The organism is Sphaerisporangium sp. NPDC005288, from assembly GCF_040607475.1.
Classification (GTDB): Bacteria; Actinomycetota; Actinomycetes; order Streptosporangiales; family Streptosporangiaceae; genus Sphaerisporangium; species Sphaerisporangium rhizosphaerae.
Map to the genome: position 1 here is coordinate 115,344 of NZ_JBEXGT010000009.1, position 57,671 is coordinate 173,014.

Annotated in this window: 38 protein-coding genes and 1 tRNA gene; 17 read left to right on the forward strand and 22 right to left on the reverse strand. The window is 72.6% G+C overall.

All coding sequences use genetic code 11. From position 1 onward, the window contains the following. Positions 1 to 41 precede the first annotated feature (41 nt). Positions 42 to 1,070 carry a LacI family DNA-binding transcriptional regulator gene (locus tag ABZU32_RS11450; protein ID WP_354834234.1) on the reverse strand — a complete coding sequence of 343 codons (1,029 nt, stop codon included), beginning with the start codon at positions 1,068 to 1,070 and terminating at the stop codon, positions 42 to 44. A gap of 142 nt (positions 1,071 to 1,212) precedes the next feature. After that, positions 1,213 to 2,130, reverse strand: a complete 918-nt coding sequence (locus tag ABZU32_RS11455) for a pyridoxal-phosphate dependent enzyme (protein WP_354920428.1) — start codon at positions 2,128 to 2,130, stop codon at positions 1,213 to 1,215. Positions 2,131 to 2,213: 83 nt separating this feature from the next. On the opposite strand from ABZU32_RS11455, the gene galK reads away from it, so the two are divergent. Further along, complete coding sequence (galK, locus tag ABZU32_RS11460; protein WP_354920431.1) at positions 2,214 to 3,356, forward strand: galactokinase; 1,143 nt, start codon at positions 2,214 to 2,216, stop codon at positions 3,354 to 3,356. 222 nt (positions 3,357 to 3,578) lie between these two features. Here the strand turns inward: galK and ABZU32_RS11465 are convergent, their stop codons facing one another. From ABZU32_RS11465 to ABZU32_RS11485, 5 genes are all read right to left on the reverse strand, one after another. After that, complete coding sequence (locus ABZU32_RS11465; protein WP_354920434.1) at positions 3,579 to 3,974, reverse strand: STAS domain-containing protein; 396 nt, start codon at positions 3,972 to 3,974, stop codon at positions 3,579 to 3,581. A gap of 113 nt (positions 3,975 to 4,087) precedes the next feature. Beyond that, the gene (locus tag ABZU32_RS11470; protein WP_354834246.1) at positions 4,088 to 4,291 is read right to left on the reverse strand and encodes a cold-shock protein; all 204 of its coding nucleotides are present in this window, start codon (positions 4,289 to 4,291) and stop codon (positions 4,088 to 4,090) included. A 224-nt stretch (positions 4,292 to 4,515) separates the two neighbouring features. Next, on the reverse strand, positions 4,516 to 5,295 hold the full coding sequence (locus ABZU32_RS11475; RefSeq protein ID WP_354920437.1) for an enoyl-CoA hydratase: 780 nt from the start codon (positions 5,293 to 5,295) through the stop codon (positions 4,516 to 4,518). 66 nt (positions 5,296 to 5,361) lie between these two features. Beyond that, positions 5,362 to 6,495 carry a nitric oxide synthase oxygenase gene (locus ABZU32_RS11480; protein WP_354920439.1) on the reverse strand — a complete coding sequence of 378 codons (1,134 nt, stop codon included), beginning with the start codon at positions 6,493 to 6,495 and terminating at the stop codon, positions 5,362 to 5,364. Between the two features lie 503 nt (positions 6,496 to 6,998). Beyond that, positions 6,999 to 7,074: transfer RNA gene (locus ABZU32_RS11485), tRNA-Asn, on the reverse strand. A 243-nt stretch (positions 7,075 to 7,317) separates the two neighbouring features. Here ABZU32_RS11485 and ABZU32_RS11490 point away from each other — a divergent pair. Beyond that, positions 7,318 to 7,620, forward strand: coding sequence for a YtxH domain-containing protein (locus ABZU32_RS11490; RefSeq protein WP_354834255.1), 303 nt, complete (start codon positions 7,318 to 7,320; stop codon positions 7,618 to 7,620). 195 nt (positions 7,621 to 7,815) lie between these two features. Here the strand turns inward: ABZU32_RS11490 and ABZU32_RS11495 are convergent, their stop codons facing one another. The 4 genes from ABZU32_RS11495 to dnaG all read right to left on the reverse strand — a co-directional run bounded on the left by ABZU32_RS11495 (position 7,816) and on the right by dnaG (position 12,904). After that, the gene (locus ABZU32_RS11495; protein WP_354834258.1) at positions 7,816 to 8,295 is read right to left on the reverse strand and encodes a hypothetical protein; all 480 of its coding nucleotides are present in this window, start codon (positions 8,293 to 8,295) and stop codon (positions 7,816 to 7,818) included. A gap of 54 nt (positions 8,296 to 8,349) precedes the next feature. Next, the gene (locus ABZU32_RS11500) at positions 8,350 to 9,624 is read right to left on the reverse strand and encodes a hypothetical protein (protein ID WP_354920442.1); all 1,275 of its coding nucleotides are present in this window, start codon (positions 9,622 to 9,624) and stop codon (positions 8,350 to 8,352) included. A gap of 126 nt (positions 9,625 to 9,750) precedes the next feature. Continuing rightward, the gene (gene rpoD, locus ABZU32_RS11505) at positions 9,751 to 10,854 is read right to left on the reverse strand and encodes an RNA polymerase sigma factor RpoD (protein ID WP_354834264.1); all 1,104 of its coding nucleotides are present in this window, start codon (positions 10,852 to 10,854) and stop codon (positions 9,751 to 9,753) included. A 181-nt stretch (positions 10,855 to 11,035) separates the two neighbouring features. Beyond that, the gene (gene dnaG / locus ABZU32_RS11510) at positions 11,036 to 12,904 is read right to left on the reverse strand and encodes a DNA primase (RefSeq protein WP_354920445.1); all 1,869 of its coding nucleotides are present in this window, start codon (positions 12,902 to 12,904) and stop codon (positions 11,036 to 11,038) included. Between the two features lie 240 nt (positions 12,905 to 13,144). On the opposite strand from dnaG, the gene ABZU32_RS11515 reads away from it, so the two are divergent. Further along, entirely contained in the window at positions 13,145 to 14,062 is a 918-nt protein-coding gene (locus tag ABZU32_RS11515) for a peptidoglycan DD-metalloendopeptidase family protein (protein ID WP_354920613.1), read from the forward strand. Positions 14,063 to 14,153: 91 nt separating this feature from the next. Here the strand turns inward: ABZU32_RS11515 and ABZU32_RS11520 are convergent, their stop codons facing one another. The 4 genes from ABZU32_RS11520 to ABZU32_RS11535 all read right to left on the reverse strand — a co-directional run bounded on the left by ABZU32_RS11520 (position 14,154) and on the right by ABZU32_RS11535 (position 21,263). After that, positions 14,154 to 15,179, reverse strand: a complete 1,026-nt coding sequence (locus ABZU32_RS11520) for a GDSL-type esterase/lipase family protein (protein ID WP_354834269.1) — start codon at positions 15,177 to 15,179, stop codon at positions 14,154 to 14,156. 323 nt (positions 15,180 to 15,502) lie between these two features. Beyond that, positions 15,503 to 16,738, reverse strand: coding sequence for a deoxyguanosinetriphosphate triphosphohydrolase (locus ABZU32_RS11525; RefSeq protein ID WP_354920448.1), 1,236 nt, complete (start codon positions 16,736 to 16,738; stop codon positions 15,503 to 15,505). A gap of 260 nt (positions 16,739 to 16,998) precedes the next feature. After that, the gene (gene ppdK / locus ABZU32_RS11530; RefSeq protein WP_354920451.1) at positions 16,999 to 19,659 is read right to left on the reverse strand and encodes a pyruvate, phosphate dikinase; all 2,661 of its coding nucleotides are present in this window, start codon (positions 19,657 to 19,659) and stop codon (positions 16,999 to 17,001) included. 317 nt (positions 19,660 to 19,976) lie between these two features. Continuing rightward, complete coding sequence (locus ABZU32_RS11535) at positions 19,977 to 21,263, reverse strand: MFS transporter (protein ID WP_354834278.1); 1,287 nt, start codon at positions 21,261 to 21,263, stop codon at positions 19,977 to 19,979. Between the two features lie 209 nt (positions 21,264 to 21,472). On the opposite strand from ABZU32_RS11535, the gene ABZU32_RS11540 reads away from it, so the two are divergent. Then, on the forward strand, positions 21,473 to 22,261 hold the full coding sequence (locus tag ABZU32_RS11540) for an aminotransferase class IV (protein ID WP_354920453.1): 789 nt from the start codon (positions 21,473 to 21,475) through the stop codon (positions 22,259 to 22,261). A 21-nt stretch (positions 22,262 to 22,282) separates the two neighbouring features. On the opposite strand, the gene ABZU32_RS11545 is transcribed toward ABZU32_RS11540, so the two are convergent. Further along, positions 22,283 to 23,134: a PHP domain-containing protein gene (locus ABZU32_RS11545; protein ID WP_354920456.1), complete on the reverse strand. Its 852-nt coding sequence runs from the start codon at positions 23,132 to 23,134 to the stop codon at positions 22,283 to 22,285. Between the two features lie 166 nt (positions 23,135 to 23,300). On the opposite strand from ABZU32_RS11545, the gene ABZU32_RS11550 reads away from it, so the two are divergent. Beyond that, a complete protein-coding gene (locus ABZU32_RS11550) occupies positions 23,301 to 24,347 on the forward strand; it encodes a hypothetical protein (protein ID WP_354920459.1) in 1,047 nt (348 codons plus the stop codon). An 86-nt stretch (positions 24,348 to 24,433) separates the two neighbouring features. Here the strand turns inward: ABZU32_RS11550 and ABZU32_RS11555 are convergent, their stop codons facing one another. Continuing rightward, on the reverse strand, positions 24,434 to 25,315 hold the full coding sequence (locus ABZU32_RS11555; protein ID WP_354920462.1) for a hypothetical protein: 882 nt from the start codon (positions 25,313 to 25,315) through the stop codon (positions 24,434 to 24,436). A 364-nt stretch (positions 25,316 to 25,679) separates the two neighbouring features. On the opposite strand from ABZU32_RS11555, the gene ABZU32_RS11560 reads away from it, so the two are divergent. Next, positions 25,680 to 27,359, forward strand: coding sequence for a serine/threonine-protein kinase (locus tag ABZU32_RS11560; RefSeq protein WP_354920465.1), 1,680 nt, complete (start codon positions 25,680 to 25,682; stop codon positions 27,357 to 27,359). Between the two features lie 124 nt (positions 27,360 to 27,483). On the opposite strand, the gene ABZU32_RS11565 is transcribed toward ABZU32_RS11560, so the two are convergent. Both ABZU32_RS11565 and ABZU32_RS11570 read right to left on the reverse strand, forming a co-directional pair. Next, a complete protein-coding gene (locus tag ABZU32_RS11565) occupies positions 27,484 to 28,161 on the reverse strand; it encodes a response regulator transcription factor (protein ID WP_354920468.1) in 678 nt (225 codons plus the stop codon). After that, on the reverse strand, positions 28,158 to 29,426 hold the full coding sequence (locus ABZU32_RS11570; RefSeq protein WP_354920470.1) for a sensor histidine kinase: 1,269 nt from the start codon (positions 29,424 to 29,426) through the stop codon (positions 28,158 to 28,160). Before ABZU32_RS11570 ends, ABZU32_RS11565 begins: the two co-directional genes overlap by 4 nt. A gap of 232 nt (positions 29,427 to 29,658) precedes the next feature. Here ABZU32_RS11570 and ABZU32_RS11575 point away from each other — a divergent pair, with 232 nt between their 5' ends. The 7 genes from ABZU32_RS11575 to ABZU32_RS11605 all read left to right on the forward strand — a co-directional run bounded on the left by ABZU32_RS11575 (position 29,659) and on the right by ABZU32_RS11605 (position 46,753). Then, positions 29,659 to 33,261, forward strand: coding sequence for a LamG-like jellyroll fold domain-containing protein (locus ABZU32_RS11575; RefSeq protein ID WP_354920473.1), 3,603 nt, complete (start codon positions 29,659 to 29,661; stop codon positions 33,259 to 33,261). Positions 33,262 to 33,429: 168 nt separating this feature from the next. Continuing rightward, positions 33,430 to 39,921 carry an RHS repeat-associated core domain-containing protein gene (locus tag ABZU32_RS11580; protein ID WP_354920476.1) on the forward strand — a complete coding sequence of 2,164 codons (6,492 nt, stop codon included), beginning with the start codon at positions 33,430 to 33,432 and terminating at the stop codon, positions 39,919 to 39,921. Between the two features lie 408 nt (positions 39,922 to 40,329). Further along, positions 40,330 to 40,941, forward strand: coding sequence for a dihydrofolate reductase family protein (locus tag ABZU32_RS11585; RefSeq protein WP_354920479.1), 612 nt, complete (start codon positions 40,330 to 40,332; stop codon positions 40,939 to 40,941). Positions 40,942 to 41,153: 212 nt separating this feature from the next. Next, positions 41,154 to 41,642 (forward strand): DUF6220 domain-containing protein, encoded by a 489-nt coding sequence (locus tag ABZU32_RS11590; RefSeq protein WP_354920482.1) that lies wholly within the window; start codon positions 41,154 to 41,156, stop codon positions 41,640 to 41,642. After that, the gene (locus ABZU32_RS11595) at positions 41,639 to 44,098 is read left to right on the forward strand and encodes a multicopper oxidase family protein (protein WP_354920484.1); all 2,460 of its coding nucleotides are present in this window, start codon (positions 41,639 to 41,641) and stop codon (positions 44,096 to 44,098) included. The genes ABZU32_RS11590 and ABZU32_RS11595 overlap by 4 nt, the downstream gene beginning before the upstream one ends. Positions 44,099 to 44,202: 104 nt before the next feature. Further along, entirely contained in the window at positions 44,203 to 45,261 is a 1,059-nt protein-coding gene (locus tag ABZU32_RS11600) for a DUF3152 domain-containing protein (RefSeq protein WP_354920487.1), read from the forward strand. A gap of 130 nt (positions 45,262 to 45,391) precedes the next feature. Next, complete coding sequence (locus ABZU32_RS11605; RefSeq protein WP_354920491.1) at positions 45,392 to 46,753, forward strand: serine hydrolase domain-containing protein; 1,362 nt, start codon at positions 45,392 to 45,394, stop codon at positions 46,751 to 46,753. Positions 46,754 to 46,851: 98 nt separating this feature from the next. On the opposite strand, the gene ABZU32_RS11610 is transcribed toward ABZU32_RS11605, so the two are convergent. Next, positions 46,852 to 47,673 carry a hypothetical protein gene (locus tag ABZU32_RS11610; RefSeq protein WP_354920494.1) on the reverse strand — a complete coding sequence of 274 codons (822 nt, stop codon included), beginning with the start codon at positions 47,671 to 47,673 and terminating at the stop codon, positions 46,852 to 46,854. A 310-nt stretch (positions 47,674 to 47,983) separates the two neighbouring features. Here ABZU32_RS11610 and ABZU32_RS11615 point away from each other — a divergent pair, with 310 nt between their 5' ends. Further along, positions 47,984 to 48,832: an NAD(P)H-binding protein gene (locus tag ABZU32_RS11615; RefSeq protein ID WP_354920497.1), complete on the forward strand. Its 849-nt coding sequence runs from the start codon at positions 47,984 to 47,986 to the stop codon at positions 48,830 to 48,832. A gap of 23 nt (positions 48,833 to 48,855) precedes the next feature. Here the strand turns inward: ABZU32_RS11615 and ABZU32_RS11620 are convergent, their stop codons facing one another. Next, positions 48,856 to 49,647: an SAM-dependent methyltransferase gene (locus tag ABZU32_RS11620; RefSeq protein WP_354920500.1), complete on the reverse strand. Its 792-nt coding sequence runs from the start codon at positions 49,645 to 49,647 to the stop codon at positions 48,856 to 48,858. A 119-nt stretch (positions 49,648 to 49,766) separates the two neighbouring features. Further along, a complete protein-coding gene (locus tag ABZU32_RS11625; RefSeq protein ID WP_354920503.1) occupies positions 49,767 to 50,546 on the reverse strand; it encodes an ABC transporter permease subunit in 780 nt (259 codons plus the stop codon). A gap of 634 nt (positions 50,547 to 51,180) precedes the next feature. Between ABZU32_RS11625 and ABZU32_RS11630 the strand changes: the two genes are divergently transcribed. From ABZU32_RS11630 to ABZU32_RS11640, 3 genes are all read left to right on the forward strand, one after another. Then, entirely contained in the window at positions 51,181 to 55,329 is a 4,149-nt protein-coding gene (locus tag ABZU32_RS11630) for a Pls/PosA family non-ribosomal peptide synthetase (protein ID WP_354920506.1), read from the forward strand. 20 nt (positions 55,330 to 55,349) lie between these two features. Further along, positions 55,350 to 56,678: a M1 family metallopeptidase gene (locus ABZU32_RS11635; RefSeq protein WP_354920509.1), complete on the forward strand. Its 1,329-nt coding sequence runs from the start codon at positions 55,350 to 55,352 to the stop codon at positions 56,676 to 56,678. A 235-nt stretch (positions 56,679 to 56,913) separates the two neighbouring features. Next, complete coding sequence (locus tag ABZU32_RS11640; protein ID WP_354920511.1) at positions 56,914 to 57,495, forward strand: hypothetical protein; 582 nt, start codon at positions 56,914 to 56,916, stop codon at positions 57,493 to 57,495. Positions 57,496 to 57,671 lie beyond the last annotated feature (176 nt).

A 57,671-nucleotide genomic window follows, 5' to 3' on the forward strand; every position in this document is an offset into this window, starting at 1 on the left:
CCCCGTCCGCGGAACGGCACGAGGGGCCCGAATCCGGGACCTTACTCCACGAAGGCGCCGGAACGAACCTTGACCGGCCCCGTGGAGCCCCGCACGACCAGCTCCGGCTCGTACAGCAGCTCCTCGGCGGTGACCGTCGCGCCTTCGATCTGGCTGACCAGCAGGGTGACGGCGGTCCTGCCCATGGCCTCGATCGGCTGGCGGACCGTCGTCAGCGGCGGATTGGTGCAGTTCATGAACGCCGAGTCGTCGAAGCCGACGACCGAGACGTCCTCGGGCACGGACATGCCGACCCGCCGGACGGCCCGGATGGCGCCCAGGGCCAGCGGGTCGCTGGCGCAGATCAGGCCGGTGACCCCTCGCTTGAGCAGCCGGGTGACCACCGCCTGGCCGCCCTCGGGGGAGAACAGGGTGTGCTCCACCGTGTCGAGGCCGGCCTCGAACCCGGCCTTGCGCGCCGAGGCGGTGAACGCCTCCAGCTTGCGCCGGGAGGGAATGTGGTCCTCGGGACCGAGCACCAGGCCGATGCGCTCGTGCCCGAGCGAGGCCAGGTGGCCGTAGGCCTGCTCGACGGCGACGGCGTCGTCGGTGGAGACGCGCGGGAAGTCGAGGCTGTCGGTGGCCGCGTTGACCAGCACGACGGGCAGCCGCAGCTCCAGCAGCCGGTGGTAGTGCTCGTGGGGCGCGTCGGCCTCGGCGTAGTGGCCGCCCGCGAACACCACGCCGGAGACCTGCTGCTCCAGCAGCATCTCGACGTAGTCGGCCTCCGACAGCCCGCCCGCCGTCCGGGTGCACAACACGGGCGTGAAGCCCTGCTGGGCGAGCGCGCCGCCGACCACCTCGGCCAGCGCGGGAAAGATCGGGTTGCCCAGCTCGGGCAGCACCAGCCCCACCAAGCGGGCCCGCTCACCGCGCAACTGCGTCGGCCGTTCGTACCCGAGCACGTCGAGCGCGGTCAGCACCGCCGCGCGGGTCGCCTCGGCCACCCCCGGCTTGCCGTTGAGGACCCGGCTGACCGTGGCCTCGCTGACGCCGACCTTCTTCGCCACTTCCGCAAGTCGCCGTGTCACGGCGCAATCATAGGTCGAAATCCTGCAAGTCGCTTGCGTTCGCCTGGTCGCTCAACGACATGCGTCCCAATTGGAACGTCAGCAACTTGCACTCTCTTACAGCGGCTTGCAAGTTCGGTCGGAGCGCCCTGTCAGCGGAAGATCACGCAAGGCCTGCTCCGCCGGTGACCACGGCGACGACGCGGGCGCCCGGGGCGAAGGCTCCCCGGGCCGCCAGGGCGAAGATCCCGTACATCATCTTGGCGATGTAGACGCGGTCGAGCCGCAGGCCGTGCCGCTCGTGGAAGTCCCCGGCGAACGCGTCGAGCTCGGGGGTGCGCCTGGCGTACCCGCCGAAGTGGAAGCCGCATTCGAGGCTCCAGTTCGACGTGGGCGCGCCGAACGCCTCGCGCTGCAGCCGCTCCACCTCCCCGGCCAGGTACTCCCCGCCCTTCAGCACCGGGAAGCCGACGGCCCGGCGCCCCGGCGGGAGCCCACCGGCGATGCCGGCCAGCGTCCCGCCCGTGCCGCACGCGCAGCACACCGCGTCGAACCCCCCGGCGGCGGCGAGCTGGGCGTCGATCTCGGCGGGCAGCTCGGCGCAACCCCGGGCGGCGAGGGCGTTGCTGCCGCCCTCGGGGAGCAGGTAGAACTCGCCCCACTCGGCCCGCAGCCGGGCGATGGTCTCAGGGGTGTGCTTGGCGCGGTAGGCGGTGCGGTCGAGGTAGGTCAGCCGCATCCCGCGGGCGGCGGCGCCGGCCAGTGCCGGGTTGAGCGGCAGGTGCTCCTCGCCGCGGATCACCCCGATGGTCGCGAACCCGAACCGGCGGCCGGCCGCGGCGGTGGCCCGGATGTGGTTGGAGTAGGCCCCGCCGAAGGTCAGCAGCGTGCCGTGCCGCAGGCGGGCGGCCTCGGCCAGGTTGTACTTGAGCTTGCGCCATTTGTTGCCGGGAAGCTCGGGGTCGAGCAGGTCGTCCCGCTTGAGGAACAGGCGCACGCCGCCGAGCCGGTCGTCGCGGAGCTCCGCGATCGGGCTCGGCGTCCGCGGCGCCCCGTCACCCCGCCCGGCGTCGTCGTCCACAGGCCCAGCTTGGCACGCGACGAGCGGTGAGAGGGGGTCGGTAGGCTACCGACGGCCCTTCGAAACCTGAGGAGATGCGCGTCATGCGTGCTGTCGATGCCTTCCGCACGGCCTACGGCCGCGAGCCCGAGCGTGTCTGGCACGCCCCGGGGCGGGTCAACCTGATCGGCGAGCACACCGACTACAACGACGGGTTCGTGCTGCCGTTCGCGGTGCCCTGGGGCGTCACCGCCGCCGTCGCCCTCCGCGATGACGACACCATCCGGCTGCTGTCCCTTCAGGCTTCAGGCGGCGACGAGGCCCGGGTGCCCGAGCCGCTGGTGATCACCGACTTCGAGCAGGCCGAGGGGTGGGCGCGGTACGTCGTCGGCGTCTTCTGGGCGCTGCGGCAGGCCGGGCACGATGTGCGCGGCGCCGACGTGGTGATCGACGGCGACGTGCCGCGGGGGGCCGGGCTGTCCTCCAGCGCCGCGCTGGAGGTCTCGGTGGCCATGGCCTTGGACGACCTGCACGGGCTCGGCCTGTCCCGGCTCGACCTCGCGCTGCTGTCGCAGAAGGCCGAGAACGACTTCGTCGGCATGCCCTGCGGCATCATGGACCAGGCCGCCTCCGCCCTGAGCCAGGAAGGCCACGTCCTGTTCATGGACTGCCGCAGCCTGGCGACGCGGGCCGTCCCGCTCGATCTGGCCTCCGAGGGGCTGCAGATCCTCATCATCGACACCGGCGTGCACCACGAGCTGGCCGACGGCCAGTACGCCCGCCGCCGCCGCGACTGCGAGAGCGCCGCCGCCCGTCTCGGGGTCAAGGCACTGCGCGACGTGACCGACCTGGCCGCCGCCCTGTCGCGCCTTTCGGGCGACGAGCGCAAGCGCGTACAGCACGTCGTCACCGAGGACCATCGGGTGGAGGCGCTGGTCGGGTTGCTGCGGGCCGGCGCCGTGCGCGAGATCGGCGCCCTGCTCAACGCCTCGCACCTGTCGCTGCGCGACCAGTACGAGGTGTCCTGCCCCGAGCTGGACGTGGCGGTCGAGGCGGCCGTGCGCGGCGGCGCGCGCGGCGCGCGCATGACCGGCGGCGGGTTCGGCGGGTCGGCGATCGCCCTGGTCGCCGACGACCGTGCCGATCAGGTGCGCGAGGAGGTCACCAGGGCCTACGAGGAGCGGGGCTGGGCCGCTCCGCGGTTCTTCCCGGCCAGCCTCGCCCCGGGGGCGCACCGCCTCGCTTAGCGATCGCCCTCAGCGAGCGGAGGCCGGCGGACGCCCCCAGTGCAAGAGGGGACCAGGGACCCCAGTGCGAGAGGGGGCCAGGGGACGTCCCCAGCGGGAAGTGAGGCCGGCGGACGCCTCCGGTGCGAAACGAGGCCGGCGGGCGCCGTCAGCGGGTGGCGGGGCCAATCAGGTCGCGGGAGTCGTCAACGGGAGGCGGGGCCGGTCAGGTCGCGGGAGTCGTCAACGGGAGGCGGGGCCGGTCAGGTCGCGGGACGCCCTGGCGCTCCCGCGGCCGGCGGGAAGGGTCTGCGGCCCGCGCCCGCGGCGCGGCCGGGTCTCGACGAGGAAGCGCGCGGTGAGGCCGCTGGCCTCAAGGACGCGCCGCACGGGCGAGGAGGGCTCCGCGAGCCGTAGTTCGCCACCCAGCACCACCGAGCGCCGCCGGGCGGCCAGCAGGGCGCCGAGCCCGCTGGCGTCCATGAAAGTGACCTTGGAAAGGTCGACGATGAGCCGCGGGTGCGGCAACTGGAGCAGGCCGATCAGGCGCTCTTTGAGCTCGAGGGAACAGGCGATGTCGATGTCCCCGCTGACGCGGCACACCACCGCGTCGGCCAGGACGTTCACGGACAGGTCCATCACAGGACCTCCAATCGGACGCCGGGCGGTTCGCGGTCGAGCGGACCGCCCTTCTTGCGTCCTTCGAATGACGGCGGCGTCGCCGCCGTCACGTGAGCCTTGCGGCTGCGTGATCAGAGCGGGCGAACCTGCTCCGCCTGGGGGCCCTTCGGGCCGCGAGTCGTCTGGTAGTCCACACGCTGGTTCTCCTCGAGGCTGCGGTAGCCCGCGGCGTCGATCGCGGAGTAGTGCACGAAGACGTCGGCGCTGCCGTCATCGGGAGCGATGAACCCGAAGCCCTTTTCGGCGTTGAACCACTTGACGGTTCCCTGAGCCATGAAACTGATCTCCTCTGAGACGATCTACGAGGTCCACAACGTGACACCCCGAGTTGTTCAGCGACCGACCGCCCCTTGAAACACGTGCTTCGCACGGTGGAACGCCCGCTGTAAGAACTCCGCAGGCGCTGCTAAACGTTAACGAACCTCTACTACAACCGATCCCCATTCAACACCATGCGGCCCGAGAAGGCGAACGGTGACCCCGGGAATTTCCGGGCCTTCTACGCGCCGAGCGGAGGGAAGGCGGGGGTGCGGCGCTCCAGGAAACTCGCGACGCCCTCGGCGAAGTCGGGCCGGGTGAAGGACTCCAGCATCAGGCGCACGGCCTCGGACTCCGACTCCGCGAGGGACCGCCCCCAGTCGCCCCAGACCTGCCGTTTGATCACGGCCATCGAGGCCGGCGAGCTGTGGGCGGCCAGCTCCCGGGCGTAGGCCAGGGTCTCCTCCAGCAGCCGCTCCCCCGGCACGACCCGGTTGGCCAGGCCCAGTTCGCCGGCCTCGGCGCCGGTGAACGTGCGGCCGGACAGCAGCAGGTCCATCGCCCTGGGCTGGCCGATGAGCCGGGGCAGGATCCACGCCAGGCCGTACTCGGCGATCAGGCCGCGCCGGGCGAAGGCGGTGGTCCACTTGGCCTCGGCGGCGGTGAAGACCAGGTCGCATACCAGCGCGTGCACCATGCCGAGCCCGGCGCAGGCGCCGTTCACGGCCGCGATGACGGGCTTGCGGATGGTCGTCGGGTGGGTGGTGGGCCGCTTGTCCGGCTCGACGTCGTAGGAGCCGTCCTGGACGGCGGCGAGGGTCTGGAAGTCCGCCCCGGCGCAGAAGCCCTTCCCGGCGCCGGTGACCACGACGACCCGTACCCCGGGGTCGCACTCGGCCTGCTCCAGCAGGTCGAAGTAGCGCCTGCCCATGGCGTCGGTCCACGCGTTCAGCCGGTCGGGCCGGTTGAAGGTGAGCGTCAGCACGCCCTCGTCCAGGGACGACAGCACCAGATCGGACATGGAACCTCCAGCGGGGCCGGTACAGAACAACGTTCTACACCAGTCTGCCCGACCGGGGCGGCCCGGTCATCCCTCGTAGTCGCTCTTGCGAGGATGGTGGACGAACGCCGGGGAGAGCTGCACGTCGTCGTAGTACCGGTGGAAGACCGGCGTGAGCGAGCCGGACAGGGGCGGGACGATCCACGACCAGTCGGCCGGGCAGATGCGTCCCGAGCGCTCCTCACGCTCGAGGTGGGACATGAACCGGCGCGACTCGGTGTGGTGGTCGGTGATCGTCACCTGCGCCCGCTCGAAGGAGTGCAGCACGGCGACGTTCAGCTCGACCAGCGCCCGGTCCTTCCAGAGCGTGCGCTCGTTGGAGGTGTCCAGGCCGAGCCGGCGGCCCACGACCTCCAGCTTGTCGTACCGGTCGGTGTCGGCCAGGTTGCGCGCGCCGATCTCGGTGCCCATGTACCAGCCGTTGAACGGCGCGCACGGGTAGCAGACACCGCCGATCTCCAGGCACATGCCGGAGATCGCCGGGACGGCGTGCCAGCGGAGCCCGAGCTCGGCGAACCAGGGGAACACCGGGTGGACCAGCGGCACCTCCAAGATCGCGTCCGCGGGGACGGTGGCCAGCAGCGGCGGACGGCCGCCCGCCTCGATGACCAGCGGCAGCACGTCGAAGTCCGTCCCCGGCCCGCCGGACCACCCCAGGCGGCGGGCCATGGCGGTGAGGTCGGCGTTGCGCGCGTCGCCCGCCAGGATGCTCCCGTCCAGCGCGCGGTACCCCGCGTACCGGATGAGCTGCTCGTTCAGGATGCGCGGCCCGGGACGGCCCGGCCGGTCGGGGGCGAAGACGGTGATGGTGGGGCGGATGCGCCCTTCGTTGGTCGCCTCGCGCAGGTGGGCGACCGACTCCACCGCCACCCCCTCCGCGGTGTCGACGTGGCGGCGGTCGCGCACCCGCAGCGAGTGCCAGTACAGCCGGCCGATGCACCGGTTGCTGTTGCGCCAGGCGACGCGCGCCCCGTAGGCCAGTTCGTCGGCGGTGTGGGTATAGGTGCCCCAGGCGTCGATCTCGGCCAGCACCTGGTGCAGGCGGGGCCAGAACGGGCCGGCCGAGGGGTTCTCGGCGTGGAACAGCCGCAGGAACTTCTCCGCCTCCTGCGGGTCGGCCAGGCCGTCGCCGCCGCCGGGGCGATGGAGGGGCAGCGCCACAGGAGCGCGAGAGGCCGGCGGGCAGGCTCGGTCCCGCTCATGGATCGACACGGGAACTGCGCTCCGTCCGGGGGGAGACAGTGGGACATCCTCCTGCGAGGGTGAGGGCGCCTGGGCGCCCTCTGCCTCAGGGGACGGCGCGGGAGTCGAACGACCCCGACGCAGCGCCGCGACAGCTGACTTTACCGGAAGTCGGACCCTCAGAAACCCCAACACTGGACAACCGCCACATCGGTCACATGGGTATCAGAACGCTTCCGGGAGCTCTGACGCCCTGGAGGCGGCGGCCTTTCCCGCCGCCGTCGGCACGGATCCGCGGCAGCCGCACGTCGTGTTCCGGGCGAGCTCGGTGACTCTCAGCGTCGATGCGCCTGCAGAGTGACACGAAGCACGGCAAGACCACATCTTGGGCCATCGAGTGGGATTTGTCCTGCCAAATCGCAGACGGGTCGGTGTCCAAGAACGGCGACAGCCCCAGGGGGACTCCCCCTGGGGCTGCATGGTGGCTCCCGCGATAGGACTCGAACCTATAACCTGCCGGTTAACAGCCGGCTGCTCTGCCGATTGAGCTACACGGGATCGTTCGTTTCGCGCCTTGCGGGAAGGGCGTTGGCCCTTCCTTGCGGCGCGGAACTAGATTAGCGCATTCCGAGGGGTGCGTGTCGCACCCAGATCGTCCCCGGCCGCGGGGAGGCACCGCCCCGGGCCGGAGCCTGCGGTGTCGCTCCCCCGCAAGCTTCCGCGCGCCGGGAAGATAACCGCCCGCAGCCGGGGTAGGGGAAGCCCAGAGCGGGGGAGCCAGCGGCACGCGGGAGGTAGAAGATGCGATATCGATTCACGTTCGCCGTAGGCCTGGCCATCGGGTACGTCCTCGGCAGCAAGGCCGGACGAGAGCGGTACGAACAGATCAGGCGGCTGGCGCAGCGCGTCGCCGACAATCCCATGGTCCAGCAGGCCGCGGGCGTGGCGGGGGCCCAGGCGTCCAAGGCGGCCGAGGTGACCAAGCACAAGCTGGGCGACGTGCTCGGCGACCGGGTGCCGTTCCTGCACAGGAACGGCTGGAGCGTCGTCAAGGACGACACCGGCACCGGCTGGCCGGACAGCGAGATGGACCGCGTCACCTGACCGGCGCACCCGGAGACGGCCCGCGTGAAACCCCCGCGCACGGGCCGTCTCCGCATGTTGCGGGTCCCCGCGCACGGGTTGGTCTCCGCAAGTCCCGGGCACGGGTCGGTCTCCACATGCCGCAGGCCCCCGGGGGCGAGGCCGTCCGCGGTACGTGCGCGGACGGGCCGTCGCCGCGGCCGTGCGGGCGGCGGGTCAGACGCCGAGCGTGCGGCGCAACCGCTCCAGGGCCTGCTCCGCCGCGGCCCGCAGGCCGGGGTCGGACGGGTCCAGGCCGGGGTCGAACACGAACTCCCACTCGGCGGTGTCCTGACCGGGCACCCGGCGGGCGACCAGCCGCACTCCCCCGCGCTCGCCGAGGCGGACGTGCCGGTTGACCAGGATGGAGGAGGTCACCCGCTCGCGCACGGCCTCGGGCAGCCGGCCGGGGTCGGGCAGTTCCACCCGCCGGCGGGCGCCGTCGGTGCCGACGACCAGCAGGCCCTCCTCGTCCCACTGCGCCCGGTCGACCCGGTACCAGGGCAGCGTCTCGCCGGCCGGCAGGCGCAGCGCGCGGTCGGTGGCGACGACGTACCCGCCGTCCGGCGTCCGCGCGTGGACCAGCACCCGCTCGCCGGGCTCCAGCCGCACGCCGGCCTCCGGGGGGAGGCCTTTGGTGCCCCAGGGAAATCGCATGGGTGAAAGCTACCCGGCCCGCCGGTGCGGGGCCGCACGCGGGCGGCCCGGCGCTCATCCGGCGAGCAGGTCCAAGGTGAGGGCGGCCGACCAGGAGAAGTCGCGGCACCCCCGTCCCATGCCGTCGAAGGGGTCGAAGCACTCACGGAACCCCGCCTGGCGCACCAGGCGAAGGGTGGCGGTCGCGAGCAGCCTCTCCAGGGCCCCGAGGCCGTGCCCGGCCGCGGCCTGCCGCAGCAGCCAGTTGGTGTTCACCCACGACGGCCCGCGCCAGTATGTCTCCCGGTCGAACTGCAGCGCCCGCACCTCGCAGCTCGGCACCGGGTAGCCGCTCGGGCCGAGGAAGCACGACTCCAGCAGCTGGACCAGCGGCCCGACGATCGTCGCGGGCATGCCCGGGTCCAGCAGCGGGCCGAACCCGCCGATCGTGCGGATCGGGATGAGCGACCCGGCGCGCAGATCGCGCGCGTAGAACGCGCCCTCCCACAGGCGGGCCAGCAGCCCGCCGCGGATCCGCTCGGCGGCCTCCTCGAACGGCCGGCCGTCGGCCCCGATGACCCCGGCCAGGTCGGCCAGCGCCAGGCAGGAGGCCAGCCAGATGCCGTTGAACATCGGGTCCTCGACGGCGAAGGGGTGCTCGTCGCGCAGGTAGCCCGGGCCGTACCCGGCGTCGCGGTAGCGCAGGGCCAGCCAGACCCAGCGGTCGTGGTGGCTGTCGGAGCGCCAGTCCTCCAGCCCGCAGGCGTAGCCGACCATGGGCAGCGCGGCCAGCGGGGCGTCCCAGGCGGGGCTGTCGTCCAGGCCGGACTCCCAGGGATGGACGATCGCCGCCAGGCCCTCGCCGCCGAGGTCGCGGGCGGAGGCCAGGTACCGGTGCTGGGCCACCAGGCACGGCCAGGTCCTGCGGACGAACGCGAGCGCCGCGTCGCGGTCACGGGCGTAACGCCAGATCCACCACACCGCGCAGGCGTGGAGCGGCGGCTGGGTGAGGCCGGAGGTGGGCACCCCGCGCGGCGCGGCGGCGCACTCCCCCGAACGCCAGATCGACGGCCCCGGGTAGTAGGAGTCCCTGACGGCCGGGTCGAAGACGATGTGCGGCACCATGCCGGTGCTCCACTGCCCGGCGAACAGGCTCAGCAGCTCCTCGCAGGCGCGCGACCACCGGCGCCGCGCCAGGCCGATCGCCACGAACGCCGAATCCCAGCTCCACTGGTGGGGGTAGCGCCCCACCGAGGGGACGGTGGCCGTTCCCGTCCAGTTCGCGTCAAGCACGTCGAGTGCGGCCTGCTCGAGCGCGGTGTCCTCGTCGAGCGCGGACCGCGCGTCCATCGGCTCGGCGGCAGGAGGGGCGTCCCTGCCGTCCCTCCTCCCTGGTCCCCGCGGGCCCCCGTGCTGATGGGCCCGCGCCCGTCCGGGGCCTATGGCCTTGACGGCCCTGGACGGGCGCGGGAGGTCTCAGTCGAGGTAGTCGCGCAGCATCTGCGCCCGCGTCGGGTGACGTAACTTGGCCAGCGTCTTGGACTCGATCTGGCGGATGCGCTCGCGGGTGACCCCGAACTCCCTGCCGACCTCCTCCAGCGTCCTCGGGTGCCCGTCGGACAGCCCGAAGCGGAGCTGGATGATGCGCTGCTCGCGGTCGGAGAGAGTGGCGAGGATGTCGTCGAGCTGGTCCTGCAACATGATGAACGCCGCCGCCTCGATGGGCACCACGGCGTCGGCGTCCTCGATGAAGTCGCCGAGGTCGGAGTCCTCCTCGCCGATCGGCGACTGCAGGGACACCGGCTCCTGCGCGATGCGCTGGATCTCCACCACGCGGTCCACGGGGAGGTCCATCTCCATCGCGATCTCCTCGGGAGCGGGCTCCCGGCCGAGATCCTGGTGGAGCTGGCGCTGCACGCGGACCAGCTTGTTGATCGTCTCGACCATGTGCACGGGAATTCGAATCGTCCGCGCCTGGTCGGCGATCGCCCGGGTGATGGCCTGGCGAATCCACCACGTGGCGTAGGTGGAGAACTTATATCCCTTGGTGTAGTCGAATTTCTCGACCGCGCGGATCAGCCCGAGGTTGCCCTCCTGGATGAGATCGAGGAAGAGCATTCCGCGGCCCACATAGCGTTTGGCGATGGACACCACGAGCCGCAGGTTGGCCTCGATGAGCCGCTGCTTGGCCCGGACGCCCTCCCAGACGAGCTCCTCGAACTCGGGCTTGACCAGCCGTATGCCGATGTCGCACAGTTTGTCCTCGGCGAACAGGCCGGCTTCGATCGCCTTCGCCAGCTCCACCTCCTCCTCCGCCGTCAGGAGCGGCACGCGGCCGATCTCCCGCAGGTAGATGCGGACGAGGTCGCTGGTCGGCGCCCGCTTGCCGACATCCTCCTCATCGGGCCGGACGGTGTCGTCGTCGCCTTGCGGCTCGAGCACCTCCACACCCTTTTCGGCGAGCATCCGCACGACACGCTCCAGCGCGTCGGCCGGCAACTCGGAGCGGTCGAGCGCGGCGGCGACGTCGTCGACGGTGACGCTGCCGCGCTCCTTTCCTCTCGCGACGAGATCCGCCACCTGGTCTACTACCGACGGCGGTCCACTTGGCAGCACCGATGCACCCACGGTGCATAGTCTGCGGTATAGGGGCGGTAAAAGGGCAGGCCTATTTTTGTCACCCGAGGTAAGGCCGGAGCCATTACCGAATTGAGATCGGACAAAGAGTTTGGCTGCTCTGAGAAGCGGAAAGTAAGGTTAATTACGCTCCGACGGCGCGTTCTCTTAAGACCCGGCGTTGTTGTTCGAGCGCCACCAGTTCCCCGAAGAGGCGGTTGTAGTCCTGCTGCTGCTCAACAGGGTTGAGGCGCTCCATCTTGGCCTTGATCTGCACCAGCGCCCTGGTGACGGCGATCTCGGCGAGCCGGGCCAGCACGGCCTGGCCGTAGCGCTCTTCGCCGGCCAGGTCGGCCCGCACCGGATCGACCGCGAACCTGGTCGCCAGGGCGCGCAGGCCGTCGTCCTCGGTGGCGGCGAGCAGCATGTCGACCCACTCGCGCCCGCCGGGGCCGCCCGCGACCGTGCCGCCCGCCGCCGTGACCAGGCCGTACAGGGCGACGTGCTCGGGCACGGTGAACGCCCCGGCCCCGAGGGCGTCGAACTCGGGCCCCATGAGCGCGGGACGCTGCACCGCGAGCTTCAGCGCCTCCGCCTCGATGCGGACCACCGGGTCGGCGGAGTCGGCCGGCGGGGGCGCGCTCGCCCGCCGTGCGGGCCGTTCGGACGCCGCCCTGCCCCCCGCGCGGCCCGCGACCTCCTGGATGCGCCGCAGCACCAGCCGCTCGTCCATGAAGCCGAGCCAGCGGTCGAGGTCGACGGCGTACCTGCCGCGCAGCGCGGAATCCTTGATGCCGGCCACCAGCGGGGCGGCGGCGTCCAGGGCGGCCAGGCGGCCCTCGTTGGTGGTCAGCTCGTAGCGCGAGATGACGCTGCGGATGGCGAACGCGAACAACGGCTCACGGGCGGCGACCAGATCGCGGACGGCGGCGTCGCCATGCTTGACCCGCAGGTCGCACGGGTCGAGCCCGTCGGGCTGCACGGCCACGAAGGTCTGGGTGACGAACTTCTGCTCGTCGGCGAAGGCGCGCAGGGCGGCCTTCTGACCGGCGGAGTCGCCGTCGAAGGTGAACACCACCTCGCCGCGGAACTCGGCCTGGTCGAGCAGCAGGCGGCGCAGCACCTTGATGTGCTCCTCGCCGAAGGAGGTGCCGCAGGTGGCGACCGCCGTCGGCACGCCGGCCAGGTGGCAGGCCATGACGTCGGTGTAGCCCTCGACGACGACGGCCTGGGAGCGCTTGGAGATCTCGCGCTTGGCCAGGTCGATGCCGTACAGCACCATGCTCTTCTTGTAGATCGGGCTCTCGGGGGTGTTGAGGTACTTGGGCCCGTCGTCGCCGTCGAGCAGTTTGCGCGCGCCGAAGCCGATCACGTCGCCGGTGATGTCGCGGATGGGCCAGACGAGCCGGCCGCGGAACCGGTCGACCGGCCCGCGGCGCCCCTCGCGGGCCAGGCCGCCCTTGATCAGCTCGTTGGCGGTGAACCCCCGGCCCAGCAGGTGGCGGGCGAGGCGATCCCACTCGGATGGGGCGAAGCCGACCCCGAAGTGCTCGGCGTCGACGCGTTCGAAGCCCCGCTCGGACAGGAAGCGGCGGCCGGGCGCCGCCTCGGGGGTCTCCAGTTGGGCGGCGTAGAACTCGGCGGCGGCCCGGTGGGCCTCGATGAGCCGGCTGCGCTCGCCCTGCTCGCGCCCGGGGACGTACCCGCCCTGCTCGTAGCGGAGCTGGATGCCCGCGCGCTGCGCCAGCCGCTCGATCGCGTCGGCGAACGACAGCAGCTCCAGCTTGCGGACGAAGGTGATGACGTCGCCGCCCTCGCCGCAGCCGAAGCAGTACCAGTAGCCGCGGGAGGGGGTGACGTTGAACGAGGGGGACTTCTCCTCGTGGAAGGGGCACAGGCCTTTGAGATTGCCGCCGCCGGCGTTGCGAAGCTGGATGTGCTCCCCCACGACGTCGGCGATCGATGAGCGCTCTCGCACGAGCGCGATGTCCTCGTCACTGATCCGCCCTGCCACGCCGCGAGTCTACGACTCGGCGCCGACACTCCGCTCCGGCGGCCGTCCCGGCTTGGCGGGAGCCGCCGGGGCCGGACACCGCGCGCCCCGGAGCGTCAGGGGTCGTCGTGCCGGCGTGACCGGCCGGTTACCGTCGGTTCCATCCCAAGATGGGGGATTTTCGGCGAATAAGCGGTGATGGTGGCGAAGGTCGGTTACAAAGGGAACGCTCATATCGGTAACGTCTGGCGGGTGGAGATCATGCGATCGGGGCGACTGGCCGCCATCGGAGCGGCCGTGCTGGTCAGCGCCGCCTGTGCGGCCCCCGGCGGGGTGGCCGGCATCAGCACGCTGCCGCCCGCGCCACCCATGCAGGACGTGGCGGCGACCGGGGCCGCGACCGGCACGCCGGACGCGCTTCCCAGCCCCGACGTCTCGCCCACCGGCGAGGGCGGCACGGAGATCGACGCCGCCACCCTGAAGCCGACCCCGTCGGCCTCTCCCGGCTCTCCCGGCGACGTCAGGCCGCCGCGCGGCGACGACCCTGTCCGCGTGCCCCCGCCGAGGCTGTCGCGGTTCACCTACGTCTTCCCGGTCCGCGGGTGCCGGGTCAGCTACGCCCGCAAGCAACTCGTGCTGCCCAAGACCACCATCTGGGCGGGCAAGGGCTGCTCGTACGTCTCCCCGGTCGGCGGCGTCGTGCACGAGGTGAGCACGACCGACCGCTGGAGGCCGGCCACCGACCACGGGACCGACCGCGAGGGCCGGTTCGTGTCCGTCCTCGGCGACGACGGGGTGCGCTACTTCGGCGGGCACCTCGACACCGTCGAGGCGGGCGTCCGGCCGGGGACGCGCGTCGCCGCGGGCCAGGTGCTCGGGCGCGTCGGCGACTCGGGCGACGCGCGGGGCCAGGGGGCCAACCTGTACTTCTCGGTGTCCTGGGCGACCGCCTCGCGCTACTGGTGGGTGCGCCGCGGGATGGTCGATCCGTGGACCTACCTGGACGCGTGGCTGCACGGCAATCCGACCCTGTCCCCCGCCGAGCAGGTGGCGGCGGCGCGCGCCCGGCTCGGCGCCACGCCCGCCTGCCGCACGCTGTGCGCCTCCAAGCCGGTCAAGAAGAAGCCCACGCCGGTCCCCACCCAGACCGCCGACCCCGACTCCGTCACCACCGGCTGAGGCCACACGTGGTGGACCGGCCGGCGGAGGCCACCGCCCCTGCCGGCCGCTCCGGGTCGCCATGCGTCCGCGCGTGCGGCGCCGGCCCTCGTCAGGGAGCGCCGATCCTCGCCGCGATGATCGGGGCCAGGCGGTCGGCGATCTTGACGTGCCCCGCGTCGTTCGGGTGCACGGAGTCGCTGAGGTCGGCGCTGGTCAGCCAGCCCTCGGTGTTGACGTAGAAGACGTTGGGGTCGCCGCCGTCGTTGAGCGCCTTGACCGCGGCCTGGGTCTGGGCGACGAACTTCGCGCGGAAGGTCTCCATCGCGAAGATCGTCGCGTACGGGTACTTCGCCCGCACCTCGCGCAGCAGGTTGGTGTAGGAGGCCTGGAACTCCGGGGTGTGCACGCCGTGGCCGGAGTCGTTGGTGCCGAGGTTGATGACCACCACGTTGGCCTGGTAGCGGGAGAAGTCCCAGTCCGGGGTCGCCGCGTTGGGGTTCAGCTTGAGGAACTGCCGCTCCAGCCCCACGCATCCGTCGGCTGTGGCGACCAGGCAGGCGCCGCCCTGGGCGATCTGCGTGTGCCGCACGTGGAGCCGCTCGCCGACCAGCCACCCGTACGCCGTCAGCGCGTTCTTGGAGGTGGTGGTCCCCACGGTGATCGAGTCGCCGACGAACTCCAGCAGCGTCGAAGGCACGTTCGCGCGGAAGGTGCTCGCGCCCGCGTCCAGGACCAGTCCCTGGAACACCGCGTCGCCGTGGTAGGACCCGGCGACGACGCGGTAGGAGACGCGCAGCGTGTGGTCGCCCGCCCGCAGCGGCGTCGAGGTGAGGTTCACCGTGCCGCTGACGTTGGTGCGGTAGACGAACGGGGCGCCGTCGATGCTGTAGTACAGGTCGATGGCGCCGCGCTGCTTGAGCTTGACCGTCGTCCCGGTGAAGCCGGTGGTGAAGTAGGCGCCCGCCCAGTACGGCGTGTAGGCCGCCGGGTTGCGGGTGTCCCAGCGGCCGGTGAAGGAGATGTTGGCGTCCGTCGGCGAACCGTCGCCGGTCGCCGCCGTCGCCGGGAGCGGCGCGACGCCGCCGATGACCAGGGCCGTCACCGCCCCCATGATGAGAGCTCTGAACCTCGGCATGTGATCGTCCTCGCTCGTGGCGGAGCCCGCCGCGTCCGGCCGCGGCACGGCGCCGGGTGGGGGAAGGATCAGGACGTGATGATCGGTCTTCGACGCTAGGTCGGCTCGCGCGGCGCGGCAACGGCCGCGGGGCCGCCCGCACCCGCCGCCCCGGCTCTTCCCCAGCTCACCCGGCGGCCCGCCGCCGCGCGGCCGTGTAACTTACAGCCGGGGCGGCGGGCGCCAGGCGAGCGGAACATCAGGACGACGGACGCCGGCGTGGCCGGACCAGGACGTCAGACGCCGGCGTGGCCGGGCCGGCGCGCCGGGCGGGGCGGTGGGGGTCAGGCGCGGGAGCTGAGTGAGCGGTGCAGGGCGACGGCGCTGACGTCGGTGAGCGAGGCGATCTGGTCGACCACCACCCGCAGCCGGGCGGCGTCGTCGGCCGCTCCGGCGAAGGCCGGGCGCAGGGCGGGCTCCAGCGTCCCGGGCGCGCCCAGCATGATCATGGACGCCAGCTCCGCGATGAGGTCGCGCTGGCGCGCCTGGTTGGCGTGGTGGTCCTCCCGGGACATCACGTAGTGCGCCGTGACCCCCTTGAGCAGCGCGCACTCCAGCCGGGTGACCCGGGGCACGATCAGGTCGGCGCCGTACCGGGTGCGGCCCCGGCCGTAGGCGCTGGTCGTCGCCTCCTGCGCCGACAGGCAGAACCGGCCGATCAGGGCGCTGGTGAAGGACTTCAGCGCCACCAGGTCGGCCATGGTCTCCTCGAACCGCGCCGGCCACAGCGGCGCGGCCACCAGGTGGGCCAGCGTCTCCTCCAGCTCGGTGAGGCAGGAGTCGCCCGCGTACCACTTCAGCGTGCGCTCGCACACCTCGCGCCGCTCCCCCGCGTCGAACAGCAGTTCCGGGGTGAGGTGCCCGGAGTGCAGCGCGTCCTCCAGGTCGTGCACGGAGTAGGCGACGTCGTCGGACCAGTCCATGACCTGCGCCTCGAAGCTGACCCTGCCCTCGGGCGCGCCCTGCCTCGCCCAGTCGAAGACGGGCAGGTCGTCGGGGTAGACGCCGAACTTCGGGCCGTGCGCGGAGGTCCAGGGGTACTTCAGGGACGAGTCGAGCGTCGCGCGGGTGAGGTTCAGCCCGGCGCTGCGGCCGTCGCCGGTGAGGACCTTGGCCTCCAGGCGGGTCAGCAGGCGCAGGCTCTGGGCGTTGCCCTCGAAGCCGCCGCACCGGGCCGCCAGCTCGTTGAGCGCCGTCTCGCCGTTGTGCCCGAACGGCGGATGGCCCAGGTCGTGGGCGAGACAGGCGGTCTCGACCAGGTCGGGGTCGCAGCCGAGCGCCTTGCCCAGCTCCCGGCCGATCTGCGCGCACTCCAGCGAGTGGGTCAAGCGGGTGCGCGGGATGTGGCGGCCATGGTCGGGGATCTCACCCGGGCCGACGACCTGCGTCTTCGCGGCGAGCCGCCGCAGCGCAGAGCTGTGCAGTACCCGCGCCCGGTCGCGCTCGAACGCGCTGCGCTCAGGGTTGCCGGGAGGTTCCGGCACCCATCTGGCCTGGTCGAAGTCGTCGTAGCGTGTCATCGGTAGCGGGGATGCTACCCCCGCTATGGGTCGTGCATGACAAACATGCAGGAAACTCACGATGTCCGGACGCATTTCGTCTTCCCCCGCAGGTCAGGCGGCCCGTGAGTAACCCCTGCCCCGGCCGTCGCCACCCCTGTCCGGCCGGAGGAGGCCCCTTCGGCCGGACAGGGCCTGGGACGGAAGCCGGGCCGTCGCGCGAAGCGGACGAGCGACGGCCGGCGGATCCGGGCTCCGCGCACAACCCGGGCGGGGCGCGGTCAGCGGGAGTCGGACTCCTCGCGGGGCAGCGCCGCGCGTCCGGCCTCCAGCCGGGCGACCGGGACGCGGAACGGCGAGCAGGACACGTAGTCCAGGCCGATGTCGTGGCAGAAGCGCACCGACTCGGGGTCGCCGCCGTGCTCGCCGCAGATGCCGATCTTGAGGTCGGGACGGGCGGCGCGGCCCTCCTCGACGGCGATGGACATCAGCCGCCCGACGCCGCCGCGGTCGATGCTCTCGAACGGGGAAACCCCGAAGACGCCCAGCTCCAGATAGCGCGAGAAGAACGCGGCCTCGACGTCGTCCCGGGAGAACCCCCAGGTCATCTGGGTGAGGTCGTTGGTGCCGAAGGAGAAGAAGTGCGCGGCCTCGGCGATCTGGCCGGCGGTCAGCGCCGCGCGCGGCACCTCGATCATCGTGCCGATCGCGGCCTCGACGCCGTTCTCCGCCAGGATGCCCCGCGCCTCGTCCCGGACGTGCTCCAGCTCCTGCACGGCCCCGACCAGCGGGATCATGATCTCGGCCCGGGGGTCGCCGCCCGCGGCGCGGCGCTCGGCCACCGCCTCGGCGATCGCGCGCACCTGCATGGCGAACAGCCCGGGGATCACCAGCCCGAGCCGCACGCCGCGCAGGCCGAGCATCGGGTTCTCCTCGTGCAGCCGCTTGACCGCCGCGAGCAGCCTGCGGTCGCGGGCCGTGGCCTGCTCACCGGCCAGCGCGACCTTCACCGACAGGGCGGTGAGGTCGGGCAGGAACTCGTGCAGGGGCGGGTCGATCAGGCGGACCGTCACCGGCAGGCCGTCCATCGCCGCGAAGATGCCCGCGAAGTCGGACCTCTGCAGCGGTTCCAGCGCGTCGAGCGCCGCCTGGCGCTCCTCCCCCGAGACGGCCAGGATGAGGTCCTCGACGAGCCGGCGGCGCTCGCCGAGGAACATGTGCTCGGTGCGGCACAGGCCGATGCCCTCCGCGCCGAACCCGCGCGCCCGCGCGGCGTCCTCGGGGGTGTCGGCGTTGGCCCGCACCGCGAGGCGGCGCCGCTCGTCGGCGTGGACCATGACGCGGTGCACGGCCTGGATCAGGTCGTCGGAGGTGTCGCCGGCGCCCTCGAAGTACTGGACGACGGGCGAGGCCATGACGGGCACCTCCCCGCGGTACACCTCGCCGGTGGAGCCGTCGATGGAGATCACCTCGCCCTCCTCGACCACCACGCCGCCGGGGGCGGTGAAACGCCGGCCCGCGGGGTCCACCTCGATCTGCTCGGCGCCGCACACGCAGGTCTTCCCCATGCCGCGGGCGACGACGGCGGCGTGCGAGGTCTTGCCGCCCCTGCTGGTCAGCACGCCACGGGCGGCGATCATGCCCGCCAGGTCGTCCGGGGTCGTCTCGCGGCGCACCAGGATGACCTCCTCACCCCGCGCGGTCAGCTCCTCGGCGCGTTCGGAGGAGAACACCGCCCTGCCCACGGCCGCGCCCGGCGAGGCGTTCATGCCCTTGGCGATCGGGCTGAGGCGGCCGTGCCCGGCGAACCTCGGGAACATGAGCTGGGCGAGCTGGTCGCCGGAGACGCGTTCGAGCGCCTCGTCCATGTCGATCAGGCCCTGGTCGACGAGCTGGGTCGCGATGCGGAACGCCGCCTCGGCGGTGCGCTTGCCTACACGGGTCTGCAGCATCCACAGCTTGCCGCGTTCGATGGTGAACTCGATGTCGCACAGGTCGCGGTAGTGGTTCTCCAGCGTCCGCATGATGCCCAGCAGCTCGCGGTAGGAGCTCGCGTCGATCTTCTCCAGCTCCTGCAGCGGGATGGTGTTGCGGATGCCCGCGACGACGTCCTCGCCCTGGGCGTTCTGCAGGTAGTCGCCGTACACGCCCTGGTTGCCCGTGCCGGGGTCGCGGGTGAAGGCGACGCCGGTGCCGGAGTCCATGCCGAGGTTGCCGAAGACCATCGCGACGATGTTGACCGCCGTGCCGAGGTCGGCGGGGATGCGCTCCTGGCGGCGGTAGACGATCGCGCGGGGGGCGTTCCAGGAGTCGAAGACCGCCTCGACGGCCATGCGCATCTGCACGCGGGGGCCTTCGGGGAACTCCCGGCCGGTCTCGTCCTTGACGATGTCCTTGAAGGACCGCACCAGGCGCCGGAGGTCCTCGGCGGTGAGCTCCAGGTCGCTGGTCACCCCGCCGTGCCGCTTGGCCCGCTCGATGGCGTCCTCGAACCGGTCGCCCTGGATGCCGAGGACGGTGCGGCCGAACATCTGGATGAGCCTGCGGTAGGAGTCCCAGGCGAAGCGCTCGTCGCCGGCCTGCGCGGCCAGGCCGCGCACCGACTCGTCGTTGAGGCCGATGTTGAGGACCGTCTCCATCATGCCGGGCATGGAGAACTTCGCCCCAGAGCGGACGCTGACCAGCAGGGGGTCCCCGGGGGCGCCGAGGCGCTTGCCCATGCCGTCCTCCATCGCGTGGAGGTGCTTGTCGACCTCGTCCCACAGCCCGTCGGGCACCCCGCCGCCGGCCAGGAACCGGCGGCACGCCTCCGTCGTGATCGTGAACCCCGGTGGCACCGGAAGCCCCAGGTTCGTCATCTCGGCGAGATTGGCGCCTTTGCCACCGAGGAGCTCCTTGAGATCCTTGTTGCCCTCGGTGAACCCGTATACGTATTTGGGCACTGGGACCCCTCCAACGACTCCTCCGGCGTACGGTTCCGCCTCTTTCCGGGGGACTCTACCTACGATTAACGGAAGGAAACGTCACCGGCCTATCAGAGGGACGTTCGCCCTGCTAGACCCAATATAGCGGTCTAATCCAATCGCCCCCGGGGGCGGGACGGCCAGAAAAGGAGCCGGCCGCCGGGCAATGGTACAGACCAATTGTGCGGGCGGTTCACGGCGATTAGGCCGGGGCTCACCGGAGCACAATTGGTTTAGACCAGTAAAAGCGACGGCATGGTTCCGGCCAACATATTCCGCAGAACGGAAAACCCGCCTTACCGGACGGGCGCGTCCGCCGCCGCGACGGGCGCCCCGCGAAGGCCCGCCGCGTGGTCGCGCTCGGCCCGGTGGACGGCCGGCCCCATGGCGGAGCCGGCCACCAGGAACAGCCCGCCCAGCAGCAGCCACCCCGCCGTCCCCCACCCGAGGACGACCGTGGTCAGCAGCAACGGGCCCGCCATCCGGGCCACCGCCGTGCCACTGCCGAAGAACCCCTGGTACTGGCCCTGCCTGTCCGGCGGCGCCAGGTCGAAGGCGATCTCCCAGGCCCCCGCGGCCAGCATCATCTCCCCGAGCACCTGCAGGCCGGCCGCGGCGAGCAGAACGGCGGCGGCCGCCCACGCCGAGGTCCCTGCCTGCGACAGCGCGAACGCCGCGCACGAGGCGGACATGGCGACGCCCGCGAGCCGCACCAGCCGGGACGCGCTGCGCAGGCCCGTGACGCGCCGGGCGACCCGCACCTGGAACAACATCACGGTCAGCGTGTTGAGGACGAGCAGCGCGGCGACCGTCCAGCCCGGCGCCTGCGTCCGCCCCGCGATCCACAAAGGGACGATCAGGCTGAGCAGCGGCATGTAGAGCATCATCACCATGTTGAGCAGCGCCACCACCACGTACCGCCGGTCGCGCACCACCTCCGGCACCCATCGCTCCCGGCGCCCGCGGCGCCGGCCGGCACCGGCGCTCCCGGCCACCGGAACGGCCCGGGCAGCCGAGGGCGGCACGGCGGGCAGCCGGAGCAGCACCAGCGCCGAGAGCACGAAGCTCGCCGCGTCCATGGCCAGGACCGCCAGGTACGCCTCGCGGGTGTCGAAGTGCAGCGCCACTCCGCCGACGGCCGCGCCGACGGCCAGCCCGGCGTTGACCGCCGCCTGCAGGCGGGCGCGCACCCGCGTGCGCATGGTCCTTTCCACCAGCCCGGCGAGCAGCGCCTGCCGCCCGGCGGCCAGCCCGCTCTGACAGCACGCGTAGAGGCACGCCGCCAGCAGGAAGGCCGCGTACGAGGTGACGAACAGGTACGCCGCCACGGCCGTGCCGGTGGCCAGGGCGAGCAGCGCGGCCGTGCCCCGGGGACCCCTGCGGTCGGCGAGGTGCCCGAGCGGGGCGCCGGCGAGGGCCCCGGCCGCCCAGCCGAGCGTCAGGCCGAGCCCGACCTGCGCCGGGGACAGGCCCACGACGCGGGTGAAGTACAGGGCCGAGCAGACCAGGTAGGCGCCGTCGCCGACGGCGTTGGCCAGATGGGCGAGGGCGAGGACCCGCGACGGGCCGGAAGGGCTGATCACGACACCACGCTAGATGCGATGCGGACCACTCTGAAGAGCCGCTCCCCACTCGCTTTCTTGGGCCACTTCGCCGTTCCCGGCCCCTCGCCGACCGCCGCACCGTCCGGTCGCGCGGGTGGGGCGGCGCCCGGAGGCGTCGCCGTCACGCCAGGGGCGAACAGCGCCGGGAGGGGGACCACCGACCCGGCGGAAGCTGCCAGGATGGCCGCATGATGGAGCTGAACGGACGTCCGGTGACCCCTGGCGAGCTCGGCTCGCTCGCGCTCTACAACTACGGGCACTTCACCACCATGCGGGTGGAGGACCTCCGTGTCCGCGGCCTGTCCCTGCATCTCGACCGGCTCCTCGGCGACTGCCGCGTCGTCCACGGCGTCGAGCTCGACCTCGACCGGGTGCGCCACCTGGCCCGCCGCGCGGCGTCCGCGGCCCCCTCGCCGGTGATCGTCCGGGTCACCGTCTTCGACCCCGAACTCGACCTCGCGCACCCGGCGGCCAAGGCCCGGCCGGAGATCCTGGTCACCACGCGCCCGGCGCCCCCCGACCGGCAGCCGCCCTCGCTCGGCGTGGCCGAGTACGAGCGCGACCTGCCGCAGGTCAAGCACTCCGGCATGTTCGGCCCGCTCTTGCAGCGGCGCTTCGCCCAGGCCGGCGGTCACGACGACGTCCTGTTCACCGACGCCCGATCCCGGGTGAGCGAGGGGCCCACCTGGAACATCGGGTTCGTCAAGGACGGCGGCGTCGTCTGGCCGGGGGCCGACCGCCTCAACGGCGTCACCATGCGCCTGCTGGACCAGGTGCTGCGCCGCGCCGGCGTCCCGTCCGCCACCGCCGAGGTCGACACCGGCGACCTGGCCGCGATGGACGCCGCCTTCATCACCGACGCCGCCGCCGGCCCCCGCCCGGTGCGCTCCATCGAGGGCGCCGAGCTGTCCCTGGACCACCCCCTCCTCACGACCCTGCGCAGGGAGTACGCCGCCCTCCCCGCCGACCCCCTCTGACCTGCGCGAAGGGCACGGCTCTCAGGAGGGCCGGACGGGGGTGGCGCCGGTGGCGGTGGACACCAGGTCCTCGTAGACCTCGCGGCCGGTGGTGAAGGCGCCGAGGGCGACGGTCTTGTTCGTGCCGTGGTAGTCGCTCGACCCGGTGACCCGCAGGCCGAGATCGCCGGCCAGGGCGCGCACGTGCTCGCGGTCGCCGGGGGTGTGGTCGGGATGGTCGGCCTCCACGCCCCACATGCCCGCCTCGGCGAGTCGGGCGATCAGGGCGTCGGGGACGATGTGGCCGCGCCTGCCCGCCCGCGGATGCGCGAGCACCGACACCCCGCCGGCCTCGCCGACCAGGCGCACGGCGGTGAACACGTCGATGTCGGCCTTCGGCAGCCGGTAGCGGCGGCCCAGCCATTCGGGGCCGAACGCCTCGTCCACCGACCCGACCAGGCCCCGCCGCACCAGCGCCCGGGCGATGTGCGGACGGCCCACCGTGCCGCCGGCCGCCTGCCCGGCGACCTCGGCGGTCGTGACGTCGATTCCGTCGGCGTTCAGCAGCGCGACGATCTTCTCGCTGCGCAGGTCGCGTGACCGGCGCACCCGGGCCAGCTCCTCGGCCAGCGGCTCGTGCGCCGGGTCGAACAGGTAGGCCAGCAGGTGCAGCCCGACCGACGGCTCGGCGCCGTACCAGCGCCCGGACAGCTCCGCCCCCGGCACGAGGGTCAGGCCCGGCGGGACGGCCGCCGCGGCCGCCTCCCAGCCGGCCGTGGTGTCGTGGTCGGTGAGCGCGACCACGTCGAGCCCGGCGGCGGCCCGCCCCATGAGCGCGCCGGGGGCGTCGGTGCCGTCGCTGGCCGTGGAGTGCGTGTGCAGGTCGATCCGCATGGCACGAGCCTGCCAGCATTCCCGCCGCCGCGGTGACCCCCACCGCGCCGTGGCGAGGCGTATGCGCATGCGGATCGCTCCGCACCCCGACGGCCTCCCGGCACCACGCGGCCTCGGTGACCCCCGCCGTGCCGTGTCGGGGCGTACGGGAGGTTGTATACAGGGCATGTCAGTACTTCGCGCGCGTCGCCGGTGGCGTGGCGTTCTCGCTCTCCTGTCGGTTCCGCCGCTGTTCCTCGTCGTCAGCGGGGCGTGGTTCTCGCTGCTCGGGTCCGGCGAGCCGGCGGCGCGCCCGCCGCGCCCCGCCGGGCAGGACGCCCTGTGGCTCGGCCACGCCTGGGTGGACGGGCGCAACGGGGAGCCGGAGCTGGCGGCGCTCGCCGCCCACCTTCGCGGCGGAGGCATCGGCGAGGTCTACCTGCACACCGGGCCGCTCGCCTACGACGGCACCCTCGCGCCCTCGTTGTACCCGCGCGCCGCGTGGGCGGTCGGCGCGTTGCACCGGGCCGTGCCGGGCCTGCGCGTGCACGCCTGGCTCGGCCAGCGCGTGGAGCCCGGGGAGCTCGACCTCGGCTCGCCGTCCGTGCGCGCCAACGTGGTCAAGGCGGCCGGGCAGGTGCTGGCCGCGGGCTTCGACGGCATCCATTACAACTTCGAGCCCGTTCCGGACGGCGACCCGGGGCTGCTGGAGCTTCTCGACCGCACCCGCGCGGCCATCGCGCCCGCCCATGGCGTGCTGTCGATGTCGGTGCACCACATCGAACCGGCGTCCGGCGTCGCGCTCGTCGGCAACGCGCTGCTCGGCAGCACCAAGTGGTGGACGCCCGGTTATCTCACCCAGGTGGCCAGCCGCGTGGACCAGGTCGCGGTGATGAGCTACGACACCGCGCAGCCGACCGAGGACGCCTACGCCGGTTATGTCCGGCGGCAGACCGAGCTGGCCCTGGCGGCGGTTCCGCCCGCCACCCGGCTGCTGATGGGGTTGCCCGCCTACCACGACGACAACCTGACCCACCACGCCTCGGCCGAGACCGTGGCCGCCGCCGTGCGGGGCGTGCGCCTGGGGCTCGGCATGAACACCAGGCCCGGCTTCGGAGTCGCCCTGTACGTCGACTTCGCCGCCACTCCCGCCGACTGGACCTCCTACCACCGCGCCTGGGAGGCCCCGTCGGCGAGTATCCCCTGGACCAGCGGGCGGGCGGCGGGACCTTAGGAAGCCCGGACCCGACAAGGGGAGAGCCCGGAGCGAGGGTCCCTGGATCAGCGGGCGTGGGCTCTTCAGGGAGACCGTGGGGCTGTTCAGCGGGCGGGGGTGGGGACCCTGCCGATGCCGAGGGTGTTGGCGGCGGGGAGCAGGCCGGACTCCAGGGCGGCAATCAGGAGGGGCGTGGTGAGCTCGGCGAGGCGCTCCGCCTTCTCCAGGCCGAGCGCGCGCCAGGGGGCGATCGCGAGGTCGTCGGTGACGCGCTCGACCGTGTCGCGCAGCCGGTGCCCCTGCTCGGTCGCCGTGCCGTCCGGGTTCACCAGGCCGCGGGCGGCGAGACGGTCACGGGCGGCGTCCCACTCCTGAGCGGTCCACCCGCGGCCGTCGAACGTCTCGCGCGGCGCGCCGCCGATCGCGGCGAGCGACACCAGCGCCTCGCACGGGTCGAGCTCCGCGGTCAGCAGCGCGGCGACGTGCCCGTCCCCCCGGTGCTCGCGCAGGACGCCGATGGCCTGCCACAGGAGGAGGTGAGGCTCCTCGGGCCACGGCAGCGCGGCGTTGGCGGCGGCGAGCGGCCGCCCCGCGGTGCCGGCGGCCTCCGCCGCCTCCCTGGCGATCCGCGCGGCCTCGGCGAGGCCCTGGCCGCCGACCTCGCCGTCCAGCATCGCCCGGTACATCCGGTCCACGGCGCGCAGCCGCGCCTCCAGCACCTTCGCGGCCGGGGCCACGGTCCAGGCGGCGGGGACGTGCTCGGCGACCATGCGCGGGCTGAAGCTGTAGAAGGCCGCGGCGACCAGCTCGGCGGAGGCCTCCCCCAGCGGGGCGGCGCGCCAGGCGAAGTACGCGGGCCAGCGGGTGTCCACCTGGTAGCCCAGGGCCGCCGCCTCGGCCGACACCTCCGGCGCGTACCAGAACGGCGCGTGCACCGGCTCCAGCCGGTGCCACATCCGCCGCGCGAAACCGGGGTCCTGCGTCATCGTCGTCCACTCCTGTGCAAAGAGATCGAAAACCGCGAAGCCCCGCGAGAAGCCGGGGACATCCGGATCGTCACGTCAGCGCCATCACGTACGTTAGATAGCGCGGCTATCTAATGTCAATCCCTGTCCTCTCACGCGGCCGCGCCCGTCCTGTGGGGGGGAACGGAGATGACGGCGCAAACGGGGAGTACGCCGTCCGTCAGGCCGGAGGCATGCCCGCTCCATGGCCGCCGTCGATCGGTATCGTGGGACGCCGTGGCGGCTCAAGATCGCCTTTGCGCTGCCGGACGGCCCCGCCGGAACGGCGCGCATCATCGGCCTCGGGGGACGGACGGCCTGCCGGGCGTGACAGGAAGGCGTTCGCGTGCTGCTGGCGGCTCGATACCGGCTTGACGAGCCTCTCGGGCGCGGAGGCATGGGCGAGGTGTGGCGGGCCACCGACGAGGTGCTTAACCGCCCCGTCGCGGTCAAGCTGCTGCTCGCGGAGGCCGTCGGCTCCTCTGCCGCCACGCGGTTCCGCCAGGAGGCACAGGCCACCGCACGGCTGAACCACGCCAACGTCGTCTCCGTCTACGACTTCGGCCAGGCCGGCGACCGGCTCTTCCTTGTCATGGAGCTGATCGAGGGACACAGTCTCGCCGGCCACCTCGCCGCCGCCGGACGGCTCGCCGTCGACGAGGTGGTCCGCATCGGGGCTCAGGCCGCCACCGGCCTGGCCGCCGCCCACCGGCTGGGCGTCGTCCACCGTGACATCAAGCCCGCCAACCTGCTGCTCACCGCGGACGGAGCGGTGAAGGTCGTCGACTTCGGCATCGCCCGGCTGGCCGACCAGGCCGCGGCGGCGCTCACCGGCACCGGGCTGATCATCGGCACGAGCGCCTACCTCGCCCCCGAACGCGCCCTCGGCCGCGACGCCGGACCGGCGTCCGACCTGTACGCGCTCGGGTGCGTGCTGTACGAGTTGCTGACCGGGCGCCCGCCCTTCCGCGCGGACGGCCCCACCGCGCTGCTGTACCAGCACGTCCAGGTGCCGCCCACGCCGCCGGGCGAAGTGCGCCGGGACGTGCCGTCCGCCTTGGACGACCTGCTGATGCGCCTGCTGGCCAAGGAGCCCGACGACCGCCCGACCGCCGACCAGGTCGCCCACCGGCTCACCGACCCCGGGCCCTCCTACACGGCCGCCCCGCCGCACCGCTCCTTCGACGGGGCTCCGATCCCCCGTTCCTTCGCGGACGCCCCCCGGCGGCGGCACGACGTCGCGCCGGCCCTGCCGATGGCGCCGTCCGCCGCGGAGCCCTCGGGGACGCGCTTCCTGGCCTCCCTGCCACCGGATCACGAGGGCCGCCGGACGTCGCCGATCGCCGAGGCCGGCGCCCGCCGGTCGCCGGCGGTCAAGGCGTGGCTGTCACTCCGCCGAGGTGAACCGGCGCCCGTCGCCGCCGCCGGAGTCGCCGCGGTCATGGTCGTCGCGGCGCTCGCCTTCGCGCTCCTGCGCTCGGGCCCGGACACGGTGGCCCCGTCGGCCGCCGCCGCGTCTCCCTACGCGGACGCCCCGTCCGTTTCCGGCTCCGCGCCCTCGTCGCCATCGGAGTCGCCCTCCGCGTCGGCGTCGCCTTCCGTGCCGCTTCCCGCGTCGCCACCGCCCTCACCGCCCTCGGTGGTGGCCGTCGGGCCGCGGCGGCTGTCGGACGATCCGCGTGTGCTGCTGGCCCAGCTCGCCCAAGGGCTGAGCTGGGCGGTCGACCAGGGACGGCTCGACCCCCGCGTCGCGGAGAAGGCCCGGCACGACATCGCGGAGGCCCTCGCCAGGCTCGGCCGGGACGGCGGGCGGCACGACCACAGGGACCGGGACGATCGCGAGGCGGCCGACCGGATTCGCGGAATCCTCGGCGACCTGGCCGGCGCCGGGCGGAACGGGAAGTTCACCGCCGGACCCGCGCTGACCCGGCTGCTCACCCACCTGTCACAACTCGCCGGCGCCGATCACCGCCGGCCAGGCGACCACGACGACCACGACGACCACGACGACCACGACAACCACTAAGAACCGGCCGCCGAAGAGGCGGCCACGCCGGTCGCCGGCGTCGTCCACCCGAGCCGCCGCTCGGCCGACGCGCCGAGACCCGCGGGCGAGAGGCCGAGACCTGCCGCGACGGCGAGCAGCCGTCTCACACCGTCGCCCGGCGAGGGGTCACCAGACCGGTCTCGTAGGCGAAGGCGACCGCCTGCGCGCGGCTGGAGAGGCCGAGTTTGGTCATCGTGCGGTTGAGGTGGGTCTTCACGGTCGCCTCGCTGACGCACAGGCGGCCGGCGATCTCGGTATTGGACAGCGCGTGCCCGACCAGCTCGAGGACCTCCGCCTCGCGGGCGGTGAGGGCGGCCAGGTCGCGGGAGGGGGGCGCGGTGACGTCCGCGCGGCGCGTGTAGGTCTCGATCAGGCGCCGGGTGACGCTGGGCGCGAAGAGCATCTCTCCGGCCGCGACGGTGTGGATCGCGGTGAGCAGGCGCTCGGGCGGGGTGTCCTTGAGCAGGAAGCCCGACGCGCCGGCCCGCAGGGCGTTGTAGACGTAGTCGTCGAGGTCGAAGGTGGTGAGGATCACGACCTTCGGCGGCCGGCCGTCCGCGGGGGCGGCGGCGAGGATGCGCTCGGTGGCGGTCACCCCGCTCATGCCGGGCATCCTGATGTCCATGAGGATCACGTCCGGGCGCCTCGCCGCGGCCAGGCGCACGGCGTCCTCGCCGGTGGCCGCCTCACCGACGACGTCGAGCTCGGGCATGGCGCGGATCAGCGCGGCGAGTCCGGCACGGACCAGAATCTGATCATCGACAACGAGCACTTTGATCATAAGGACGTCTCACCGGCCGGCATAGGAGGCTGCTCATCCTCAGTCGGGGATGACAGGGGCAGGGTGACCACGACCTCGAACCCGCCGAGCGGGCGTGGTCCGGCGGCCATCGTTCCCTTGTAGAGCTTGACGCGTTCTCGCATGCCGATCAAGCCGTGGCCTTTCTCGCAGTCGGGAGCGGCCGCCCTCTCGCTCCCGCCGCCGTCGTCGGTGACGCGGATCTCCAGTTCCGCGGGGCGGTACAGGAGGGACACCCCGGCCCGCGCGGGCCCGGCGTGCTTGAGCACGTTGGTGAGCGATTCCTGGACGATTCGGTAGGCGCACAGGTCGACACCGGGCGCCAGCGGCCGCGCGGCGCCGGTGACCGTCACCTCCACCGCCACCCCCGCAGAACGCACCCGCTCGACCAGCTGCCCGAGCTGGTCGAGACCCGGCGCCGGGTCGTAGCTCACCCCATCGCCCTCGTCCTCGGGTTCGATGCGCAGGACCGACAGCAGCCGCCTCATCTCGCCCATGACCTCGCTGCCGGTCTGTGCGATGGTCGCCAGCGCGTCGCGCGCGGTGACCGGATCAGAGGCGAACACGTACCGGGCGAGTCCCGCCTGCACCGAGATGACGGACATGTGGTGGGCGACGACATCGTGCAGTTCGCGGGCGATGCGCACCCGCTCCTGGGTGACCGCGCGCCGGGCCCTGTCCTCCTGGTCGCGGCTGAGCCGCTCGGACAGCTCGGCCAGCCGCCGGCTCCTGTCCGTCAGCAACCGCGCGCCGTTGCCGAACCCCCAGGCCACGGCGATCATGACACCCGCCTGGACGACGCCCGCCCCCAGGAGGCCGACGGGTCCTACCAGGAACGCGTGCGTCCACATGACCAGGATGGCCACCGCGCCCACGGCGGCCAGGCGCGGTGACCGCTGAGCCGCCACCGTGTACAGGGCCAGCAGCGGCGGCATGGTGTTCAACCCGTAGTAGTAGCCCAGCGCGTGGTACACGATCGCGGCCGCGCAGGAGATCAGCAGGACAACGAGCGGGGCGCGCCTGCGCAGCGCCAGCGGGAGGTTCGCCACGAGCGTCAGCATCATGGAGAACCGGTCCGGCAGCCGGAACCCGTGCTCGGGCGCCATCCCCAGAAGCCACGGACGGCGTGCCACCGCCACCTCGATCGCCACGGTCATGCCGGTGAACACCAGGGCGAGCACCACGTCGACGATGAGCGGGTTCGTCGCGGCGAACCTCCTGAACGGCGCGACGACCCTTGTGCCCATCAGCGCATGGTAACCGGACGACCACCGGCCCCTCATCCCCCGCCGAACCTACGACGCGTACCGCGAAAGTCACGCGCCCGGCGCGTCGTACGGCAGGGGTTTACCCCCGGCCGCCACCCGGTGTACGGCGATCTCAATCGCATGCGGGATGACCTCTTCGTCTGACCTCCGTAACGTCCTGCGGTAACGCCGGCGGACCGTCCAGCGTGACAGGAGCCCCCAAGGAGAGCGCGTGCGCCGATACCGTCTCCCCAGCCGCGCGGTCCGGGCGATCGCACTGCCCGCCGCGCTGTTCGCGTCGCTGAGCGGCCTCACCGCGGCACCACACCAGGCGAGTCCGGCGAAGGCCTCCGCCGAGGCGCCCCCGCCCGCTCCGACCGAGAGGCAGGCCGTGGAGGCGGCACGGCGGTCGGGGACGCGGGTGGAGGTGCTGTCTCTGCGCACCGAGACCCGGCAGGTCTTCGCCGATCCCGGCGGGGGCTTCACCTCCGAGACGGCGGCGCTGCCTGAGCGGGTACGGCGTGGCGGTGGCTGGGCCGATGTGGACACGACGTTGCGGTTCGCCGGTGACGGCACGGTGCGTCCGGTGGCCACGCCGTTGGACCTGGCCTTCTCCGGGGGCGGGACGGTCCCGCTGGCGAGTATCGGCGAAGGCGGGCGTTCGGTCGCGATGTCCTGGCCGGGCGGGTTGCCGAGACCGGTGCTGGAGGCCGGAACCGCGACGTACCCGTCGGTGCTGCCGGGAGTGGACCTGAAGGTCACCGCGTCGGTGCTCGGGTTCTCCGAGGTGCTGGTGGTGAAGACCCGGGAGGCGGCGGCGAATCCGGCGCTGGCCAGGCTGAGGTTCGCGACGCGGGGCACCGGGGTGTCGGTGCGACGGTCGCCGGCCGGCGGGCTGAGCGCCGTGACCGAGGGTGGTGAGACGGTCTTCCACGCGCCGGCGCCGCGAATGTGGGACTCCTCGGGGATCGCGGCGGAGGCGCCGTCGGTGGCGCGGCCGTCGGCGTCGAGATCCTCGGGGACGGCGTCCCCGGAGGCGGGGTCCTCGGGCGCGGGCTCCTCGGCCGCTGGTATTTCGGGGACGGAATCCTCGGGGACGGGGTTCTTGGGCACGGGTCCGCGGCCGGGCGGACGGCAGGCATTGCTGGGCGTCGAGGCCATGCCCGACGAGGTGGTGCTCACGCCGGACGCGCGGCTGCTCACGGGCGCGAACGTCACCTACCCGGTCTACATCGACCCACAGTGGTCGGGCTCCAAGCAGGCCTGGACCTACGTGGACCGGGCGTTCCCGAACCAGGAGTACTGGAACTCCAGCCACATGCCGGAGGCGGGCAACTACGGCAGCGGGATCAAACGGTCGTTCTTCCGCATGGACTCCAACAACGTCAACGGGAAGCACATCCTGAAGGCGACGTTCCGCATCACCCAGGCCAAGTCGTGGGGGTGCACCTCCTCCCCGCAGGCCGTACAGCTGTGGTTGACCAGCGGCATCTCCAGCTCCACCACCTGGAACCACCAGCCGTCCTGGTCGGACTGGCAGGACAGCGTGTCCTCCGACGCCGGCTACAACTCCTCGTGCCCGGACAAAGGCATCGAGTTCGACGTGACCGCGACCATCGCCAAGGCGGCCAAGTCGGGCTGGCCCAACACGACGTTCGGGCTGAAGGACTACGACGACACCGGCAGCAGCACGTGGGGGTGGAAGGGCTTCGGCAACGCGCCCAAGCTGGTCGTCGACTACAACACCCCGCCCGCGGCCCCCTCGGGCGTCGGCACCTACCCGGCCACGCCGTGCGTCACCGGGGCGGGGCGGCCCGCCGTCAACGCCGGCGACGCCGAGAGCCCCATCAGCCTGAAGGCGAAGATCTACGACCCGGACAAGGCCAACGACGGGGTGCGCGCCGAGTTCGCGTTCCACCACTACAACACCACGACGGCGGTGTGGGACGACGTCACCGCCACCCTGCCCGGCGGCGGGAAGACCGCCTACAAGTACACCACCGCGGCGACCGACCACTCGATCAAGCTGTCGGGACTGGTGACCGGACAGAGCTACTCCTACAAGGTCAAGGCCTACGACGGCACCGACTCCAGCGCGTGGAGCCCCTGGTGCGAGTTCACCGTGGACACCGTCGACCCCGCGACGCTCCCGAAGATCACCTCGGCCGACTACCCCGGCGACACCCCCGACGACTGGCGGGGCGGGGTGGGCAGCGCCGGCGCCTTCACCTTCGCCCCAGGGGACGGAGAGACCGACGTGACGGCCTTCAGGTTCGCCCTCGACGACCCGAGCCTGGCCACCCCCGCGACCCAGGTGGCGATCCCCGCCGGTCAGACCTCGGTGACGGTGCCGGTGGCGCCGCGCCATGACTGGCTCAACGCGCTATACGTCTTCCCGGTGGACCGGGCGGGCAACGTCGGCAAGATCCCGGCCGTCCACAGCTTCTACGTCAAGGCCGGCGCCGACCCCGTGGGACTGTGGCGCCTGGACGAGACCGCCGGCACCACGGCGGGCGACTCGGCGGCCGCGCCACACCCGGTGACGCTGGCGGGTGACACGGCGTGGACGGGCGGCCGGGTGAGCGGGGCCGCACGGCTGAACGGTTCCACCGGGTACGGCAGCACGGCGGGGCCGGTGGTGCGCACCGACCGGGGTCTGACCGTCTCGGCCTGGGTGCGGCTCACCGCCAAGACCGTCAACTCCTCGGTGCTGAGCCAGTCGGGTGACCGCAACTCCGGCTTTCAGCTGTACTACTCCTCGACCTACAACCGGTGGATCTTCGGCAAGTACGCCACCGATGTGGACGGCACCGCGCTGTCACGGGCGATAAGCGACACCGAGCCGCAGCTCGGCGTCTGGACGCACCTGACCGGCGTATACGACGCCCCGGCCAAGCAGGTCCGGCTGTACGTCAACGGAACGCTCCAGCAGACCGCCGCGGCCTTCCCGTACACGCCGTGGAACACGAACGGACCTCTGCAGGTCGGGCGCACCAAGTGGGAGGGCGGCTTCCACGAGAACTTCGCGGGTGACGTCGACGACGTCAGGGTGTGGGACCGGATCCTGTCCGACGACCCCCGAACCGTGAACGACCCGATGCTGGGCAACGAGATCGCGGCCATGGCCAAGCAGCCGCCCGCCCAGCTCGGCCTGTGGAGGCTGGACGAGGGAACGGGCACGACCGCCGCCGACTCCTCCGGGTACGGACGGAACGCGACGCTCGCCGGCGGCGCGTCCTGGTCCGACGACGGCTTCGACGGCGCCGCCGTACTGCACCTCAACGGCACGACGGCCTACGCCTCCACCACCTCGGCCCCCGTGCGCACCGACCACGGCTTCACGGTGACGGCCCGCATGCGCCTGACCGGGGACGAAACCTGCGCCATGCCCGTCCACACGCTGACGGCCGTCGGCCAGGACGGCGCCAGGAACAGCGGCTTCTACCTCGGCTACCGGACCTTCACCGAGAACGGCGCCACGGTCTACCGGTGGTCGTTCAGCACGGCCGGCAACGACACCGATTCCTTCACCATGACGCACGCCCGGTCCGTCGAGACGGTCGGCTGCTCGCTGCTCGACACCTGGACGCTGCTGGTGGGGGTGTACGACGAGGTGGCCAAGGAGCTCCGCCTGTACGTCAACGGGCAACTGGCCGACGTCCGCCCCTTCACCGCCTGGAACGCCGGCGGCGCCCTGCAGATCGGCCGGGTCAGGAACAAGGGCGCCTACGTCGACCACTTCGCCGGTGACGTGGACGACGTTCGCGCCTTCGCGGGCACGCTGACCGACCGCCAAGTGCTCAACCTCGCCATGGGGCTCCCCCTCGACGGCTAGTCCACGACCCGACCCGGCTTCGCCCCGACCGCGCCCGGCCCAGCCCGCCCCGACCGCGCCCGGCTCGGCCCGGTCCTACCGCGCCCGGCCCGTCTCGCCACCTCACGGCGGGGCCGGGCCCGGTTCCCCGACGTTCACCGACCCCTCATCGCTCCCCCGGAGGAAGCCGTGCTCGGTTCATGGCGAGGCTTGGCCAAGGTCGCCGGAATGCTGGCCGTCGTGGTGCCCGCCACGCTGATCACTCCGATCGCCGCACGCGCGACGGAAGACCCTCGATGGCACCAGGCCCAGGAGCAGCATCCCGTACCGGGGCACGCCCTCACGGCCCGCGCGCCGCTCGCGGACCCGGGGGCGAAGTACGACCTGAAGGCGGCGCCCCCGGTGACCTGGCCGGAGCCGGGGTCGGCCGTGGTGCGGCTCCCGGGGGCCGCGGCCGGCGCCGGGGCAGGCGCGGGAACGGGCGCCGGCACGGCAACAGGGACCGGCACGACGACAGGGACCGGCGCGAGAACAGGGGCCGGCGCCGGTGCCGGTACATGGGCCGCGGGCCCCGGCAAGGTGCGGGCCGGGCGCCTGCCGGTCTGGCTCGGCCCGGCGACCCCGAAGGCCGGCGCCGACGGGCCGGTCCGTTCCCGGCAGAGCACCGGCGGACAGGGCGACACCCCGCGGCGGGCGACCGCGGGTGCGACGCCTTCTCCGACCTCGCCGGCCGCGCCGGCGCCGCCCGCCGTCGAGGTGCGGACGCTCGACGCGCGCACCGCCGCGGCGTCGCAGATCACGGGGCTCGGCCTGCGGCTGACCCCTCAGGCGAGACCGGCGGGCGCGGAACGCCTGTCGGTGGAGGTCGACTACTCGGGCTTCCGGTACGCCTTCGGAGGCGACTGGGGGGCGCGGCTGCGGCTCGTCCGGCTGCCCGAATGCGCGGCCACGACCCCGGACAGACCGGAGTGCCAGACCCGCGCGCCGCTGGTCACCAGGAACGACGTCACCACCGGGCGGCTGAGCGCCGACGTCGACGTCACCTCGGCGGCCCCGATGACGCTGGCCGCGGTGGCCGCGGCGTCGGGTTCGACGGGCAGCTACGAGGCCACCTCGCTGTCGCCCTCGGCGACCTGGAAGGTCGACGACCAGGGCGGTTCGTTCTCCTGGTCCTACTCGCTGCGCCTTCCCCCGGCCCCTGGCGGCCCCCCTCCCAGCATCGGCTTCGCCTACTCCTCGGGGCAGGTCGACGGCCGCACCGTCGCGACCAACAACCAGGCGTCCTGGATCGGCGAGGGCTTCGACTACTGGCCTGGTTTCATCGAGCGGAAGTACAAGCCGTGCGCGGACGATGGCGTGACGCCCAAGCGCGCCGACCAGTGCTGGCGGTACGACAATGCCACGTTGTCGCTGAACGGCAGGGCAACCGAGCTGGTCCTGGACGACGGGACGGGCAGCTGGCAGCCGCGGGACGACGACGGCGCCAAGATCGAGAAACTCCGCGGCGCCGACAACGGGGACAACGACGGCGAGCACTGGCGGGTCACCGCCACCGACGGCACCCAGTACTACTTCGGGCTGAACCACCTGCCCGGCTGGGCCGCCGGCAAGCCGGAGACGCAGTCGACCTGGACGGTGCCGATCTTCGGCAACAACGACGGCGAGCCGTGCCACAACGACAGCGGCTTCTCCGACTCCTGGTGCCGGCAGGCGTGGCGGTGGAACCTGGACTACGTCGTAGACCCGCACGGCACCGTCAGCACGTTCTGGTACACCCCGGAGACCAACTACTACCGCCGTGATGTCACTCTGCTGATCAACGGCGAGCCCAACGGCACTCCCACCGTCTACACCAGGGGCGGCTACCTCAAGCGCGCCGACTACGGTCAGCGTTCCAACGCCGTCTACACCTCCTCCGCTCTCGCACGGGTCGTCTTCGACGCCAAGGAGCGCTGCGTCCCGACCTCCACCTTCGACTGCGCCGAGAGCAAGTTCACCAAGGACAACGCCAAGTACTGGCCGGACGTCCCGTACGACCAGAAGTGCGACTCGGGCGAGAAGTGCATCGACAACTACTCCCCCACGTTCTGGACGCGCAAGCGGCTCGCCTCCGTCACCACCCAGGTGCTGGTGTCCGGCAGTACCTACAAGGACGTCGACACCTGGACGCTGAACCACGAGATGCGCGCCCCCGGCGACGGCACCGCCGCGGGACTCTGGCTGGCCTCGATCCAGCACACGGGCAAGGTCGGCGGGTCGGCGTCCCTGCCGCCGGTGCGGTTCGCGGGCGTTCAGAAGCCCAACCGGGTCGACGCGCTGGAAGGACGGCCCCCGCTCACCAAGTGGCGCGTCTCGGCCATCGACAACGAGACCGGCGGCGCCCTGTCGGTCACCTACTCCGGCGCCGACTGCACGGCGGGCGACACCCCCGAACCCGACTCCAACACAAGGCGGTGCTACCCGCAGTACTGGGCACCCGAGGGCGCCACCACGCCCGTCCGCGACTGGTTCCACAAGTACGTCGTCACCCAGGTGCAGCAGATCGACCGCACCGGTGGAGCGCCTGACGTCATGGACACCTACGAGTATCTTGGGGGTGCCGCCTGGCACCATGATGACGACGACGGGCTGACCAAGGAGAAGTACAAAACCTGGTCGGAGTGGCGCGGCTACGGCAAGGTGAGGGTGCTGCACGGCAACCCCTTCGAGCAGCGCTCCAAGACCGAGTACACCTACTTCCGCGGCATGGACGGCGACGAGCTGTCCGGCGGCGGCACCCGCCATGTGAGTGTCACCGACTCCGAGGGGACGGCCGTCGCCGACGCCGAGGCCCTGCAGGGACAGGCGCGCGAGGAGATCCGCTACGACGGCCCCGGCGGCGAGGCGATGATCGGGACCATCAGCGGCTACTGGCTCAGACAGACCGGTAAGCGGGTTCGCTCCTGGGGGACCACCACGGCGAACATGGCCCACACCGACAAGGTCCGCACCCGCACGGCTCTGGCGTCCGGCGGGTGGCGGCGCACCTCCACCGACACCGATTACAACGCCGACGGTCTGCCGACTCAGGTCAGTGACCTCGGAGATGAGGCCGTCCCCGACGACGACCAGTGTGCCCGCACCACCTACGCCCGGGACACCGCCAAATGGATGGTCTCCTTCACCACGCGCGTCGAGACCGTCGCCAAGGCCTGCGCGGCGACACCCGACCGGCCGGCCGATGTGCTTTCCGACGTGCGCACGTACTACGACGGCCAGGCGTACGGCATCGCCCCGTCCAAGGGCGACGTCACCAGGACCGAGGAGCTCGGCTCCTGGAACGGCGGACCGCAGTATGTGACGTCCCGCACCGCCACCTTCGACGCCTATGGACGGTCACTGGTGACCACCGATGCCTCGGGGGCGAAAAGCACCATGGCGTACTCCCCCGCCACCGGGCCCGTCACCGCCACCGAGGAGACCAACGCGCTCGGCCACGTCACCAGGACCGAGCTCGAGCCCGCCCTGGGTCTCCCGACCGCGACGGTCGACGCCAACGGCAAGCGGTCGGACCTGACCTACGACGGGCTCGGCCGGTTGACGGGCGTGTGGCTGCCCGGGCACGCCAAGGCCACATACCCCTCATCCCCGGACACCCGGTTCGCATACCAGGTCCGGACGGACGGGCCGACGACGGTGTCCACCTCGACGCTGCGCAATGACGGGACCGGCTACACCACCACTTATGCGCTGTACGACGGCCTGCTGCGCTCGCGTCAGACCCAGCAACCCGCACCGGCCGGCGGCCGGGTGATCGCCGACACCTTCTACGACACCCGTGGCCTGGCGGCCAAGGTCAACCAGGCCTACTACGCCGAAGGCGAGCCCGGGGGCACCCTGTGGTCCCCGGCCAGCGACGACGACGTGCCCGCCCAGACCGTCACCGAGTACAACGGCATGGAATCGCTCACCGCGCAGATCTTCCGCAAGCGCGGCACCGAGCAGTGGCGCACCACCACGACCTACGGCGGCGATCGCGTCAGCGTCGACCCCCCGGCCGGCGCCACGCCCGTCACCAGGCTCGTCGACGCCCGCGACCGGACCAGCGAGGTCCGGCAGTACAAGGGTGACGGGCCTGCCGGTGCCTACGACGCCACGAAGTACCGGTACACCCCGAGCGGGAAGCCCGCGGCGATCATCGACGCCGCCGGGAACGCCTGGACCTACCACTATGACCTGCGAGGGCGGGCCACACAGGTCGAAGACCCCGACAAGGGGGCCACGACCCTGACGTACGACGACGGCGACCGGCTCGTGACGACCACCGACGCGCGCGGCGCGACCCTGTTCTTCACCTACGACGCCCTCGGCCGCAAGACCGCCGAGTACGCCGGAACTTCCGAGAGCGGCACCAAGCTCGCGGAGTGGACCTTCGACAAGCTCGCCGACGGCACCGTCGTCAAGGGCCGGCCGGCCTCGTCCACGCGCTATGTGCGAAACCCCGCCACCGGTGCGATGGACGCCTACTCGAGCGCGGTGACCGGCTACGACGACGCCTACCGGACGACCGGCACCGAGACCGTGATCCCGGCGGCCGAGGGCGCGATGCAGGGCACCTACAAGACCGGCACCGACTACAACGCCGACGGTTCGGTTCACCGCTCCATGCTGCCCGCCGCCGGGGGGCTGCCCGGCGAGACGATCATCTACGGCTACGACCAGCTGGGCAATCCAACCACGGCACACGGCCTGACGAACTACGTCACCTCGGCGACGTACTCCAAGCTCGGCAAGCTTCTGGACATGACCCTGTCCACCGGCGGAGGCCGGGTCAAGGAGACCAACTACTACGAGGAGGGCACCGACCGGCTGACCCGCTCTCTGTACGAGCGGGAGACGGCCCCGATCTCGATCTCGGACGCCGGCTACACCTACGACGCCTCGGGCAACATCACCAAGATCGCCGACGCGCCGGCCGGCCGGCCCGCCGACGTGCAGTGCTTCCAGCAGGACTACCTACAGCGCCTGACCGAGGCATGGACCGCGACCGACGGCTGCGCGGGCACCCCCGCCCAAGCCATCGTCGGCGGGCCCGCACCGTACTGGCAGTCCTTCTCCTACGACGTGGTCGGCAACCGCACCAAAGAGGTCGACCACGACCCGGCGGGCGACATCACCAAGACGTTCGCCTACGCCGGCGCCGGCAACCCCCAGCCGCACGCGCTGACCTCCGTCGCTTTCCAGGGCGGGGCGCGCGACGGTCGAACCGATGCCTATGTCTACGACAGGACCGGCAACACCACCCAGCGAGGAACGGGACACACCCTGACATGGGACGTGGAAGGCCGCCTCGCCACATCGACCGACCCCGCGGGCGCCGGCGCCTTCGTCTACGACGCCGACGGCGGCAGGCTCATCCGCCGCGACGCCGCCTCCACCACACTCTACGTCGCGGGCATGGAGATCCGGCTCGACACCGGAACCGGCGCCAAGACCGCGACCCGCTACTACGGCTTCGGCGGCCAGACCATCGCCGCCCGTACCGCCAAGGGCGTGACCTGGCTCCAGTCCGACCACCACGGCACCGCCGACACCTCTGTCGCCGACAACGCCGTCCAGACGGCCGAGCGCCGCCGCTTCACCCCCTTCGGCCAGATGCGCGGCGCCCAGCCCGCGTACTGGCCGGGTGAGAGAGGCTTCGTCGGCGGCACCATCGACACGAGCACCGCCCTCACCCATCTTGGCGCCCGCGAATACGACGCCGAAATCGGCCGGTTCATCTCCGTCGACCCCGTCTTCGACGACTCCGATCCCCAAAGCTGGAACGGGTACGCCTATGCCGACAACAAGCCGGTCACCTCATCGGACCCGACCGGTCTCATGCGCGACGGCGGCACCCAATGCGGCTGGCGTAAGTCCGATCCCTGCATCGGCGGCCACGCCTACCAAGGTCACCACTTCGACAGTCACGGCAACATCACCAGGCCCGACGGATACAAATCATTCTATGATGAAGCACTTGCCTCCCTCGCGGCCGTGAACGCGGCGATCAAGAGAGAAGCAGACCTAAAGGCATTCCAGGAACAGCAGCAGCGGGCTCTCGCCGCTCAGGCATATATGGCTGGCGGCTACATTCCCGCGATGTCGCAAAATCATGTCGCCGGGACGGCTCCGTCGATTCCCGGCCTGCAAGGCGATCCCTTCGAGGATCAACCGGGGGACTGGCTCCTTAGGCGCATCTATTCCCCGCGTTATGAGCTCGCCGCCTTCGGCTTCGCGGCGTGCGTCGTGGCCAGTGCGGGAGCGTGCGTCGGGATCAGTGCGGGTGTCAACATCGCTCTCTACGCCGCCGATGTGCGAACCCAACACACGTTCGGCGGAGCACCCCTGAAGAATCTCGGCGTCAACATGGCCGGTACCGCAGTCGGGGGCTATGTGGGAAAGGTGGCACCGGCCCTGCCCAAGTGGCGCCTACCTGCGAGCTGGAGTGTCAAAGGCGGCTGGCGAGATCCCGCCCTGGTACGGACATGGCCGGAGAACGACTGGGTTTACGCTCGCCGTAAGCCGATACATTGGACATCGTCGTACTGGCCTCTTGCAACGAACACGATCGTCGGTACGGGTGGATGCGCTGGCACGGCCGCGGCGGGCGGTGACGTCAAAGGGTGTTTCCTCTGGAGTAAGGCACTAGGGGAACGATGACCGAGCGCCACAGGGCTGTGGCCGATGACGAGCGACTCGGAATCCGTAGTGGAGGAGTTCGGACGGCGGGCGGCACGCCCGCCGGGCTCGGCGGGGCGCTCGGCGGGTGACGGGCTCGCCGGCCGTCTTGCGCCGTTCGTGTCCCTCCAGCGGCAGACCAGGAGCATCTCGAAGGCCGGTGGAGGCTCCCAGGCGGGCGTCGGCGATCCGGAGCGGGGCGGCCGAGCCGGAGGCGACCATCTCGTCACCGACAAGCTAAATATTCTTGACGAGATTAGTTTTCGGTAGCGGTGTATCGGGCAGTAGGGAGGCGGCGGCCGGGAAGGATCGGCGCATCGCCTTCGACATCGAGCTCAGAGCACGCGAGGGATCTCCCCGAGCAGGGGATCCGACGGAAAGGACGCGACAATGAGGAAGCTGGTCGTGAGCGCCTTTGTCACTCTCGACGGGGTCATGCAGGCCCCGGGCGGCCCCGGCGAGGACGACAGCAATGGCTTCGCGCACGGCGGCTGGACCGTGAACTACTGGGACGACCAGTTGGCCGCGTTCATGGACGAGACCATGTCCACGCCGTTCGATCTCGTCCTCGGACGCAAGACCTATGACCTCTTCGCCTCGTATTGGCCGAACGCCCCGGAGGAGGTCGGCGCCAAGCGCCTGAACGACGCCACCAAGTACGTCGCGTCGCGGAGTCGTCCCACGCTGAAGTGGAGCAACTCGGTGCTGATCGAGGGAGACGTGGCCGAAGGCGTCGCGGCGCTGAAGAAGGAGGACGGACCCGAGCTGCAGGTGCACGGCAGCGGCGACCTGCTGCGGACATTGCTGCGCCACGACCTCGTCGACCGGTACCGCCTGCTGATCTTCCCCGTCGTCATCGGCTCGGGCAAGCGGCTGTTCTCCGAAGGCGCCGTTCCCTCGGGACTGAAGCTGGTCGACAGGGAGGTCTCCACCACCGGCGTCCTCATGAACACCTACGAATCGGCCGGCGAGGTCGTCACAGGGTCCTTCGATCAGGACTGACCGCTTCCGCGAAGCGCCACAGCGGGCCCCCTGGCCAGGCGTTCTCGACCGGGACACCCGATCGGCGAGGAGGCGGACGGTCCCGGGGGCAGGCCCGGCGGGTCCGCGTACTCCCTAGGTAGTACGTGACGTGTCGCTGGAGGGGGGACGACGTGGAGCGGCGCGTGCAACAGCATCGGTCACTACCGACCGAGCCATGAAGGGAGCACGCGATGCGCAGAATCTACGCAGCGCTTGCCGCACTGCTGTTGATCGCCGTACTGGCACAGTTCTACTTCGCCGCAGTGGGCGCGTTCGCCAGCCCACAGGACGACGGCTCCTTCGCGCTGCACAGCATCACCGGCATGATGATCATTCCGGTCCTGTCGCTGCTGGTCACCATCGCCGCCGCCGCTTCCCGCGCCCCTGGGCGGCAGATCGCGACGGCCCTGCTGCCGTTCGGCCTGGTGATCGTCCAGGTTCTGATCGTCGTGCTCGGCCGTGTGCTGAACGACAGTGCGGACAACACGACCCCCGCCGGGCTCGCCATCATGGGCCTGCATGGGATCAACGCCATGGCGGTCATGGGAGCCGCCGGCATGGTGTTGCGCAACGCCCGCAAGCTCGCCGGTTCCCCCCGCGGCTCGCAGGCCGCCGACGGCGCTCCCATGGCGCGGACCTCCGGCTCTCTGGGCGGCGAGTCCGCGGCACGGTCCTCGTGAGCGTTGAAGGGCTCATGGCGCTCGACCTGCTCGCCGGGGTGCTCGCCGCGGTGGCGTGGCTGGGCGCGGGCGCGGCGGCGGCGGCCCGCCATGTCAGGGTGGCCGCCGGTCTGTTCATCCTGGCGGTACTGGCGTCGCTGGCCCGGGGCGGGCTCGTCCTGGCGCTCGCCGGCGCCGGCTGGTGGTTCGTCCAGGAGAAGCTCATCCTGACGCTGCCGCTGCTGGCGGTGGGCACGGCCACCGCCGTCGTGCTCGCCGCTCCATCCCTGGCCAGAGCGGCCCTGGGCGCCGGTCGGAGCCGACCCGGCGTCTCGGAGGCCGTCCAGGTGGAGTCGACGGCGACGGCAGCGCACGCCACGGGGGCGCGGGCGGTCGAGGAGCCGACGGCGGGACCAGGACCGGCGGCCGAAGCAGGACCGGCGGCCGAGACACGATCTGCCACCGAGGCGGAACCGGCGGCCGAGACACCAGCGGCCACCGAGGCAGGGCGAGGCGCCGTACCGGGTGCGGCGGCGTTGGTGAGGCCTTGGGCGGTGACGGCGCTGTTCGGAGCCGGGTACGCGGCGGCGGCCGGGCCGGTGGTCACGTTGCTGATGGGGTACCCGGCGACGTGGAGCACCGCGGTGATCACCGTGGTCCTCGTGGCCGCGGCGGTGCTGACCACCCAGCGGTTGCTGGCCCCCGGCACGCGCGTCCGCGGGACGCGGGCCGCCGTGGCGGCGACCGTCGTGGCCGGGCTGATCGGTGGAGGGCTCGCGTTCCTGCCGGCCGACGACGTCGACACCGGCCGCGGCCCGGCCGCCACCTCCGCGGGCACCATGCCGGCATCGAACGGGCACGCCGCCATGCCGATGCCCGGCGGACACGGCGCCATGCCGATGCCAGGTGGACATGCAGCGATGGCGGTGACCGGTGGTCGATTCGGAGCGGGGCGCCCGGCAGGGACGCGCACGGCCGGCACCGCGCGGTACGACCGGCCGGTGACCGCGCTGCGCGGACCCGCCGCGCCCGCGCCGGGCGGCACGGTGCGCCGGTACGAGCTCACGGCGCGCACGGCCACGGTCACCCTGTCGTCGGGGCGCAAGGTGGCCGCGTGGACGTTCAACGGGACCGTCCCCGGTCCGCCGATCACCGCCACCGAGGGCGACCTGGTCGAGGTGCGCCTGCGCAACGCCGACATCGCCGCCGGGGTGACCCTGCACTGGCACGGCTATGACGTGCCCGCCGGCGAGGACGGGGTCCCCGGCCTGACGCAGGACGGCGTGCTACCCGGACAGGAGTTCGTGTACCGGTTCCGCGCCCTCCAGGTCGGCACGTACTGGTACCACACCCACGAAGTGTCCGACAAAGGGGTGAAGATGGGCCTGTACGGCGCGCTGGTGGTGACACGGCGTGGACCGGCGCCGCCGGGCGCCGACCTCACCCTGCCGGTGCACACCTTCGCCGGCCGGACCGTGCTCGGCGACCACGACCGGCCGATCGAGCGGCGCGCCGCGCCCGGCACGGCCGTCCGGCTGCGGCTGGTCAACACCGACAACACTCCGCACCGGTTCACACTCGCGGGCGTCCGGTACAGGGTGGTCGCCGTGGACGGCTCGGATCTGCACGCCCCCGGCGAGGTGGACCGGGTGGGGCTGCGCCTGCCCGCGGGCGGCCGCTATGACCTCGCCTTCACGCTCGCGGCGGGCGCGCCGGTCACGCTCGCCGTGGACGACCGCGTGGCCGGCCTGCGCCTCACCCCCGATCCCACGGCCCCCGCGTCCGGCGCCGCACCTGGCTCGTCCCCGGAGAACGACGGCACCAGGACCGACACGGGTGAGGGAGGCGCGGACGCCACGACCGGCACGGGTCGGGGAAACGCGGATGCGGGAGACGCGGGGACCACCCACGGTGCGAACGCGCAGGCCGTGGATGACGAGGCAGGACAAGGCGGGCAAGGAGCCGTGGCGGTACCCGACACTCGGGGGTGGCCCGAGTTGGACCTGACCCGGTACGGGACGCCGGCCGGGCCGCTTCCGTACAACGGCTCCACCCGGTTCGACCGGGACTTCACCATGGTTCTCGACCAGGGGCTCGCCGTGTCGGAAGGCCGCCCTCTGTACGCGCACACAGTGAACGGGCGCGCGTTCCCCTCGGTGCCGACCCAGCAGGTGCGGGATGGCGATCTGGTCCGGATGACGGTGGTGAACCGGGGACGGGAGACCCACCCCTGGCATCTGCACGGCCATCGCGTGCTGCTCCTCGCCAGGGACGGCCGCGCGCCGACCGGCACCCCGCTATGGCTGGACACCTTCGACGTGCGCCCGGGCGAGGTGTGGCAGGTGGCCTTCCGCGCCTCGAATCCAGGCGTGTGGATGAACCACTGCCACAACCTGAGCCACGCGGACCAGGGCATGATGCTCATGCTGGACTATGAGGGCGTCACCACGCCCTTCCACGGCGCGCACGGCGGGTGATCGGGTCGTTCGCCACCAGAGTGGCCTAAGGTGATCAATGAGGCGATCGGTACTAGGCTTCGCCCTCGATGTCCGGAAATATCACGCCTCGCATTCTTCGTCGGTTGAAGCCCGGGACCCTGCTCATGGCGTTGCCGATCACTGCCATCTTCCTGCTCAGCGGATACGTCTTCCTGCTCGCCGCCGGCCATGACGCGAAGGCGGTCGCGGGACGGGACAGGACGGCTCGCGCCGCGGTCGCGGCTCCCGCGGCCTCGGTGGCGGGCCCTCCGGGCTCGGCCGCGACCCCCTCCGCCCCGGGTACGCCCTCATCAGACCCTTCGGCCGTCGTGACGCCCGGCGCGCCGGCGGGGACGGCGAGCACACCGTCCGCCGTGGCCCCGCCTCCCAGCCCCACGTCCACCGCGTCCGGCTCCGGCGACGGCCCGGACGCACGCTCGGACACAGGCTCGGCGGGGCGGGCGGAGACCGTCCGGGTCCCGTACTCGGCGAAGGGGCGGTACAAGGTCGTCAAGGGGGTCGCCGAGCCGCCGGAGGGAACCCGCGGCAAGGTGGTCCGCTACCTCGTCGAGGTCGAGCGCGGGCTGCCGTTCGACGCCGAGGACTTCGCCGCCATGGTGCACCGGACGCTCAACGACCCGCGCAGCTGGGGCCGGGGACGCATGCGGTTCGAGCGGGTCGACCACGGCCCGGTGCGCTTCCGCGTGGCGCTGTCCAGCCCCGCGCTGACCAACGTACGGTGCCGTCCTCTGCAGACGTTCGGCGAGCTGTCGTGCTGGAACGGCAGGCGCTCGGTCATCAACGCCAAGCGGTGGGGGGCGGCGATTCCCGGATACCACGGCGACCTGGTCGCCTACCGGCAGTACGTGATCAACCATGAGGTCGGCCACGCCCTCGGCCACGCGCATCAGCAGTGCCCCGCCCCCGGCGGCCTCGCGCCGGTGATGACGCAGCAGACCAAGTCCCTGCAGGGCTGCCGCCCGAACGCCTGGCCCTTCCCACGCTCCAAGGGCGGCTCCGGCGGCGCGAAGCACCACGACGAGCGCAGGCACCGTACCCCCAAGGGGGACATCTCGGATCGGCGCTCTAAGGGGAACTCCCCCGACGACGACCGGCCCCGCGCGGGCGAGTCCGGCCACCCCGGCCGTGGCCGGGACTCCTGACACCGGCCGCGGGTGGGACTCCGGGCGGGCGGAGGAGCGCGAAAATCGTCCCCGATGACGATGAGGCCGGCGACGGAGGTCGGCAGACTCGGGAGGGCGACCGATGTCGGCCCACCAAAGGAGCAAAACGGTGCATTTAGCCCGAAAGTCACTCCGTAGACTGATGGCCGCCGGGCTGGTCTCCGGCACTGTGCTCGCCACCTGGACGGCGGCGGCGCACCCGGCGGCGGCCCACCCGGCGGCGGCTCGGCAGAGCGAGGCGTCCGGCACCGGCGACACCGTGGTCCGGGCCGCGGCGCAGCGGGCCACCCCCGCCGCGGACGCCCTCGACCGCGACGCGCTGCGCGGGACGCTCGACGCGGTGCGGGACGCGGGGATGTACGGCATCTACTCCAGCGTCCGGGACGGCGACGAGCGGTGGGAGGGCGCCTCCGGCGTCGCCGACGTGCGTACCGGCAGGCCCGTGACGCCCCAGATGCGGCACCGCATCGGCAGCGTCAGCAAGGCGTTCACCTCCGTCGCGCTCATGCAGCAGGTGGAGCGCGGCCGGCTCGACCTCGACGCGCCGATCGCGCGCTATCTGCCCGGCCTGGTGCCCGGCGAGCTCGGGCGCGCCGTGACCACGCGGATGCTGCTGAACCACACCAGCGGCATCGCCGACTACATCCCCGGCGCCTTCCCGTCGCTGCTGCGGGACTCCCCCGCCAGCCTCGACGACAACAGGTTCAAGCGGTTCACCCCCGAGGAACTGGTGCGCTTCGGCCTGGCCGGCGCGCGCACCGGACGTCCCGGCGAGCACGCCTCGTACTCCAACACCAACTACGTGATCGCCGGCCTGCTGCTGGAAAGACTCACCGGCGTCGAGGCCGAGACCTACATCACCCACAACGTCATCGGCAGGGCAGGGCTCCGACACACCTACTTCCCGCGCACGCCCTTCGTCGCCGGGCCGCACTCCAAGATGTACGAGGCGTTGTACGGCCTGATCGACCCGCCGCGCGACTACAGCGTGTACGACATGTCCTGGGCCTTCACCGCGGGCGCGCTGGTCTCCACGATGGACGACCTCGGCACCTTCTACCGCGCGCTCCTCGGCGGCCGGCTCGTCGGCGCCCGGCAACTCGCCGAGATGCAGCGCACCGTCCCGTTCACCGACGCGCAGGGCAACGTGCTGCTCAACTACGGGCTGGGGATCTACGCGCAGGACTGGCCGTGCGGCCGGTTCTGGGGGCACGACGGAGCGGTCTTCGGCGCGGGCACGGTCACCCTGTCCAGCCCCGACGGCCGCCGCCAGGCGTCGCTGGGCATCAACCTGATGAAGTACCAGCACATCGACGAGAACGGCCAGGTCCAGATCCATCCCATCGACATCGCGATGGCGCGGCACATGCTGGTCGCCCTGTGCGGCACCCAGGCCGCCCCGCCCTCCACGCTGAGGGCCCCCGCCATTCCCCTGTTCCCCACCGAGACCCTGCGCCCGGCGCGAGCCTAAGGGCACCGCCACCGGCCCTCTCCGCCGCGCCCGGCGGAGAGGGCCGGCCGGAGCGGTCAGCGCACGGCGAGGCGGCGTGCGCCCCTCCGACCCGGGACTCAGTGCACGGCGAGAGTGCGGCCGGCGGCTACGGCTTCGCGTACGCTGCTCGCCAGGACCGCTCCGACTCCGTGGGCACGCGACGCCAGGTCGCGCAGGCCCTCGAGGTCATCGGTGTGGGCCAGCAGGTCGCGGTACTTGTCGTTGCTGCGCAGCAGGTCTTCGGCGTGCAGCGCCGCGTCCGCCGCCTGCACGCGGCGCGCGTACGCCTCGAGCGCCGCGACCTGCCCGGTCACCTCGCCGGCCGAGCGCCGCAGCGCGGCGAGCTGGGGCTCGAGCACCGCGCGCAGCTCGGGGGTCAGCACTCCCCCGGTCGCCCGGGCGTGCTCGGCGCGCAGCTCGGACTGGGTGCGGAGCACTCTGGCGATCTCCCACAGCCGCCGGGGCAGGACGACGTCGTTGGCCACCGGGTCCAGCCAGCCCATCTGGTTGACGCGGGAGGCGTAGACCGTCTCGACGGCGTGGCCCGCGCGGTCGAGCAGCAGCCGGGCGGACCGGTCGAGGTCGGCGGGGACGACGTAACGGTCCTGGTAGAGCCGCACGAGGCGGGCGGGGGAGCTGAGCACGGCGAAGCGGCCCCACGGCAGGCCCACGGCGGCGGCGCCCACCAGCAGGACCGACAGCGTCGCCGTTCCGCCGATCAACGTCATGCGGTCGAGGGCCACTTCCTGCGACACCGCGATGAGGATGAGGATGAGCAGCAGGCCCGCGATGATGCCGAGCCAGCCGGAGGCGCTGGACGGGACGACACGGCGGTCGGCCAGGGCGTTGTTACCGATGATGCGTCGTTTGTCATCGTCGGGGATGTCCGGGTCCACCACCGGCCATCTTCCGATCCACCAGGCGCCCATCGTAAGGTAAGCCCCCTCTCGGCGAAATCGCCGCCCCCCGTCAGCGGCAGAGCCGTGGCCCCGCAGCCGACAATCCCCGTTGGCGTCATTTTAACGTTCGTGCACGGCTCGTGGCGCGGTTAATGGGCGCCGGGAATCGATTCCGGGTATTAGCGCCCGACGCCATCCCTAATTGCGACATATCCGGTAATTCAGGTCGGTGCCGGCCGCCGGGGTGTTGACCTCAACTGCGCTTGATGTTTCACGATGGTCGCCCCGCACCTCTGACAAGGGAGAACTCATGATTCTGGTCACCGGGGCCACCGGTCGCGTCGGAGGGCACGCCGTGTCGGCCCTGCTGGCGGCGGGCGCCGAGACACGGGCCCTCGCCCGCGACCCGGCGGCCGCCCGCCTGCCGGACGCCGTCGAGGTCGTCCCGGGCGACCTGGCGAAACCCGGGACGCTGGAAGCGGCCCTGGACGGCGTCGAAGCGGTGTTCCTGGTCTGGCCCACCCTGTCCGCCGACCACGCCGCCCCGGCCGCCGTCGAGGCGATCGCCGCGCGCGTCCGCCGCGTCGTCTATGTGTCCGCACGGGGAGTGCCACCCGGGCGGGAGGAGTCGGACGGGACCATCCTCGGCTCGCACGCCCGCCTGGAAAGCCTGATCGAGCGGTCGGGGATGGAGTGGACGTTCCTGCGCCCCGGCGGCTTCGCGGCCAACACCCTCATGTGGGCGCCACAGATCCGGGAGACCGGGACCGTCCGGTGGGTGCACGGCGCCGCTCGCAGGCCGCTCATCCACGAGCGCGACATCGCGACCGTCGGTGTGCGGGCGCTGTCCGCCCCCGGGCACGGCGGCGCCGCGTACGAGCTCACCGGGCCGCGGGCGCTCACACAGGTCGAGCAGGTCACCCTCATCGGCGAGGCCATCGGCCGTCCGGTGCGATGGGAGGAGATGTCCCCCGAGGTCGCGCAGCGGGCGATGGTGGCCCAGGGCATGCCGGCCTCACTGGCCCGCGACATCCTGGACGGGCACGCCGCGATGGTCACCGCCCCGGAAACGGTCACCACGACCGTCGAGGAGATCACCGGCACCCCGGCCACCGGCTTCGGAACCTGGGCCCGCGACCACGCGGACGACTTCCGCTGACCCCGCGTGGGGCGTGGAGGGGGTCAGCGCCGGTGGGCGACGCCGCAGAAGGCGGGCAGGTCGTCGTCCCCCCGGTAGAGCGGGGAGTCAGGCTGCCACGAGCCCAGGCGCGTCACCCCCGGCTCCACGAGCTCCAGGCCGTCGAAGAACGCCTCGATCTCCTCGCGGGAGCGCAGCACCGCGGGCGAGCTGGCCCTGTCGTACACCGACGTGCCGGGCATCAGCCGCCGGTCGGCCTCGGCGTGCGACAGGACCAGCACCGAGCCGGGGACCACGGCGTCCATCAGAGCGCGGACGATGCCGCGCGGGTCCTCCTCGTCCCTGATGAAGTGCAGCACGAAGACGAGCAGGACGGCCATGGGCCGGTCGAAGTCGAGGTGCTCCCGCAGCACCGGGTCGGCGACGATCTTCTCCGGCCGGCGCAGGTCGCCGGCGACCATGATGGTCTGCTCGTCGGTGGCGAGCAGGGCCTGGCCGTGCGACAGGACGATGGGCTCGAGGTCGACATAGGCGACGCGCGCGGCGGGCAGGACGCGCTGCGCCACCTCGTGGACGTTCTCCTGTGTGGGCAGCCCGGAGCCGATGTCGAGGAACTGGCCGATGCCCTCCTCGGCGGCGGCGTACTCGACCGCGCGCCGCAAGAAGCGACGGTTGGCGACGGCGAGCTCGCGCGTGCGGGGGAACACGCCGATGACCCGCTCGGCCGCTTCCCGGTCGGAGGCGTAATTGTCCTTGCCGCCCAGGTAATAGTCATACATTCGCCCGACATTTGGGGTTATCGGGTCGAATGCTGCGTTCAGTGGCGCGGAATCCATTACCACTCCGTCGGAGGCCGGGTGTCATGCGGCGGTTTCTCGCCGTCCGTTCACGTTATTCGGGGCCCGACGTTAACAGCCGCCATCCCGATGCTCAATGGCGAGGGCCGATTCGCCGTTCACAGGTCCCTGCGGCGCACGAGCAGGGCGCCCGCGGCGAGCGGCAGCAGAGCGTAGGCGAGCATCACGGCCGCCGCCGCGACCGGGGGCAGCAGCGTGTCGAACACCGTGTTCGCGTCGAGGGTGCCGGTGATCTCGCGGGGCAGGTTCGTCAGCAGGACCGACCCGAGCCGCGCGTCCCACGGCGCCGGCAGGTTGATCGCCACGATCGGGATCACGTACACCAGCCCGATCAGGATGACGATCGACCCGGCCGTGGACCGCAGTACAGTCGCCAGTCCCAGCCCCACCAGGGCGAACACCACCACCGACAGGCCGGTGACGATCAGGACCGGCAGCCGGTGGGCCAAGGGGGTGAGGTACACGCCGTTGAACCGGCCCCCGATGAGCGACCGGCAGGCGAAGTAGGTCCCGAACACCACCAGCGGCCCGGTGACGGCGGCCAGCCCGGCGAGCAGGGCCGCCTTGCCCGCGACGACCGGCCAGCGCCGGGGCACCGCCATCATGGTCGCCCTGATCGTCCCGGTGGTGTACTCCGAGGTGATCGACAGCACGCCGAGGATGCCCAGGCACAGCTGAGGGATGATCACCAGGACCTCCTCGATGTAGGAGACCGAGGAGCGCAGCCGCCCTTCGGGCGAGGCGCCGTCGAACGCGGCCGCCGCCGACCAGGCGATGGCCGCGCCGGCCAGCAGACCGGCCAGGGCGACGCCCAGGGCGTAGTAGGTGGAGCGGACCGAACGGAGCTTGTGCCACTCCGCGGCCAGAACGTCGATCATGGACTACCTCCGGTGCGTGGCGCCGACAGCACGGACGCCGATGGTGCGTTCGCCCCCACCGCGCACACCGGCCGGGCGCCGACAGTGCGGGCGCCGACAGTGCGGGCGCCGACAGGCCGGCGCTGACAATGCGGCGCTGACAATGCGGCGCTGACACGAGCGGGCGCGAGGACGCGGTGCGCCCGGCGCGTGGACGCCGACCGTGGGCGAGCGCTCGACGGGACGGGCGCCGGTGAGCGGGTGTTCGGGGACGTGTCAACGCTCCCGCAGCCGAAGCGGCGGCGCATCGGCCCTGCGTCCGAACTCCCACACGGGTCTCACCCTCCAGGCCGTCCTCCTCCGGGCTGATCCGCCCCCGCCCCCACCCCCGTCGCTCCCGTCCCCGTGCCGGGTCGACGGCGACGGCGACGGCGACGGCGACGGCGACGGCGATCAAGGTGTCCTCGGGGTGTCCATCAGATGGACGGGAATAGGCGGAATGGTGGCGGAAGTTAAGATCGGGCGATGTCCATGGCGTCAGTAGGGCCGGTTCGGAGCCGAAGAACCGCAGCAGGGTGGTCGACCAGACCGTCGTTCCCCCGCCGCCCCTGACGAAGACCCGGGCGAACCGTCCGGGCACTCACCAGGAGCCTTCTTGCCCTCCTCACCGGTGGAAGCCGAGCAGCCGCTCGCGCGGCGGACCCCGACGCCGGCCGCCTCGCGGACGCCCGCGACCAGAGCCGTCCAGCACGCCCCCCTGACACCGCGCAAGTCCCCCACCCCCGCCGGCTCCCTGCCCGGGACCACCTCCGAGCCGGCCGTCTTCCTGGCCGGGGCGGCAGCCGCGCCGCCGCGGACGCTGGTCGACGTCCTGGCCGAGACGACCCGGCGCCACCCCCGCTCCCCCGCGCTCGACGACGGCCGCACCCGCCTGGACTACCAGGCTCTGAGCGCCGAGGTGGAGTCCCTGGCGGGCGAGCTGCGCCGGGCCGGCGTGCGCACCGGCGACCGCGTGGGCGTGCGCGTCCCGTCCGGCACCGCCGACCTCTACGTCGCGATCCTCGCCGTGCTCGCCGCCGGCGCGGCCTATGTGCCCGTCGACGCGGACGACCCCGACGAGCGCGCCGAACTGGTCTTCACCGAGGCAGGCGTCCACGCCGTCATCGGCGAAGGCCGCGCGATCACCCGTACGACGCCCGCGAGCACGGACGACGCTCGCCGTCCCCTCCCCGCGAGCACGGACGGCCCTCGCCACACCGTCCCCTCGGACACAGACCCCCGCCCTCACCCCGAGCCGGACGGCACGCCGGAGCGGCCCGGTCCCGAGACGACCGGCGCCCCGGAGCGGTCCGGTCCCGGGCCGGAGGACGACGCCTGGATCATCTTCACCTCGGGCTCCACGGGCAGGCCGAAGGGCGTGGCGGTGACCCATCGCAGCGCGGCGGCGTTCGTCGACGCCGAGGCGCGACTGTTCCTCGCCGACGAGCCGATCGGCCCGGGCGACCGGGTACTCGCGGGCCTTTCCGTGGCCTTCGACGCCTCCTGCGAGGAGATGTGGCTGGCGTGGCGGCACGGCGCCTGCCTGGTGCCCGCGCCCCGCGCGCTCGTGCGCACCGGCATGGACCTCGGCCCCTGGCTCGCCGACAAGGGCATCACGGTCGTCTCGACGGTGCCCACCCTGGCGGCGCTGTGGCCGGTTGAGACCCTCGACGACGTCCGCCTGCTGATCTTCGGTGGCGAGGCGTGCCCGCCGGAGCTGGCCGAGCGGCTGGCCGTTCCCGGGCGCGAGGTGTGGAACACCTACGGCCCCACCGAGGCCACCGTCGTGGCGTGCGCCGCGCCGCTGACCGGGCGGGGCAAGGTGCGCATCGGCCTGCCGCTCGCCGGCTGGGACCTCGCGGTCGTGGACGACGCGGGCGAGCCCGTGGCCATGGGCGAGACCGGCCAGCTCGTCATCGGCGGCGCCGGACTGGCCCGCTACCTGGACACCGCCAAGGACGCCGAGAAGTACGCCCCGCTGCCCTCCCTCGGCTGGGCGCGCGCCTACCGCAGCGGCGACCTGGTGACGGCCGAGCCGCGGGGCCTGGTCTTCGTCGGCCGGGCGGACGAGCAGGTCAAGCTCGGCGGCCGGCGCATCGAGCTGGGCGAGGTGGACGCCGCGCTCCAGTCCCTCCCGGGCGTGCGCGGCGCGGCCGCCGCGGTCCGCACGACCGGCTCGGGGCACCAGCTTCTGGTCGGGTACGTCGTCGCCGCCGAGGACTTCGACGCCGAGGCCGCCCGCGACCGGCTGGCCGGGGCGCTGCCGGCCGCCCTGGTCCCGCGCATCGCGCTCGTGGCCGACCTGCCGACCCGCACCTCCGGGAAGATCGACCGCGACGCCCTGCCGTGGCCGCTGCCCGGCGGCGTGACCCCCGGCGCCGATCCGGGCGCGGCGGGCGCGGCCGCGGAGCTGTCGGACGACGAGCGGTGGGTGGCCGAACGGTGGGCCGGCATCCTGGGCGTGGACGCCGCCGACCGCGACGCCGACTTCTTCGTGCTGGGCGGCACGAGCCTGGCCGCCGCGCTGCTGGTCTCCGAGCTGCGCGCCCGCCACCCCGCGGCGGCGGTCGCCGACGTGTACGAGCACCCCACGCTGGGCGGGCTCGCCGCCCGCCTGGCCGCGATGGCGGCCCCCCGCGCCGAGAACGCGCAGCGTCCCGTGACGCCGGTGCCGCGGCGTTCCGCGCTCGCGCAGACGGCGCTCATGATTCCGCTGCTCACCATCGGCGGCATGCCGTGGATCGTCGGCCTGGCCACGCTGAACAACATCGTGGCCCTTCCCTGGACCCCCACCGTCTCGTGGTGGTGGGTGCTGGCGGGCTGGCTGCTGTTCGTCTCCCCCTGGGGACGCATCGGCGTGGCCGCCGCGGTGGCCCGGGTGCTGCTGCGCGGCCTGAAGCCGGGCGCCTACCCGCGCGGCGGCGGCACGCACCTGCGGCTGTGGTTCGCCGAGCGGTTCGCCGCGCAGATCGGGGTGGGCCGGCTGTCCGGCGCCCCGTGGAACGCGCGGTACGCGCGGGCGCTCGGCGCGCAGGTCGGCGAGGACGTGGACCTGCACGCGCTGCCCCCGGTGACCGGGATGCTCAAAGTGGGGAAGAACGCGGCGATCGAGCCCGAGGTCGACCTGCACGGGTACTGGATGGACGGCGACCTGCTGCGCGTCGGTGAGATCCGCGTCGGCGCCGCCGCCACGATCGGCGCCAGGGCGACACTGCTCCCCGGGGCCCGCGTCGGCAAGAACGCGCAGGTCGCGCCGGGCGCCGTCGTCGAGGGCGCCGTCCCGTCCGGCGAGCGCTGGGCGGGTGCGCCCGCGAGCCGGCAGGGCAAGGCGCGCCGGTTCCCGCCGTCGGAGCGGCCTCCGCGCTCCCGGCGCTGGGAGGCGATGTACGGCCTGTCGGCGATGGCGCTGAGCCTGATCCCGGTCGTGGCCGCCCTGTGCGGGCTGATCGTGCTGGACGTCTTCGCCGGCGACGTGGCCACGCTCGGCGAGGCGCTGCCCGCCGCCCTCTCCGGCGTCGCGCCCGCCACGGTGACCGCGCTCGCGACCTTCGCGCTGATCGTCGTGGTCTGCGTGCGGCTGCTCGGCGCCGGCCTGCGCCCGGGACGGCACCCCGTGCACAGCCGCCAGGCGTGGCAGGCGTGGGCGACCGGCCGGCTCATGGCGGCGGCCCGCGTCTGGCTGTTCCCCCTGTACGCCAGCATCCTCACCCCCGCGTGGCTGCGCGCGCTCGGCATGAAGGTCGGCCGGGACGTCGAGCTGTCCACGGTGCTGGCGCTGCCCACGATGACCACCGTCGGCGACGGGGCCTTCCTCGCCGACGACACGATGGTGGCCCCCTACGAGCTGGTCAACGGCAGCCTGCGGGTGGACCAGGTGCGCATCGGCAAGCGGGCCTTCCTCGGCAACAGCGGCATGACCGCCCCGGGGCGCAAGGTGCCCAAGGACGGGCTGGTCGGCGTGCTGTCGGCCACGCCGAAGAAGGCCAAGGCGGGGTCGTCCTACCTGGGCATGCCCCCGATAGAGCTGCGCAGGACGGCCGAGTCCGGCGACCGGAGCCGCACCTACGACCCGCCGCGCCGGCTGAAGGCCGCGCGGGCGTTCGTGGAGGTCTGCCGCGTCGTGCCGGCCATGGGCACGGTCGCGCTCGCCGTGCTGGTCGCCGCGACGCTGGAGTTCCTCGCCGGCTCCTACGGCTTCGCGGTCGCGGCGGGGCTGGTCGGCGTGGTGCTGGCGGGCGCGGGGGCCGTGGCCGCCGCGACCGCCACCGCGGCCAAGTGGGCGATCGTCGGCAGGATCGCGGCGGGCAACCGTCCGCTGTGGAGCTCGTTCGTGTGGCGCAACGAGCTGGCCGACAACTTCGTGGAGGTGCTCGCCGCCCCGTGGTTCGCCGAGGCGTGGCTCGGCACCGCCCCGCTGGCCCTGTGGCTGCGCTCGCTGGGCGCGCGCGTCGGCCGCGGGGTGTGGTGCGAGACCTACTGGCTGCCCGAGGCCGACCTGGTCGAGGTCGGCGACGGGGCGAGCGTCAACCGTGGGTGCGTGCTGCAGACCCACCTGTTCCACGACCGCGTGATGAGCATCGATAAGGTCGTGCTGCGGCACGGGGCGACGCTCGGGCCGCACGGCGTGGTCCTCCCCGCGGCGACGATCGGGCAGGACACCACGGTCGGACCGGCGTCCCTGGTGATGCGCGGCGAGACGGTGCCCGCGCGCGCCCGCTGGTTCGGGAACCCGATCACGCCGTGGTCCCGTCCGCCGTCGCGTTGACCCGGAAGGCATGACAGAACGTGAGCGTGGCACCAGGCGTCTCCCGCCGTCCCTACTTTCCCGAGCGGGGCAACGAGGGCTACTGGGTCGAGCACTACGAGCTGTCGCTGGACTACCGGGTCGGCGCCGGCCGGCTGCGCGCGTCGGCGGTGATCTCGGCGTTCGCGAGCCGGTCGCCGTCCCTTCCCGCCTTCACCCTCGACCTTTCGTCCTCGCTGCGCGTGTCCGGGGTGCTGGTCGACGGCGAGCCGGCGCGCTACACGCACCGGGGTGACAAGCTGCGGATCACCCCGGCGCGCCCGCTGCACGAGGGCACGCTGTTCGCCGTCGACGTGCGGTACGGGGGCGACCCTCGTCCCCTGTCCAGCCGCTGGGGCGGCCTCGGGTGGGACCGGCTCACCGACGGGGTCATCGTCGCCGGCCAGCCGACCGGGGCGCCGTCGTGGTTCCCCTGCAACGACGACCCGGCCGACAAGGCCACCTACCGCGTCACGGTGACGACCGGGTCGGCGTACGAGGTGGTGGCCAACGGCCGCCTCGCCGACCGGCGCCGGGCCGCGTCCACCACCACCTGGGTGTACGAGCAGCCGCAGCCCATGGCCACCTACCTGGCGAGCGTGCAGATCGGGCGGTACCAGTCGGCCGAGGTGCCGGGGCCGGTGCCGCAGCGGCTGGTCCACCCCGCCCGGCTGGCCTCGCGGGTGCGGGCCGACTTCGCCCGCCAGCCGGCCATGATCGCCCTGTTCTCCGACCTGTTCGGCCCCTACCCCTTCGCCGGGTACACCGTCGTGGTCACCGCCGACGACCTGGAGATCCCGGTCGAGGCCCAGGGGATGTCGATCTTCGGCGCGAACCACGTGGACGGGCGGCGCGGCGAGGAGCGCCTCATCGCCCACGAGCTGGCCCACCAGTGGTTCGGCAACAGCCTGACGCTGGAGGACTGGCGCGACATCTGGCTGCACGAGGGCTTCGCCGCCTACGCCGAGTGGCTGTGGTCGCAGGCGTCGGGCGAGGAGACGGCCGACGCGCTCGCCGCCCGCTGGCACCGCAGGCTGGCGGCGCTCCCGCAGGACTTCACGCTGGCCGACCCCGGCGCGCGCCGGCTGTTCGACGACCGGGTGTACAAGCGCGGCGCCCTCACCCTGCACGCGCTGCGCCGCGCGATCGGCGACGAGGCGTTCTTCGCGCTGCTGCGCGAGTGGACGGCCACCTACCAGCACGGCGGCGTCACCACCGAGCGGTTCACCCGCCTCGCGGCCCGCCACGCCGCGACCCCGCTGGACGACCTGTTCGCCGAGTGGCTCCACACCGAACGCCTCCCGGCCACCCCGGCCCGCCGGACGGTCTGACCTGACCGGTCTTGGGGATCGGTCTTGGGGGCCGGTCTTGGGGCCGATCTTGGGGGCGGCCGTACGAAGTCCTGGATCGGCTGTGGGTGAAACCGCGCGTGCCGATCGGCACGGTGGCGTTGACTGGCTGTCGGGGGCCCGGCCATGCCGGGACCCCTGGGAGCCACGCGGCGCCCGAGTCCTCGTCGCAAGCCACCACCGCGACAGCGGGAGCCGCGCCGAAGGAAAGGGAAGCATGGGCGAGCACGACGCCTTCCGGATCGACCACGGCCACGATCGCGAACTCGCCTCCGAGGGGTCAAGCCGGTACGCCGAGCACGTACGGCGCAACGTCGCGGCGTTCGACGGCGCGTGGGGCGACATCGCCCCGGTCACCTTCGCGTGCGCCGCCTGGCGGCTGGCCATCACCCCCTCGCCGCCCTACGTGCGGCGCCATCGGCGCATCCTGTCCGCCGCCTGCGACCGCAACTCCTGGGACGGCTCGCTCACCGCCCGCGTGCTGCTCGTCTCGCCGCCGCCGGCGGAGCTCACCGCCTCGCGCGAGTGGTGGCACGACCGCGGCTGGCGCGAGTGGCCGCAGACCTTCGGCCAGTACCTCGAGCCCAGCGACCAGGACCTCACCCGGAACCCGTTCCTGCGCACCACCCTGGTGATCGACGCGCCCCTGCCGCTGGACGCCCTGCCGCCCGCCCCCGACGGCCCGAGCGACACCCTGTCCTCCACCGCCGCGCTCGCGGTCACCACCCTGGTCAGAGAGCTCAACGCCCTGCTCACCCCGATCATCCGCCGCCTGGAGACCACCCAGGCCCGCGGCTGATCGCGGCGCGCGTCGTCATCTCCGCGATCCGCGCACTCAGCACCCTGTCGCCCGCGGCCCCGTGGTGAGGATGGACATCCGGCACGGCACACCAGTGCGGTGAGCACACACGTCCACCGACGGCGGCTCCCCACTCCCGCCATGTGCTGAACGCCTGCGGCCCGGCGTGCGGGTGA

Coding starts and splice junctions, on each gene's coding strand:
- galK (WP_354920431.1), top strand. CDS start 2,214: ATGCGTGCTGTCGATGCCTTCCGCACGGCCTACGGCCGCGAGCCCGAG.
- ABZU32_RS11465 (WP_354920434.1), bottom strand. CDS start 3,974: ATGGACCTGTCCGTGAACGTCCTGGCCGACGCGGTGGTGTGCCGCGTC.
- ABZU32_RS11470 (WP_354834246.1), bottom strand. CDS start 4,291: ATGGCTCAGGGAACCGTCAAGTGGTTCAACGCCGAAAAGGGCTTCGGG.
- ABZU32_RS11475 (WP_354920437.1), bottom strand. CDS start 5,295: ATGTCCGATCTGGTGCTGTCGTCCCTGGACGAGGGCGTGCTGACGCTC.
- ABZU32_RS11490 (WP_354834255.1), top strand. CDS start 7,318: ATGCGATATCGATTCACGTTCGCCGTAGGCCTGGCCATCGGGTACGTC.
- ABZU32_RS11495 (WP_354834258.1), bottom strand. CDS start 8,295: ATGCGATTTCCCTGGGGCACCAAAGGCCTCCCCCCGGAGGCCGGCGTG.
- ABZU32_RS11500 (WP_354920442.1), bottom strand. CDS start 9,624: ATGGACGCGCGGTCCGCGCTCGACGAGGACACCGCGCTCGAGCAGGCC.
- ABZU32_RS11515 (WP_354920613.1), top strand. CDS start 13,145: ATGCGATCGGGGCGACTGGCCGCCATCGGAGCGGCCGTGCTGGTCAGC.
- ABZU32_RS11520 (WP_354834269.1), bottom strand. CDS start 15,179: ATGCCGAGGTTCAGAGCTCTCATCATGGGGGCGGTGACGGCCCTGGTC.
- ABZU32_RS11525 (WP_354920448.1), bottom strand. CDS start 16,738: ATGACACGCTACGACGACTTCGACCAGGCCAGATGGGTGCCGGAACCT.
- ABZU32_RS11540 (WP_354920453.1), top strand. CDS start 21,473: ATGATGGAGCTGAACGGACGTCCGGTGACCCCTGGCGAGCTCGGCTCG.
- ABZU32_RS11545 (WP_354920456.1), bottom strand. CDS start 23,134: ATGCGGATCGACCTGCACACGCACTCCACGGCCAGCGACGGCACCGAC.
- ABZU32_RS11550 (WP_354920459.1), top strand. CDS start 23,301: ATGTCAGTACTTCGCGCGCGTCGCCGGTGGCGTGGCGTTCTCGCTCTC.
- ABZU32_RS11555 (WP_354920462.1), bottom strand. CDS start 25,315: ATGACGCAGGACCCCGGTTTCGCGCGGCGGATGTGGCACCGGCTGGAG.
- ABZU32_RS11565 (WP_354920468.1), bottom strand. CDS start 28,161: ATGATCAAAGTGCTCGTTGTCGATGATCAGATTCTGGTCCGTGCCGGA.
- ABZU32_RS11570 (WP_354920470.1), bottom strand. CDS start 29,426: ATGGGCACAAGGGTCGTCGCGCCGTTCAGGAGGTTCGCCGCGACGAAC.
- ABZU32_RS11585 (WP_354920479.1), top strand. CDS start 40,330: ATGAGGAAGCTGGTCGTGAGCGCCTTTGTCACTCTCGACGGGGTCATG.
- ABZU32_RS11590 (WP_354920482.1), top strand. CDS start 41,154: ATGCGCAGAATCTACGCAGCGCTTGCCGCACTGCTGTTGATCGCCGTA.
- ABZU32_RS11615 (WP_354920497.1), top strand. CDS start 47,984: ATGATTCTGGTCACCGGGGCCACCGGTCGCGTCGGAGGGCACGCCGTG.
- ABZU32_RS11620 (WP_354920500.1), bottom strand. CDS start 49,647: ATGGATTCCGCGCCACTGAACGCAGCATTCGACCCGATAACCCCAAAT.
- ABZU32_RS11625 (WP_354920503.1), bottom strand. CDS start 50,546: ATGATCGACGTTCTGGCCGCGGAGTGGCACAAGCTCCGTTCGGTCCGC.
- ABZU32_RS11640 (WP_354920511.1), top strand. CDS start 56,914: ATGGGCGAGCACGACGCCTTCCGGATCGACCACGGCCACGATCGCGAA.